The sequence below is a fragment of the Streptomyces sp. NPDC059564 genome (assembly GCF_042735575.1).
GTDB lineage: Bacteria > Actinomycetota > Actinomycetes > Streptomycetales > Streptomycetaceae > Streptomyces.
This window is the reverse complement of sequence record NZ_JBHWBP010000020.1, coordinates 1-44953: the sequence shown is the minus strand read 5'-3', so window position 1 is coordinate 44953 and position 44953 is coordinate 1. Positions and strand designations below refer to the sequence as shown.

At 72.6% G+C, this 44953-nt stretch carries 42 protein-coding genes and 2 pseudogenes; 28 read left to right on the top strand and 16 right to left on the bottom strand.

The genetic code is table 11. The features are described from left to right. Nucleotides 1–43 precede the first annotated feature (43 nt). A complete protein-coding gene (locus tag ACFV0Q_RS06770; protein WP_385001509.1) occupies nucleotides 44–481 on the bottom strand; it encodes a CS1 type fimbrial major subunit in 438 nt (145 codons plus the stop codon). A 96-nt stretch (nucleotides 482–577) separates the two neighbouring features. Between ACFV0Q_RS06770 and ACFV0Q_RS06765 the strand changes: the two are divergent. Next, nucleotides 578–1192: pseudogene (locus ACFV0Q_RS06765) on the top strand (methyltransferase domain-containing protein); the annotation flags it as partial. 77 nt (nucleotides 1193–1269) lie between these two features. On the opposite strand, the gene ACFV0Q_RS06760 reads toward ACFV0Q_RS06765, so the two are convergent. Continuing rightward, nucleotides 1270–1506, bottom strand: coding sequence for a chaplin (locus ACFV0Q_RS06760; protein WP_385001506.1), 237 nt, complete (start codon nucleotides 1504–1506; stop codon nucleotides 1270–1272). A 208-nt stretch (nucleotides 1507–1714) separates the two neighbouring features. Here ACFV0Q_RS06760 and ACFV0Q_RS06755 point away from each other — a divergent pair, with 208 nt between their 5' ends. After that, nucleotides 1715–2599, top strand: coding sequence for a TIGR03619 family F420-dependent LLM class oxidoreductase (locus ACFV0Q_RS06755; protein ID WP_385001503.1), 885 nt, complete (start codon nucleotides 1715–1717; stop codon nucleotides 2597–2599). Between the two features lie 17 nt (nucleotides 2600–2616). On the opposite strand, the gene ACFV0Q_RS06750 is transcribed toward ACFV0Q_RS06755, so the two are convergent. Further along, nucleotides 2617–3849 carry a TerD family protein gene (locus ACFV0Q_RS06750; protein WP_385001500.1) on the bottom strand — a complete coding sequence of 411 codons (1233 nt, stop codon included), beginning with the start codon at nucleotides 3847–3849 and terminating at the stop codon, nucleotides 2617–2619. Between the two features lie 276 nt (nucleotides 3850–4125). Between ACFV0Q_RS06750 and ACFV0Q_RS06745 the strand changes: the two genes are divergently transcribed. Next, complete coding sequence (locus tag ACFV0Q_RS06745) at nucleotides 4126–4593, top strand: IPT/TIG domain-containing protein (protein ID WP_385001497.1); 468 nt, start codon at nucleotides 4126–4128, stop codon at nucleotides 4591–4593. A gap of 147 nt (nucleotides 4594–4740) precedes the next feature. After that, nucleotides 4741–5319 (top strand): DUF4352 domain-containing protein, encoded by a 579-nt coding sequence (locus tag ACFV0Q_RS06740; RefSeq protein ID WP_385001494.1) that lies wholly within the window; start codon nucleotides 4741–4743, stop codon nucleotides 5317–5319. 110 nt (nucleotides 5320–5429) lie between these two features. On the opposite strand, the pseudogene ACFV0Q_RS06735 reads toward ACFV0Q_RS06740, so the two are convergent. Next, nucleotides 5430–5872: pseudogene (locus ACFV0Q_RS06735) on the bottom strand (IS5 family transposase); the annotation flags it as partial. Nucleotides 5873–6262: 390 nt separating this feature from the next. Between ACFV0Q_RS06735 and ACFV0Q_RS06730 the strand changes: the two are divergent. From ACFV0Q_RS06730 to ACFV0Q_RS06715, 4 genes are all read left to right on the top strand, one after another. Continuing rightward, entirely contained in the window at nucleotides 6263–6640 is a 378-nt protein-coding gene (locus tag ACFV0Q_RS06730; RefSeq protein ID WP_385001491.1) for a hypothetical protein, read from the top strand. A gap of 99 nt (nucleotides 6641–6739) precedes the next feature. Next, entirely contained in the window at nucleotides 6740–9088 is a 2349-nt protein-coding gene (gene secD, locus ACFV0Q_RS06725) for a protein translocase subunit SecD (RefSeq protein ID WP_385001488.1), read from the top strand. 485 nt (nucleotides 9089–9573) lie between these two features. After that, a complete protein-coding gene (locus tag ACFV0Q_RS06720) occupies nucleotides 9574–10335 on the top strand; it encodes a maleylpyruvate isomerase family mycothiol-dependent enzyme (RefSeq protein ID WP_385001485.1) in 762 nt (253 codons plus the stop codon). Nucleotides 10336–10685: 350 nt separating this feature from the next. Further along, nucleotides 10686–11015: a hypothetical protein gene (locus ACFV0Q_RS06715; RefSeq protein ID WP_385001482.1), complete on the top strand. Its 330-nt coding sequence runs from the start codon at nucleotides 10686–10688 to the stop codon at nucleotides 11013–11015. 80 nt (nucleotides 11016–11095) lie between these two features. Here ACFV0Q_RS06715 and ACFV0Q_RS06710 read toward each other — a convergent pair whose 3' ends face one another. From ACFV0Q_RS06710 to ACFV0Q_RS06700, 3 genes are all read right to left on the bottom strand, one after another. After that, nucleotides 11096–11935: a class II glutamine amidotransferase gene (locus ACFV0Q_RS06710; RefSeq protein WP_385001479.1), complete on the bottom strand. Its 840-nt coding sequence runs from the start codon at nucleotides 11933–11935 to the stop codon at nucleotides 11096–11098. Nucleotides 11936–12254: 319 nt separating this feature from the next. Continuing rightward, nucleotides 12255–12968 (bottom strand): RICIN domain-containing protein, encoded by a 714-nt coding sequence (locus ACFV0Q_RS06705; RefSeq protein WP_385001476.1) that lies wholly within the window; start codon nucleotides 12966–12968, stop codon nucleotides 12255–12257. After that, complete coding sequence (locus ACFV0Q_RS06700; protein ID WP_385001473.1) at nucleotides 12965–13423, bottom strand: hypothetical protein; 459 nt, start codon at nucleotides 13421–13423, stop codon at nucleotides 12965–12967. Before ACFV0Q_RS06700 ends, ACFV0Q_RS06705 begins: the two co-directional genes overlap by 4 nt. Before the next feature lie 303 nt (nucleotides 13424–13726). Here ACFV0Q_RS06700 and ACFV0Q_RS06695 point away from each other — a divergent pair, with 303 nt between their 5' ends. From ACFV0Q_RS06695 to ACFV0Q_RS06680, 4 genes are all read left to right on the top strand, one after another. Further along, nucleotides 13727–14623, top strand: coding sequence for an SDR family oxidoreductase (locus ACFV0Q_RS06695; protein WP_385001470.1), 897 nt, complete (start codon nucleotides 13727–13729; stop codon nucleotides 14621–14623). 116 nt (nucleotides 14624–14739) lie between these two features. Next, nucleotides 14740–15612, top strand: a complete 873-nt coding sequence (locus tag ACFV0Q_RS06690; RefSeq protein WP_385001467.1) for a 3-oxoacyl-ACP synthase III family protein — start codon at nucleotides 14740–14742, stop codon at nucleotides 15610–15612. 128 nt (nucleotides 15613–15740) lie between these two features. Beyond that, on the top strand, nucleotides 15741–15890 hold the full coding sequence (locus ACFV0Q_RS06685) for a hypothetical protein (RefSeq protein WP_385001465.1): 150 nt from the start codon (nucleotides 15741–15743) through the stop codon (nucleotides 15888–15890). Between the two features lie 36 nt (nucleotides 15891–15926). Continuing rightward, complete coding sequence (locus ACFV0Q_RS06680; RefSeq protein WP_385001462.1) at nucleotides 15927–16295, top strand: VOC family protein; 369 nt, start codon at nucleotides 15927–15929, stop codon at nucleotides 16293–16295. 136 nt (nucleotides 16296–16431) lie between these two features. Here the strand turns inward: ACFV0Q_RS06680 and ACFV0Q_RS06675 are convergent, their stop codons facing one another. Both ACFV0Q_RS06675 and ACFV0Q_RS06670 read right to left on the bottom strand, forming a co-directional pair. Next, nucleotides 16432–16854 (bottom strand): VOC family protein, encoded by a 423-nt coding sequence (locus tag ACFV0Q_RS06675; protein WP_385001459.1) that lies wholly within the window; start codon nucleotides 16852–16854, stop codon nucleotides 16432–16434. Nucleotides 16855–16955: 101 nt separating this feature from the next. Beyond that, nucleotides 16956–17579, bottom strand: a complete 624-nt coding sequence (locus tag ACFV0Q_RS06670) for a histidine phosphatase family protein (protein WP_385001456.1) — start codon at nucleotides 17577–17579, stop codon at nucleotides 16956–16958. Nucleotides 17580–17869: 290 nt separating this feature from the next. Here ACFV0Q_RS06670 and ACFV0Q_RS06665 point away from each other — a divergent pair, with 290 nt between their 5' ends. From ACFV0Q_RS06665 to ACFV0Q_RS06620, 10 genes are all read left to right on the top strand, one after another. Beyond that, entirely contained in the window at nucleotides 17870–18475 is a 606-nt protein-coding gene (locus ACFV0Q_RS06665; RefSeq protein WP_385001453.1) for a hypothetical protein, read from the top strand. Between the two features lie 462 nt (nucleotides 18476–18937). Then, on the top strand, nucleotides 18938–20422 hold the full coding sequence (locus tag ACFV0Q_RS06660) for an aldehyde dehydrogenase family protein (protein ID WP_385001450.1): 1485 nt from the start codon (nucleotides 18938–18940) through the stop codon (nucleotides 20420–20422). A 14-nt stretch (nucleotides 20423–20436) separates the two neighbouring features. Further along, nucleotides 20437–22002, top strand: a complete 1566-nt coding sequence (locus tag ACFV0Q_RS06655; RefSeq protein WP_385001448.1) for a GMC family oxidoreductase — start codon at nucleotides 20437–20439, stop codon at nucleotides 22000–22002. After that, nucleotides 21999–23087, top strand: coding sequence for a glycine betaine/L-proline ABC transporter ATP-binding protein (locus ACFV0Q_RS06650; RefSeq protein ID WP_385001445.1), 1089 nt, complete (start codon nucleotides 21999–22001; stop codon nucleotides 23085–23087). Before ACFV0Q_RS06655 ends, ACFV0Q_RS06650 begins: the two co-directional genes overlap by 4 nt. Nucleotides 23088–23316: 229 nt before the next feature. Continuing rightward, nucleotides 23317–25200: an ABC transporter permease subunit gene (locus tag ACFV0Q_RS06645; protein ID WP_385001512.1), complete on the top strand. Its 1884-nt coding sequence runs from the start codon at nucleotides 23317–23319 to the stop codon at nucleotides 25198–25200. 1 nt (nucleotide 25201) lies between these two features. Continuing rightward, a complete protein-coding gene (locus ACFV0Q_RS06640; RefSeq protein ID WP_385001443.1) occupies nucleotides 25202–26188 on the top strand; it encodes an ABC transporter substrate-binding protein in 987 nt (328 codons plus the stop codon). 209 nt (nucleotides 26189–26397) lie between these two features. Continuing rightward, a complete protein-coding gene (locus ACFV0Q_RS06635; protein WP_385001440.1) occupies nucleotides 26398–27129 on the top strand; it encodes a hypothetical protein in 732 nt (243 codons plus the stop codon). Between the two features lie 70 nt (nucleotides 27130–27199). Then, the gene (locus ACFV0Q_RS06630) at nucleotides 27200–28018 is read left to right on the top strand and encodes an alpha/beta fold hydrolase (protein ID WP_385001437.1); all 819 of its coding nucleotides are present in this window, start codon (nucleotides 27200–27202) and stop codon (nucleotides 28016–28018) included. A 105-nt stretch (nucleotides 28019–28123) separates the two neighbouring features. Then, nucleotides 28124–29095 (top strand): ATP-binding cassette domain-containing protein, encoded by a 972-nt coding sequence (locus tag ACFV0Q_RS06625; protein WP_385001434.1) that lies wholly within the window; start codon nucleotides 28124–28126, stop codon nucleotides 29093–29095. Further along, nucleotides 29092–29883, top strand: a complete 792-nt coding sequence (locus ACFV0Q_RS06620) for an ABC transporter permease (RefSeq protein WP_385001431.1) — start codon at nucleotides 29092–29094, stop codon at nucleotides 29881–29883. Before ACFV0Q_RS06625 ends, ACFV0Q_RS06620 begins: the two co-directional genes overlap by 4 nt. Here ACFV0Q_RS06620 and ACFV0Q_RS06615 read toward each other — a convergent pair. Next, nucleotides 29864–32995 carry an ATP-binding protein gene (locus ACFV0Q_RS06615; RefSeq protein ID WP_385001428.1) on the bottom strand — a complete coding sequence of 1044 codons (3132 nt, stop codon included), beginning with the start codon at nucleotides 32993–32995 and terminating at the stop codon, nucleotides 29864–29866. The two genes, ACFV0Q_RS06620 and ACFV0Q_RS06615, sit on opposite strands and share 20 nt — an antisense overlap. A gap of 198 nt (nucleotides 32996–33193) precedes the next feature. Here ACFV0Q_RS06615 and ACFV0Q_RS06610 point away from each other — a divergent pair, with 198 nt between their 5' ends. Then, the gene (locus ACFV0Q_RS06610) at nucleotides 33194–34015 is read left to right on the top strand and encodes a TIGR04222 domain-containing membrane protein (protein ID WP_385001425.1); all 822 of its coding nucleotides are present in this window, start codon (nucleotides 33194–33196) and stop codon (nucleotides 34013–34015) included. A gap of 8 nt (nucleotides 34016–34023) precedes the next feature. Here the strand turns inward: ACFV0Q_RS06610 and ACFV0Q_RS06605 are convergent, their stop codons facing one another. Continuing rightward, on the bottom strand, nucleotides 34024–34887 hold the full coding sequence (locus ACFV0Q_RS06605) for an alpha/beta fold hydrolase (RefSeq protein ID WP_385001422.1): 864 nt from the start codon (nucleotides 34885–34887) through the stop codon (nucleotides 34024–34026). Then, nucleotides 34884–35507, bottom strand: a complete 624-nt coding sequence (locus ACFV0Q_RS06600) for a TetR/AcrR family transcriptional regulator (RefSeq protein WP_385001419.1) — start codon at nucleotides 35505–35507, stop codon at nucleotides 34884–34886. The genes ACFV0Q_RS06605 and ACFV0Q_RS06600 overlap by 4 nt, the downstream gene beginning before the upstream one ends. A 180-nt stretch (nucleotides 35508–35687) precedes the next feature. Here ACFV0Q_RS06600 and ACFV0Q_RS06595 point away from each other — a divergent pair, with 180 nt between their 5' ends. After that, the gene (locus tag ACFV0Q_RS06595; protein ID WP_385001417.1) at nucleotides 35688–37151 is read left to right on the top strand and encodes an MFS transporter; all 1464 of its coding nucleotides are present in this window, start codon (nucleotides 35688–35690) and stop codon (nucleotides 37149–37151) included. A 26-nt stretch (nucleotides 37152–37177) separates the two neighbouring features. Here ACFV0Q_RS06595 and ACFV0Q_RS06590 read toward each other — a convergent pair whose 3' ends face one another. The 3 genes from ACFV0Q_RS06590 to ACFV0Q_RS06580 all read right to left on the bottom strand — a co-directional run bounded on the left by ACFV0Q_RS06590 (nucleotide 37178) and on the right by ACFV0Q_RS06580 (nucleotide 40266). Beyond that, complete coding sequence (locus ACFV0Q_RS06590; RefSeq protein ID WP_385001414.1) at nucleotides 37178–38323, bottom strand: RNA polymerase sigma factor; 1146 nt, start codon at nucleotides 38321–38323, stop codon at nucleotides 37178–37180. Nucleotide 38324: 1 nt separating this feature from the next. Beyond that, nucleotides 38325–38738, bottom strand: a complete 414-nt coding sequence (locus ACFV0Q_RS06585; protein ID WP_385001411.1) for a YciI family protein — start codon at nucleotides 38736–38738, stop codon at nucleotides 38325–38327. Between the two features lie 109 nt (nucleotides 38739–38847). Continuing rightward, nucleotides 38848–40266, bottom strand: coding sequence for a (2,3-dihydroxybenzoyl)adenylate synthase (locus tag ACFV0Q_RS06580; protein WP_385001408.1), 1419 nt, complete (start codon nucleotides 40264–40266; stop codon nucleotides 38848–38850). 273 nt (nucleotides 40267–40539) lie between these two features. Here ACFV0Q_RS06580 and ACFV0Q_RS06575 point away from each other — a divergent pair, with 273 nt between their 5' ends. Continuing rightward, a complete protein-coding gene (locus tag ACFV0Q_RS06575) occupies nucleotides 40540–41163 on the top strand; it encodes a hypothetical protein (protein ID WP_385001405.1) in 624 nt (207 codons plus the stop codon). 145 nt (nucleotides 41164–41308) lie between these two features. Here the strand turns inward: ACFV0Q_RS06575 and ACFV0Q_RS06570 are convergent, their stop codons facing one another. Next, nucleotides 41309–42664, bottom strand: a complete 1356-nt coding sequence (locus tag ACFV0Q_RS06570) for a YhgE/Pip domain-containing protein (protein ID WP_385001402.1) — start codon at nucleotides 42662–42664, stop codon at nucleotides 41309–41311. Between the two features lie 131 nt (nucleotides 42665–42795). On the opposite strand from ACFV0Q_RS06570, the gene ACFV0Q_RS06565 reads away from it, so the two are divergent. The 3 genes from ACFV0Q_RS06565 (at nucleotide 42796) to ACFV0Q_RS06555 (ending at nucleotide 44852) form a co-directional block, all read left to right on the top strand. Next, nucleotides 42796–43467: a MerR family transcriptional regulator gene (locus ACFV0Q_RS06565; RefSeq protein WP_385001399.1), complete on the top strand. Its 672-nt coding sequence runs from the start codon at nucleotides 42796–42798 to the stop codon at nucleotides 43465–43467. Nucleotides 43468–43578: 111 nt separating this feature from the next. Then, a complete protein-coding gene (locus ACFV0Q_RS06560; RefSeq protein WP_385001396.1) occupies nucleotides 43579–44187 on the top strand; it encodes a DJ-1/PfpI family protein in 609 nt (202 codons plus the stop codon). 260 nt (nucleotides 44188–44447) lie between these two features. Next, nucleotides 44448–44852, top strand: a complete 405-nt coding sequence (locus tag ACFV0Q_RS06555) for a peptidase inhibitor family I36 protein (RefSeq protein WP_385001393.1) — start codon at nucleotides 44448–44450, stop codon at nucleotides 44850–44852. Nucleotides 44853–44953 lie beyond the last annotated feature (101 nt).

Below are 44953 nucleotides of genomic sequence, written 5' to 3'. Positions count from 1 at the left end.
GTGCGCGGCCACGACGGCCGCGCACCGCGCGCGGCCGTACGGATCAGGCGGTGTGCTGCTTGATCACGATGGAGACGATGGCTTCGTAGAGGCCTTCGCCGGGATCGCCGGGCCGCGCCTGGCTGATCTCCAGCGGCAGGACGGCCGACGCGCCGGGGGCGGAGGAGTCCGCGAAGAGTTCGGCGGCGGTGAAGACGACCGTACTGAGGGACAGTGCCCGGCCGTTCAGCGTCACACCGAGCGGCAGCGCCTTGACGTCACCCCCGAGGGTCCGCAGCAAGGACGGCTCGTGGGCCAGCTTCACGGTGACCTCCCCGGCGGCGTCGTCGGAGAGGATGCGTACGTCCTCCACGTGCGGACGCAGGCCCGAGCCGGATTCGAGCCGTCCCTCGATCACCTCCGGCAGCGGTTCTCCGCCGGGCCGGACCAGGGACAAGCCTCCGCCGGTCTCGGCGTGGATCTTGATGTGGGCTTCGCTCATCGCCGTCCTCCTGTACGTACCGGACACACGGACCCCGGGGTCTCCCGAGAGCTGTCGTTGTCCAGGGAGGCAACGACCGCGTACTCAGCGTAGTCGGCCGAGCGGGTGGGCCCCGAGGGAAAGGTGATCGCCACCGACATCGACGTGTCCTGGACCCGGGACATCGCCGGGGACGTGATCGAGGTGCTGCGCCACGACGTGGCGGCCGATCCGCCGCCTCCCGGCGGCTTCGACCTCGTCCACGCCCGACTGGTGCTGGTGCACGTCACCGACCGTGCCGAGGCACTGCGCCGGATGGTCCGGGCGCCGCGCCCCGGCGGCCGGCTGCTCCTGGAGGACGCCGACCCGGGGTTGCAGCCGTTGTCGCGTCCGGACGAGTCGGGCCCCGAACAGCGGCTCGCCAGCCGCTTGCGATCCGGCTTCCGCGCCCTGATGGCGGCACGGGGCGCGGACCTCGCGTACGGGAGAACCCTGCCCGGGCTGCTACGAGAGGCGGGCCTGGACGACGTACAGGCCGACGGGTACTTCCCGGTCGCCTCGCCGGCGTGTGCCGTCCCGGAGGCCGCGACGGTGCGGCAGATCCGCGGCCGTCTGGTGGCGGAAGGACTGGCCGCGGACGAGGGGATCGACCGGCATCTGGCGAACGTCGCCACCGGCCGCCTCGACCTGGCCACCGCCCCGATGATCTCGGCGTGGGGCCGCCGCCCGTAACCGTTCCCGCCCGGGGCGCGGACGCGAGGCGTGCGCGCCCCGGGCGGGACCCGTGGTCACATCCGGCCGCGCCGGGGTCAGGTGTTGATGCAGGTGTTGGCGGCGGCCGGGTTGAGCAGGCCGATGATGTTGACGGTGTTGCCGCACACGTTGATCGGAATGTGGATGGGCACCTGGACGACGTTGCCGGAGAGGATGCCGGGGGAGCCGACGGCGAGGCCCTCGGCGTTGGCGTCGGCGACGGCGGCACCGCCGGCGCCGAGGATGCCGGCCGCGGCCAGAACGGTGGCGGCGATCGCAGTTCGAATACGCATGTCACTCCAAGGTCGATGACGGAACGTCGAACCAGGATCACACCGCTTGTGAGGCCCTTCCGACCGGCATTCACCTGACCAACGGCGTGTTACGGCGAACCGTCGGAACTCTTCACCCGCACGGCCCAGCCCGCCCCCCACCGCCTGTGTCAGGTGTCACCCGTGGCGCCCTTGGACCCCGCGGCCACCCCGCGGCCACGATGGGGCCATGGACATTGGCATCGCACTGCCCCAGTACGGCACCCACGCGCAGCCCGCCCGCATCGCCGGCTTCGCGCGCGACGCGGAGAGCGCCGGGTTCGACTCGCTCTGGGTGGGGGACCGCTCGCTGACCCCCGTCGAGCCCAGCGACATCTACCCGGGCTACACGCGGGAGAACCCGTACCCGCCGGAGTACCGGACCTTCCTCGACCCGCTCACGGTCCTCACGGTCGCCGCCACCGCGACCACCCGGGCCCGGCTCGGTATGAGCACCCTCAACGCGCCTTGGTACCCGCCCCTGTTGCTGGCACGCAGCCTCACCTCGCTGGACCTGGTGAGCGGCGGCCGGCTGGACGTCGGGTTCGGCATCGGCTGGATGCGCGACGAATACACCGCGGTCAACGCCGACTTCAGCCGACGCGGGGAGCGGCTCGACGAGATCCTCGACATCGTCCAGGGCATGTGGACACAGGAGGAGTTCGAGCACCAGGGTCCGCACTGGCGCATCCCGCGCTCCCACGTGGGCCTCCGACCGGCCCAACAGCCGCATCCTCCCGTCTACTTGGGCGGCTTCTCGCCCGCCGCGATGCGCCGCGTGGGCCGCCGGGCGGACGGCTGGGTCGGAGCCGTACTGCCCCGCGAGACCCTCACCGGGCTCTGGGGCGTCGCCCGGCAGGCCGCCGAGGAGGCCGGCCGCGACCCCGATGTCCTGCGGCGGAACATCCGCTTCAACGCCGAGCCGGGCGCATCGTACGAGGAGATCGGGACGGTCCTCGCCGGGATCCGGGACACCGGCGCCGACGGCTGCTTCATCGACCTCCAGCGCTGCGTGCGCGAACCGGACGAGGCCGTGGAACTCGGCATCAGGGTCCTGGAGTTCGTACGCGCATGACCGCGCGGCGGGGTCGGTCAGTCCTTGCTGGCGGCGTGCCAGCTCATCCCCCACCCGTATTCGATGTCCGCGGCCTGCTGCTTGAAGATGCCCGGCGCCAGGACGAGGTACTTCGCCTCACGCCGGACGATCAGTTCCCCGTTCACGTTCTCGATCAGCGCGATGGCGGCGACCGGCGACTGAACGGTGCACTCGTCCAGACGCATCTCGATCGGCGGACCGGTGGGCGGATACAGCGTGGCGACCCCGTGCAGCCCCGCGAAGCTGGTCGCCCCGTCGTAGATGACCACGAACACCAGGAGCCGCTTGATCTCGGCCGCGTGATCGAGATTGATGAAGAGGTTCTCACCCGACTCGCTCGCGCCGGTCCGGTCGTCCTGGTCCAGCCGGACGTACGGCGGCTGGTCGAACGAGCCGAAGTCGTTGTCGATGGGGTGGACGATCCCCGTCGATCCGTCCCGCAGCTCCCACAGGCAGGAGAGGTCCAGATCGACGTCCTCCAGCCGGACGGCGTCCTTCCCCTTCTTCATCCAGCCGCGCGGCGGGGCGGCGGCGCTCCACGAGAGATTGACCCGCATGGCCCCCGAGGTGGCCCCCTGCTTGGTCAGCGACACCGCGGGCGCCGCCTTGGTCAACGTGATCTTCGACAGCCGCACCGTCGGGGCGGGCGCGGGGGGCTTCGGCGGAGTCGCCACCTGCTGCACCGCGGGGGGAGGCGTGGCGGCGGGCTCGTCGACCGTGATGCCGAAATCGGTGGCGAGCCCCGCCAGGCCGGAGGCGTACCCCTGGCCCACCGCCCGGAACTTCCAGGCGCCGTTCCGCCGGTACAGCTCCCCGAGCACGAACGCCGTCTCCGACGTGGCACCCGTGGCGTCGAACCGCGCCACCTCGGCGCCGCTCCCCGCGTCCAGCACGCGTACGAACAGGCCGGACACCTGCCCGAACGTGCCGTCGGTGGACGCCGCGACCACCACGGTCCCGACCTCCTGCTCCACGCCGGACAGCGTCACGGTGATCGTTTCGAGCACGCCCCCGCCGTCCTGACGCCTGCCCTCGTGACGCACCGCACCACTGCCATGCACAGGCTGGTTGTAGAACACGAAGTCGTCATCCGACCGCACCTTGCCGGCCGCCGTCAGCAACAGAGCCGACACGTCCACGTCAGGGGCCCCGGGACCCCCTTGCCATCCCAGCTCGACCCGGACCTTGGTACTGCTGACCGGTACATTGGCACCCTTTTGCAAGGACATGTGGGTCCCCCTTCCACGACTTTCCCAACGCCCGCAGCGTACGAGGTTTTCCCACGCTCCCCTCCCCGAAGGCAGGGATTGAAGCGGGCAGTTCCGCACCGCTGTGCCCGGCACGTCACCTCGGCGGACCGGACGACGGATTGGGCCGAGTGGCCGCACACCACCTGCGCGTGATTCCGCACCCGCCCATGATGGGCTGGCACGCGTGGCCCGTGCCGGCAAGCCGGGTGTCATGGGTGCGAGCGAACGCTCCTGCTCTGCCGGAAGGTATTCGTCATGAGGTGCATGCTCCTCCGCGCCGCCACGGTGCTCTTCGCCGTGGCGACGCTGGCCGTCGCCCCGGCACTGCTCCCGTCCGGGGCTTCGGCATCGGCCGCTCCCATCGCCGACCCGGCCGCCGACCACACGACCTGCCCGGGGCCGGCCACCTGTCCGCCCGCGCCCGGGTTCGCCGATCCGGCGGGTGAGGTCGTCTTCCTCACCCCTGACACCGGCCCGCGCAGCGGAGGATTCACGGTGACCCTGACGGGTACCGGCCTCACCCCCTACAACCGAGTCCTGTTCGGCGTCCTGGACGACAGGGGCTGCTTCATCGGCCTGCCCGCGACCGACACGGTCGTCATCAGCGACACCACCGTCGTCGCCACGGCCCCGGCATGGCCCTCGGCAGCCCAGGTGACCGTCGTGGCCGCGACCCCCTCCGGCCGCCTCACGAACCCCCTGACCTTCACCTACGTCGACTGAACCGCTACTCGACGCCCCTGTCCCCACGGAACATCGCCGGAGGCTGCGGCGAAACTTGACCGAAGGCTGCGGCTCGTCGCCGGGGATCCGTCATGCTGGCCCCTTGAGCACGCACACTCCGGGGGGACAATGCGCCACAGCACCACCATGACGGCATCCATGAGCGCGATGTTCGTCCTTGCCCTGCTCACCGCGTGCAGCGCGTCAGGCGCCTCGGTCGTTTCCAAGGGCAGGGCCACACCGGACGCCGCCGAGTCCACGGCGGTCCGCAGCTCGCCCGCGCCCTCGCCAACGCAGGCCAGGACGCGGTTCCCCGTCGGTGAGGTCGCGGAGATCACCGACGCCGGCGGCACGCTCACCGCGGTGGCCCTCGCCTACACCCAGCCCGTCGAAGGCCCCCAGCCGCCCGACAGGAAGACACTCGGCGGGGATGTCTGGGCCACCGCCGAGGTCAAGGTCTGCAACACGGCGGCCAAGACCTTCACGGTCAGTCAGTTCCCCTGGTCACTCGCCTACGAGGACGGAACCCGCATCAAAGTCACCGGTCTCGACGGTGGCGACCTGCCCAAGCCGGAGTTCCCGACCGACGGTGTGGCGGTCAAGCAGGGCGACTGCGTCCGCGGAAAGATCCCCTACCCCGTGCCGGGTGACAAGCGGCCGGCGCGCATCGTGTACGCCCCCGAGGCGCTCAAGGAGCCGATCGACTGGGTTCTTCCCGCCGGATAGGAGAGGTGCCCTCTGATTCGGCTGTCGCCGATGCGCCCTCCGCCTGGAGCCGACGGGCGAACCAGGTCCAGATCCGGGCCATTGCCTTCGGTCAGGTAGCGGCCACGAGGCCGACGGTACTTGTCGAAGTCGTAGCCCCGGTCGGCGAACAACTGCCGCGACCGGTGACGGGGGCGACCGATCACTCCGCGGATCCGGGGGATCGCGTCGAGCAGGGGCAGCAGCTGAGTGATGTCGTGGCGGTTGCCACCGGTCAGGGTGATGGCGAGCGGGGTGCCGCCTGCGTCGGTGATGACGTGGTGCTTCGAGCCGGGCCGGGCACGGTCGACCGGGCTCGGCCCGGTTTTGGGCCGCCCCGACGGGCCTGGGGGCGGGAGCCGTCGATCACCGCCCAGGACTAGTCCAGCTTCCCGGCACGGTGCAGCTCGGTCGGCAGCACCTGGTGCAGCCGGTCCCACACCCCGGCCTCGTGCCAGTCCCGCAGCCGGTGCCGGCACGTCATCCCGGACCCGGACCCGAAGCCGCGCTCCTGCGGCAGCCGCTCCCACTGGACGGCCCTGTCCTCCCGAAGCTGCCACGAAGTGACAAGTAGCTCTCCGTAGCAAATCCGTGGTGGGCTCGTCCGGGTTTTCGATCTTTCCGGATTCTTGAGGAGCCGCTCGGCGGCGTTGGTCCGGTCACGAAGACCGGAGGGAGCGCGGAGTGCGGCAGGAGTGGGAGCCGGAGGACTTGATCGAGGTCTGGACGCTGTTGGAGGAGGACCAGGAGCGGCTTCGGAGCAAGTCGGGGGCGGCGAACCGGCTGGGTTTCGCGCTGTTGCCGCAGTTCTTCGGCTTCCGAAGAACTGCCGAGGAACACGGAACGGACCGGGGCGCCCCATACGTTGAGCAGGGCGGGGCCACGCCGTGCGCACCCGACGAGCACCGAAGCGATGGGGGGACGTGTGCCGCAACAGAGCCGCTCCGCGCGCCTGGCCGCGTCCGCGCTGACCCTCGTCGTCACCGTCCTCGCGCTGTTCGTCCCGGTGGCCGGGGCGCAGGGCATGCCCATGCCCGCCGACAGGCCGCTCGCCCACCACACGGTGGCGGGGCACGCCGGACAAGGGGCAGGACCGGACGACGTCCCGGCGCTGCCTGTCGCGGTCACGCACCGACCTGACGCCCACGTCCCGGGCCCGCAGCCTGCGGGCCCCGCGCGTACGGCCGTCGACACGGCCCCGCGCCGCCCCCTGGGCGGGCCCGACACGGGCCCCGCCACCGCACTCGCGCCGCCGCGCAGGCCGGCCGAGTCCGCCGCCCCGCGCGGCCCGCCCCACCGATGAGCACGCAGACCGTCATCGACGCCTGACCCTTCTGACCCGGCGCACACCGCGCGGGGCCGGTCACGCGTCCCTCCGTCCTGCCCTCATCGTGGAGTACGCATGTCTCGCGCACCCTTGTCCCGCCCATCCTTGTGGAGAGCGATCGTCGCGCTGGCGGCCGTCGCGCTGTCCCTCTACATCGCCTTCACCCAATCCGCCCGCCTCGGCCTCGATCTGCGCGGCGGCACCCAGATCGTCCTGGAGACCCGGGACTCACCCACCGTCAAGGCCGACGCCGCATCCACCGACCGCGCTCTGGAGGTCCTCAGACAGCGCGTCGACGCCCTCGGCGTCTCCGAACCCGGCATCGCCCGTTCCGGCGAGAAACGGATCATCGTCGAACTGCCCGGAGTGCAGGACCCACGCAAGGCCGCCGAGGTCATCGGCCGCACCGCACAGCTCACGGTCCACCCGGTGACGGGGACGACGGCCGACAAGGGCTCCGCGAAGCCCGAGGCCGACGGATCGCGCACCCTGCCCGACCCGGACCAGCCGGGCAACCACCTGAAGCTGGGCCCCACCGCCCTCACCGGCGAGGGGATCAAGGACGCCGAGGCGGTCCTGGACCAGCAGTCGCTCAACGGCTGGATGGTCTCCCTCGACTTCCGCAAGGGCGCGGGCGGCACCTGGGCGAAGATCACCTCGGACGCGGCCTGCGCGCCTCAGGGCGCTCCGGAACGCCGCGTCGTCATCACCCTCGACAACAAGATCATCTCGGCGCCCGGCGTCAACGCGGACGTGGTGTGCGGGACCGGTATCACCGGCGGCTCCACGCAGATCAGCGGCAACTTCGGCCGGGCCGAGGCGCGCGACCTGGCGGCGCTCGTGAAGGGCGGCGCGCTGCCGGTGCCCCTCGACGTCCTGGAGCAGCGCACGGTCGGCCCGACGCTCGGCGCCGACGCGATCGAGGCGAGCGCCAAGGCCGCGCTCATCGGCATCGCCCTGACCGCACTGTTCATCACCGTCGTCTACCGGCTCCTTGGCGCGCTCGCCGCCTTGGCCCTCGCGCTGTACGGCCTCATCTCGTACGCCGCTCTGGTGGCGCTCGGCGCGACGCTCACGCTGCCGGGGCTCGCCGGGTTCGTCCTGGCGATCGGCATGGCGGTGGACGCGAACGTCCTGGTCTTCGAACGGGCCAGGGAGGAGTATCTGGGCGTCCGTTCCAAGGACTTGGCGAAGCCGGTGAAGACCGGTTTCGCGAAGGCATGGAGCGCGGTGATCGACTCGAACGTGACGACGCTGCTCGCCGCCGGATTGCTGTTCTTCTTCGCCACGGGCCCGGTCAAGGGCTTCGGGGTCACCCTGTGCATCGGTGTCCTGGCATCGATGCTCACGGCGCTCGTGATCACCCGCGCGCTCGCGGACTTCGCCGTCGCCCGCAGCTTCGTACGCAAGCGCCCCGGTCTGACGGGCATCGCCTCGACGGGCCGAGTCCGCACATGGCTGTCCCGCCGCAACCCGAACCTGGTCCGCCACCGTCGCCGCTGGCTCGGCGCGAGCGCACTCCTGGTGGCGGTGGCCGTCGCGGGAATCTTCATCCGCGGCCTGGACTTCGGCGTGGAGTTCACCGGCGGCCGCCTCGTCGAGTACAGCACCAGCAGGTCCGTCGACGCGGACACGGCCCGCAGCGCCGTGTCCGACGCGGGGTTCCCGCGCGCGGTGGTGCAGGAGTCCGGCGAAGGCGACATCACCGTACGCACGGAGAAGCTCACCGACGACGAACAGCAGCGCGTCAAGGCGGCCTTGGAGAAGCCCGGCGGAACCGTCACGGTGGAGCGTGACGAACAGATCGGCCCGAGCCTCGGCAGCGAACTGCGCCAGAAGGCGCTCCTGGCCCTGGGCATCGCGGTGGCCGCCCAACTGATCTACCTCAGCGTGCGGTTCCGCTGGACCCTGGCGGCAGCGGCAGTCTCTGCGATGGTCCACGACGTCCTCCTCGTGGTGGGCCTGTTCGCCTGGCTGGGCAGGCCGGTGGACAGCGTCTTCCTGGCGGCGCTGCTCACGGTGATCGGCTACTCCGTGAACGACACGGTGGTCGTCTTCGACCGCGTCCGCGAAGCGCGCCGCCGAGACCCACGAGGCAACCTGGAGGAAACGGCCAACCACGCGGTGGTCCAGACACTCCCGCGCACGGTGAACACGGGCATGGGAGCCCTGTTCATCCTGACCGCACTGGCGGTACTGGGCGGCGACTCGCTGGCGGACTTCTCCGTGGCGCTGATCGCGGGCGTCCTGGTCGGCACCGCCTCGACCATCTTCACCGCGGTCCCGATCGCGATCGCCCTGGAACACCGCAACCCGCCACCACCACCGGCACGGGGCCGCCGCGCCGCGAAGGAAGTCCCTGACGAGTACAGCCCGTTGGAGGCGCGGAGGAAGAAGGAGAGGGGGACGGGGGCGGTCGTCTGAGCCCGCGAGGACGCTCCTGAGGCCGAGGGCAGCCTCCATCAACGCCGACCGGGCCTCCACGGAGCTCCGCCAACCGCGGCCACGCTCCGTGGAGGCCCGGTCGGGAGAGGGCCTGCTGAGCGCGCACTCACCCCGTCTGAGCGCGCCGTTCCTGCACCCGCGGCATCCTCCGGGAACCGGGCCTCCACCTCGAAGGACTTCAGCAACAAAGCGAACCCCAGCCGGTTCGCCCCGACTTGTTCCGCAACCGCTCCTGGTCCTCCTCCAGTAGCGTCCAGACCTCGATCAGGTCCTCCGGCTCCCAGTCCTGCCGCACCCCGCGCTCCCTCCGGTCGTCGTGACCGGACCAACCTCGCGGAACCGCCCTCTCACTTCACGGGAGCTTCGGGAGGACAGGGCCTGGACCAATAGGTGCTCGAACTTCCGCAGCTGACGGCTTGGAAAATGGGGTGCGGTCGGCTGAGCTGGGTTGATAGGTAAGTGATGTGACAGAGAGTCTTGAGTTTTCCGCCCTGCTGCAACTGATCGACGAGCGGTCGGCCGCGTTCCGGAGTGCGGTTGCCGCCGCGCCCAGCCTTGAGGCGCCGGTGCCGTCCTGCCCCGAGTGGACGTTGTTCGATCTGGTGCAGCACCTGGGTACGGGCCAGCGCTGGTGGGCCGCGATCGTCGCCGCGGGCCCGGCCGAGGCTCCGCCGGCCAAGAACGCCGCGGAGGTGCCGCGCGAGCTCGAGGCGCTGCTGGCCTGGTACGCCGAGTCGAACGAGCTGCTGCTGAGTACGCTGCGCGAGGCTGGCCCGGAGCGCGAGTGCTGGGCGTGGTGGGGCGCCGGCGTGTCGCCGACGAACGCCTGGGGCGTTGCCCGGCGCCGGGTGCACGAGGTGCTGGTGCACACCTACGACGCCCAGCTCGCCGCAGGCGCCGTGCAGCCGATGCCGGCGGACATCGCGATCGACGGCGTGGCCGAGTTTCTCGACACCTGCAACTCCACCCCGGCGGCCTGGCCGCACGAGGCCGCCACCATCCACTACCACGCCACCGAGGGCCGCTCCTGGCTCCTCGCGTTGGACGGCACCGGCGCCTGGCCCGCACCACTCACGGACGACGCCGCGCCCGCCTCCGCTTCGGCCACGGGCACGGCCGAGCAGCTGCTCCTCTTCGTCTGGGGCCGCCTCACGCTCAGCGACCTGAAGATCGAGGGCGACCAGCAGGTGTTCGAGCAGCTGATCGCCTGGGAGCCCGAGGAGTAGCCGGCCCATACCGCCAGCGGACGGCCTTGATGACGTCCGCCCCGGTGAACATCGCGAACAGCTCCGCGATCGCGCGGCGGACGCTCTGGCGGCAGCCGGGATCGGGCACCCGTCCGGCTTCACCCACGAGGTGGTGTTCCGGCGCTGCCTTGCCTGTAGCCAGCTCAACATCGTGCGGGAGGAGGACTTCGTCTGCGTGTTCTGTGATGGGGCACTGCCGCAAGAACGGAACGCGGATGGGCGGGGACGCCAACCGCGGGCGAGCGAGGACGGTGCGGCACGCCCTACGCGCGGCGATACCATTTCTCCCGTCATGACGGGGCCCGGCGAACCCGAGCAGAGGACGTTGAGTGACCATCAAATCAACCCCCGAGGCCTTCACCTTCGGCGGCGACACCCACCACGTCAGCCGTGAGGAGATCGAGGCAGCGGCCGAGCGTCTCGTCCCCGCCCACAGCGCCACGCCACTGCCCTACTCGTGGTACGCGCTCGTCGGTGGCGGCCTCTTCTACGTCGGCGCACTCATCAAGCAGGTCACCGGTGTGGAACCTTCGGTGAAGACCGCCCGGGTGGTCCTGCATTCCCTGGGCTTCCCGGTCATGGCGTACGCGTGGAACGAGGAGTTCATCCAGGCCGGCCACCCGGCGAACGTCAACGGGTACCCGTCCCACGGCAGCTGATTCCGGGTCCGCCGGCCCGGACTGCCGATGCGGCCGACGCACGACCACCCGGCGACGGTGGCCCCGGCGGTCCGAAACCGTCACGGGAATTCGGGGAAGAACGGGAGGTAGTCCGCGTCCGGGCCGGACGGGATCACCGCGTAGCTGGATTCGGGCAGTTCGTTCCACACGCCGTGCAGGTCTCCCAGGGGCTCGGAGACCACGATGCGGGTCTCGTCGGAGATCTCGCTGAGGTAGGACACCTCCGGGTGGAGATGGCGTACGGTCTCGGCCCGGCTGCTGTAGAAGAGGGACCGGGACTTCCCCTGGCTGGAGTAGCGGAAGGCCCATACGCGCTCGCCGTTGCTCACCGCCACCGTCATCTGCAGCGGCTCCGGCACACCGTGCTCCTTGCCGAGGTGCTCCACGAGGCCCGCCATACGGGCCACCGCGCCGGGGACGTCCTGGTCGAGGCCGTAGGTGACCGCCAGGTAGAACATCACCTCTGAGTCCGTGGACCCCTCGATGCACGGGAAGAGCGCCGGGTCGACCGCCATGCAGAGGTCGCGCTGCAGCCGGGGGAAGTCGGCGATGGCCCCGTTGTGCATCCAGAGCCAGCGACCGTGGCGGAACGGGTGGCAGTTGGTCTGCTGGATCGCCGAACCGGTGGAGGCGCGTACGTGGGCGAAGAACAGGGGGGAACGGACGTGCGCGGCGAGTTCGCGCAGGTTGCGGTCGCTCCAGGCCGGCCCGATGTCGCGGAAGACCGCGGGCGTCCCGTCGCCGTCCGTGCTGTACCAGCCGATGCCGAAGCCGTCCCCGTTGGTCGACTCGACGCCCATCCGGGCGTGGAGGCTCTGGTTGATCAGTGAGTGCTCAGCGCGGTAGAGCACGGCGTCGAGGACCATGGGCGTGCCCGAGTAGGCGAGCCAGCGGCACATGCGCACCACCCCTTTCGCGGCCTGCTCCGAGCGTAGCGCCGACGGTGGCGCACTTCCCGTCGCCGGGCTGTTCGGCGGACCGGGCCGCGCCGCCGTTCAGGCCGTCGGCCGAGCGGGGATGCCGGGAGGCGGCCGCCCGTGGCCGGGATCGGGGCGCCCGTCTGCAGGCCGGCCCCCTTCTCTCGACCGCTCACGGTGCGTACTCGGTCGCCTCGTCACCGTATTCGATCACGGAGCGTAGTCGCTTGGGCGCGGCAAGCGGGCGCATGTCCGCTCGGGCGGTCCACCGGGTCCGGAACGCCAGCCATCCGCGAGGCCGTTACGGGGCGAGGTGCCACCACTGGTCGTCGTACTCCTCGCCGCAGGACGTCTGCGCCGCGGGCCGGGCCACCTCTCGGCCCTGCGCCACCAGGCACTTGGCATTGCGGGCGTTGCGCAGCGCGAAATGCCCGGCTCGGTCGCCGGTGCCCCACTGCGGTTCCCAGCGCTGCCCGTCGTCCTGGGCGGTGCAGGCGAGCTGCCGGGCGGGGGCGAGGTTCTCCAGGCCCGTCACGGCCAGGCATCGGCCGCTGTGCGCGTTGCGCAGCGTGCGGGCGGCGCCGCCGTCCTGGGTCAGGGTCCAGGTCCGGTCGGCGGCGCCGGTGCAGGTGTCCTGCACCGGCACGAGGCCGTCCCCCGTGCCGGGCGCCCGCAGACACAGCCCGCTGCCATCGTTGACCAGCCGCCCGGTGAGCACCGACGGATCCGCGCCGGCCGTGCCCGGTGCCGGTGCCGTGGCCCTGTTCGTGATCTGGGGCCCGGCGGGCGGGCCATCGCCCCTCGTGCCCCGGTCGCCGCCCACCCGTACGGCGATCACGGTGGCCACGCACACCAGGACGACCGCGCAGGCCGAGAGGATGCCCGTGCGGTGTTCGTGGAAGTTGACCTGGAGGTTCCCGCTGCCGCGCTGTACTCCGGCCGGGCCGTGGAAGGCGTCCCCGCGGCGGTCGTCATCGCGCTGACCGTCGTCCCCGGTGGGCCCGGCCCCGGTCACGGGCGGGAGTCGAACCGGTTCAGCTGGACGTTGCCGTCCCCGGTCTGGACCGCCGCCGGGCCGTGGAACACGTTCCGTGTGACACCCCCGGCGCTCGGGCGCACTGCCGGCGCGACCTCGTCGAGCAGCGCGCGGAGCTCCGCCGCGACCGCCGCCCGCTCGTCCGGTTCCAGCTGCTCCAGCAGGTCCTCCGTACGGGTCCGCCAGGCCGCACCGTGCCGCGTACGCTGCTCGCCCCTGTCGCCTTCCGGCCCGTCGCCGTCCTGCCCGGCCGCCGCCAGTTCGGCCGCGCTCCGGTCCAGGCGTTCCAGCTGGGCGGTCTCCTGCTGCCGGTTCCCGCGGCCGAGCAGCCGGGCCAGCCGGTTCCGGAACACCAGCCAGGCGTCCGTCCCGGCGGCCTGCACGACGCTCGACCCCACCGACGCCGCCAGCGCGGCCATCGCCTCGTCCAGCATGACGTTCCCCCTTCGCCGCCCCCGCGCCGTGCCGCAACGGTAGCCCCGCCCGCCGCGCCCGCGACAGCCGTACGTGCGCCGGATCCGGCCGAGTTCAGTACCGGTTCCGGCCACCGCGAGCGGTACATCCGCGGGCCGGGTGGTGTGCCGAGTGGGCCCGGCGCCGGGGTCGCAACCTTGATGGGTACCTGTCGTTGTCCTCGCAAGGGGCGCGGCCGGTCGGCCGCGGCACAGCTGTCCGGCTGGGAAGGGTGTGGGGGCGTGGTGGTCGTGCCATCGGGCGGGTGCGGGCGGAGCGTGGTGGTGACCGGAGCGACCGGCGGGATCGGCCGGGTGATCGTGTTCCGCCTCGCGGGCGCGGGCTGGGACGTGATCGCCGGAGCGCGCGACCGGGAGAAGGCGCGGGCACTGGAAGCGGACGCCGCCGGGCTCGGCCTGGCCCTGCGGACCGTACAGCTGGACGTCGCGTGCGAGCAGTCCTGCCGCGAAGCGCTGGAGGAGGCCGCCGAGATGACCGGTGGCGGCCCGTGGGCGCTGGTGAACAACGCGGGCATCCCGCAGGCGGGCGCCCTCGCCGACGTCGACGACGCACGGGCCCGCCACCTGCTGGAGGTGAACCTGCTGGGCCCGGCCCGGCTGTGCCGACTGGTCCTGCCGGGCATGGCCGCCCGCGGCGGCGGCCGGATCGTGAACATCTCCTCGGGCCTGGGCCGTGTCCCCTGGCCGATGGGCGCCTGGTACAGCGCGGGCAAGCACGCCCTGTCGGCCCTCACCCACTGCCTGCGCGTGGAGGCCGCTCACCTCGGTGTCCGCGTCTGCCTCGTGGAACCCGGCGCGTTCGCCACACCCATGCTCGGCCGCGCCCTGACCGACCTCGACACCGTCGGCGACCCCGGAAACCCCGGATACGGCGCCACGACACGCCTGTTCGCCTCCGTGGACCGCCGCGTGCCGGGACCCGAACCGGTGGCGCGCACGGTGGAGGCGTGCCTGACGGCCCGCCGGCCGCGCCCCCGCTACGTCGTCGGGCGCGACGCCCGCCTCCTCGTCCCGCTCCACACCCTGCTGCCGCTGGCATGGACCGACCGTCTCAAGCACGCCGCCACCGGCCTGCCCCGCACCAGCACCCCCGCGCCGACTGGCACGCCACCGGGGCCCCGGCTCGGCGAGCCCTCCGGGCGTGCGAAGGAGCGCGCGTGAACCCGTACAGCCGTATCACCCACGCCTCGGTCCACTTACCCACCCGGCGCCAGAGCGCCACCGAGATCGAACAACGCTTACGCCGCCACAGCCCGTCCCTCAAAGTCCCGCCCGGCTTGCTGCGACGCACCTTCGGTCTCCACGAACGCACCGTCGCCGACCCCGGCGACCTGCCGTCCGATCTCGCCGCCCGTGCCGCCGCGCGACTCCTGCACACCGCACGTCTGGACGCGTCCGACATCGACCTGCTGCTCTTCGCGGCCGTCAGCGCCGACGTCCGTGAGCCCGCCAACGCCCACATCGTCGCGGCGAAGACGGGCCTGTCCTGCCCCGCCTTCGACATCGGCAACGCGTGCAACGGAGTCGTCAACGCCCTTCAGGTCGCCGACGCCCTGATCCGTACGGGCCGGCACCGCCGCGTCCTGATCACCTGCGGGGAAACCCTCACCCGCCTCTCCCGCTGGGAGCTGACCCGCGAGCACCTCCGCACGGGACTGACCTCCCTGACCGGCGCCGACGTGGGCGCAGCCCTCCTGGTGGAGGCCTCACCCGTCCCGGGCATCACCGACTCGGTGTTCCTGGCCAACTCCGCGGGCTGGCCCGCCGCCACCCTCTACGACGCCCACCACGCGCCCGACCACCCGCAGGGCCTCCACGTGGATTCCGAGGCGCTCCTGGGCTCCTTCATCGATCTGGACGCCCAGGCGGCGCAGTGGCTCAAGGAACAGGAGGTCGACGTCCGCGCACTCGGCCTCGTCTGCGTCCACCAGCCGTCGGTGCCCTTCGTCGACACCTTCTGTGCCCGCATGCGCATCGACCCCGCGCAGGTCATCCCCACGTTCCCGCACATCGGGAACGCCGCCGCCGCGACGTTGCCCCTCCAGCTCGCCCACGCCGTCCGCCTCCGCCGCCTGGCCCCCGGCGACACCGTGGCGCTCTTCGGCCTGGCCAGCGGAGCGAGTGCCGCGGTGATGCTGATGCGCTGGTGACGAACCCGCCGGACGGCGGCGGCGTTCGAACCGGCAGGAGCTCCTGCGCGGAGCGGCCACAGAACCACACCCCGGCGCACGAGCCGTCAGACACCTGCCCGGCTGTGGGCAGGTGCCGCAGAGCGGCCGTGCTGCTCGTAGAGGCGGTCGGCCACCCGCCGAGCCGCGTCGCCACCGCCAGGCCGCCGGCCGTCACCGACCCGCTCGTCGATGCCCTCGCAGAAGCCCTCGACGCCGCGGGACACGCCTGGGCCGGGGGCGCCGCGTTCCGCCTCTAGGGTGTACGAAGAGCCCTCGATCGACCCGGAGATGCCATGCCCCTGCGGATGAAGCTGCGCGCGATCACACTCGACTGCCCTGATCCGCCGGCTCTGGCGGCGTTCTACCAGCAGGCCACCGGCCACGAACCTCACCCGAAATCCGACGCCGACTTCGCCGGTCTCAACTGTGAGGACGGACTCTTCATCGGCTTCCAACGGGTCGACGACTACCGGGCTCCCCGCTGGCCCGACCAAACCGTTCCTCAGCAGTTCCACCTCGACTTCGCCGTCGACGACCTGGACGAAGCCGAGAACCGCCTGCTGGAACTGGGTGCGAGCAAGCCGGATCACCAGCCGAACGAGGACATCTGGCGGGTTCTCATCGATCCGGCCGGGCACCCTTTCTGCCTGGTCAGAGACTGATAGGCAGTCGTACGCGAGCTGTTGGCAGCGGGGTTCCGTCAGCTGCTTTCCCGGTAGTCCATGAACCAGTGGGTGTCGAAATAGCGGGCCATCGTGAACCGGTGGAGCCGTCGAGGACATCGAGGACGTCCTCCGGCTACGCGGTGATGGCGGCGACGAGTTCGATTTCGAAGCCGTCGCGGGATTCGAGGTAGGCGGCGTGCTGGTGGGTTCCGCCGGCGTGGGGGTGGCGGTCGGGGAACAGGAGCGTCCAGCCGTTCGCGAGGGCCTTCGCGGTCAGCACGTCGACCCGGGCGGGGCTGTCGATGTGGAAGGCGAGGTGGTTCAGGCCCGGCGCGCAGCGGTCGTGCCGGTGGGCGGTGAGGGCGGGGGACTGCTCGAAGACGAGGTAGGTGGGGCCCAGTTTCCAGCTGCGGCCGTGCTCCCAGCTCTGGTGGAGGGTGTAGCCGAGATCTTCGAGGAACCACTGCCAGTCGGCGACGGCGCGGTCCAGGTCGGGGACCCAGATCTCGACGTGGTGGAGCGTTCCGGGGAGGGGAGGGGCCAGGTCCTCAGGCACGGAGGGTGCACTCCTTGGGGGTGGTCGGGGCCGCAGCCTATACCGGCCCACCTGGGTCGCGGCCAGATGCGGCGCCCGGTTGCCCATCGGCCAGGCGGGCCTCAGACGTGGAGGTCGGTGGGGAAGCCGGTCCAGCGGAGCTCTGCGGGGAGGTGCCCCGTGTCGTTGTAGAAGAGCACGGACGCGGGCCGGCCGGGCGCGTAGCGGATGACGGTCAGCGCGGCGTTGGCATGGTTGAGGCCCATCCAACGCCACTTCGGCGCGTCGAGGGCGGCCCGGACGAGCCAGCCGATGAGGAAGTTGTGGGTGACGACCAACTCGTGCCGTGGCTCGTCACCATCGACTGGTCCGGCGAACCGTGCGAGAGCCTGTTTCGCCAACTCCGGGCCGCATTCACGCTCCTCGGCCGGGAACTGGGCCAGGTGGCCGAGCATGGCACCGGCCGATTCCGAAGGCAGCTCTTCCCTCTGCGGCAGGTAGGGGATGTAGTCCCCGGCAAGTTCCGACGTCCGCAAGGGAACGCCGTCGAGCTGGTCGCCGATCAGGTGGGCGGTCTGCGCCGCTCGCGGGAGCGGGCCGTGGTGGATGGCCGAGAGCGGGCTGCGCCGAAGTCGCGCACCGAGCAGTACGGCCTGCCGGCGGCCGTTGTCCGTCAGCTCGCTCTCGTCCGCTGAGGCCTCGCCGTGCCGGGCGAGGTAGAGGTAGCGGGCAGCGGTTCCAGCCATGGGCGAAGCCTCCGTCAGCGTTCGTGATCTTGTGGATGCTCGAATGGACGCCGAGATCCGCCGTGCGGTTCCGTCGCCGACGGACGCCCCGGGCCCGTTCCGGGTCGGGTCGGGTCCTGGACTGTCCGGACGACAGTGGGCGCATGCGGGCGGTCGGCCGGACCGGAAACGGTCAGATCCGCTCATTCGTGAATTCGGGCACGGCTGTTGTTCCGGCTGCGGCATCGTCGTACTGCGGCGGCCCCGGCCGGGGCCGGCCCGTACGGGTGGCGGGGAGTTGGAGGGGTGTCGTGGGCGAGCGGGAGACGTGGACGACGGAGGAGTTCGGCTCCTCGCACGAGGGTGCGGTCGGCGTGTTGCTGGCCGACGGGAGCGTTCCCGGACCGGCGTATTTCGATACCGGCTCCGGCCCGGGCGGGCAGTCGGTGTCGCAATGGAGCGTCTACGACGGCCACTTCGCCCACGTACCCCGGGCGTCCGCGCTGCGCGCGGTGTGCTCCTGCGGCTGGGCCGGGCCCGAACACCGACTCGACTGGGAGGCGATCGGCGAGGAGGACCTGGAGGAGGGCGGTGAGGCCGAGGCGGACGCGTGCGAGCGGGACTGGGACGGGCACACCGCCCGGATCGAGGCGACGACGGTCCGCCTGCCGGAGTCGGTCACGCACCTGCTGGAGCGGCTGGAGCAGGAGATCGACCAGCTGACCCGGACGTCCCCGGTCGCGGCCGTACGGGCGGCCCGCCGGCTGGAGGTCACCGCGGGGCGGGTCGGCTACTGGGCGGCGCGGGGCACTCGCCATGACCTGAGCACGGGGCAGGCCGCGGCCGCGCTCGGACTGGACGAGGCCGCCGCACGCAAGCTGATGGCCCGATTCGGCCGCTGGAGCCCCTACCTCTGAATCCCCTCCGCCCCGCCGGGTGGCGCCGCGGTGTGACAGCGGCCCCATCCGGCCCGGCCACGCATCGAGAACTTCCGGCGGACGCACTCCGGCGTGCTGCGCGCGAGCGGCCGTCAGCGTGCCGGCCGACTGCTGACGAGCGGTGACTCACCGCGCTGATCGCCGACGGCGAGACCGCTCCGGTCCCGCGCACCCTCAACGCCGACGACATGGCCGCTCAAACGGCTCGACCTGCCGTTTGAGCGGGCTCCGGGCGTGGTGGAGCGCCGCCTGCGCCCTGTGACGGGCCGGCTGGGCATCCCGTATGTCCCAATCTGCCCCCCACTTCCCCGTCGCGACGGGGAGTGACTCCCGTCACTTCCCGTGACGGATGGGACATGGCTTCCTCGGGACCGGGCAAGCGGGCACGAGCAGCACCACCGCGGGGAGTCCGCGGTGCCGGAATCGGAGGTACAGCGCGTCGTGTCCGAGCAGACGACCATCCACATCGCCGGGACCTGGCGTTCCGCGGTATCAGGAGCCACCCGAGAGGTCCTCGACCCGGCGGACGCCACGGTCCTCGCCGTCGTCGCCGAGGGCGGCACCGCGGACACCGACGCGGCCGTCAGTGCCGCCCGCGCGGCCTTCGACGGCGGGGAGTGGCCCCAGACCCCCGTCCTGGAGCGGGCCGCCCTGCTGCGCCGCACCGCCGACCTGCTCCACCGCGACCGCGAACGGCTCGGGCTGCTGGAGAGCCGCGACGCGGGCAAGACCCTCGAAGAGGGCCGCGTCGACGTGGACTGCGTCGCCGACGCCTTCCGCTACTTCGCCGACCTCGTCGCCGGAGAGAGCGCGGGCCGCGTGATCGACGCCGGCACCCCCGACGTCCACAGCGTCGTCGTCCACGAGCCCGTCGGGGTCTGCGCCCTGATCACCCCGTGGAACTACCCCCTCCTCCAGGCCTCCTGGAAGATCGCCCCCGCCCTCGCCGCGGGCAACACCTTCGTGCTCAAGCCCAGCGAGATCACCCCGCTGTCCACGGTCGCCCTCATCGGCCTGCTGGCGGAAGCGGGACTGCCGGCCGGCGTCGCGAACCTGGTCACCGGCCCCGGCGACCCCGTCGGCGCGCGCCTCGCCGCCCACCCCGACGTCGACCTCGTCTCCTTCACCGGCGGTCTCACCAGCGGTACGAAGGTGATGCGCGCGGCCGCCGACTCCGTCAAGAAGGTCGCCCTCGAACTCGGCGGCAAGAACCCGAACGTCGTCTTCGCCGACGCCTGCGCCACCGAGGAGGGCTTCGACACCGCCGTCGACCAGGCCCTCAACGCCGCCTTCATGCACAGCGGCCAGGTCTGCTCCGCCGGCTCCCGGCTCATCGTCGAGGAGAGCGTCGCCGAGCGCTTCGTCGCCGAACTCGCCCGCCGGGCCGACCGGATCCGCCTCGGCCGCGGCACCGACCCGGGCGTGGAGTGCGGGCCCCTGGTGTCCGCCGCCCAGCGCGAACGCACCGAGGAGTACGTGGCCTCCGCCCTCGCCGAGGGAGCCGTACTCCGCTCCGGCGGCGAACGCCCCGACGGGCCAGGCTACTTCTACCGGCCGACCGTCCTGGACCGCTGCCACCGCGGGATGCGCGTCGTACGGGAGGAGGTCTTCGGGCCGGTCCTGACCGTCGAGACCTTCCGTACCGAGGCCGAGGCCGTCGCGCTCGCCAACGACACCGAGTACGGGCTCGCCGGTGCGGTGTGGACCTCCGACCCGGGCCGCGGCCGCCGCGTGGCCGGCCGGCTGCGCCACGGCACCGTCTGGATCAACGACTTCCACCCCTACCTCCCGCAGGCGGAGTGGGGCGGCTTCGGAAAGTCCGGCATCGGACGCGAACTGGGCCCGTCGGGACTGGCCGAGTACCGCGAGTCCAAGCACGTGTACCAGAACCTCGCCCCGCGCCCCGTGCGCTGGTTCGCGGGCTGAAGGAGGAACAGAGCATGACCACCCCCACGCACAGCCCCACCCCCACCCCCACGGAGCAGCAGTACGACTACGTCGTCGTCGGCGGCGGCACCGCCGGCTCGGTGATCGCCTCCCGCCTCACCGAGGACCCGGACGTCACCGTCGCCGTCATCGAGGGCGGCCCCAGCGACGTCGACCGCCCCGAAGTCCTCACCCTGCGCCGCTGGATGGGCCTGCTCGGCGGCGAGCTCGACTACGACTACCCCACCACCGAGCAGCCCCGCGGCAACTCGCACATCCGCCACAGCCGCGCCCGCGTCCTCGGCGGCTGCTCCTCGCACAACACCCTCATCGCCTTCAAGCCGCTCCCGTCCGACTGGGACGAGTGGGCGCGGGCGGGAGCCGAGGGCTGGCACGCGGCCGCCATGGACCCCTACTTCGACCGGCTCCTCAACAACATCGTCCCGGTGGACGAGAAGGACCGCAACGCCATCGCGCGCGACTTCGTCGACTCCGCGCAGAGCGCCCTGGGCGTCCCGCGCGTCGAGGGCTTCAACCGCAAGCCCTTCCACGAGGGCGCCGGCTTCTTCGACCTCGCCTACCACCCCGAGGACAACAAGCGCTCCTCGGCGTCCGTGGCTTACCTCCACCCCGTCATGGACGAGCGCCCCAACCTCACGATCCTCCTGGAGACCTGGGCCCACCGCCTGGAACTCGACGGCACCCGGGCGCGCGGGGTCCACGTACGCGCCTCGGACGGTACGGAGTCCCTGGTCACCGCCCGCCGCGAGGTACTGGTGTGCGCCGGCGCGGTGGACACCCCCCGGCTGCTGCTGCACTCGGGCATCGGCCCGCGCGCGGACCTGGAAGCCCTCGGCATCCCCCCGGTGCACGACCTGCCCGGCGTGGGGGAGAACCTGCTCGACCACCCCGAGTCGGTGATCGTCTGGGAGACCGACGGCCCGATACCGGAGAACTCCGCGATGGACAGCGACGCGGGGCTGTTCGTCCGGCGCGACCCCGAATCCGCGGGACCCGACCTGATGTTCCACTTCTACCAGGTCCCCTTCACCGACAACCCCGAGCGCATCGGCTACGAACGGCCCGCGCACGGCGTGTCGATGACCCCCAACATCCCCAAGCCCCGCAGCCGCGGCCGCCTCTACCTGACCAGCGCGGACCCCGAGGTGAAACCGGCCCTGGACTTCCGCTACTTCACGGACGAGGACGACTACGACGGCCGGACCCTGGTGGACGGCATCAAGCTCGCCCGCGAGATCGCCGCGACCCAGCCGCTCGCCGGCTGGCTCAAGCGGGAAGTGTGCCCCGGCCCGGAGATCACCGGCGACGAAGAGCTGAGCGCCTACGCCCGCTCCGTCGCGCACACCGTCTACCACCCGGCCGGCACCTGCCGGATGGGCGCCGCCGACGACCCCGGCGCCGTCGTGGACCCGGACCTGAAGATCCGCGGGCTCGAAGGCATCCGCATCGCGGACGCCTCCGTCTTCCCCACGATGCCCGCGGTCAACCCGATGATCGGAGTGCTCATGGTCGGCGAAAAGGCAGCCGAACTGCTGGCCCGCGAAGGCGGTACCCGGTGAACACGACCCCCGCCGTGAAGAGCACCCCCGCCGCGCCCCCCGTCTTCGCCGTGGACGGCCTGTGGAAGGTCTTCGGCCCCGAGAAGGCGGCCGCCAAGGTCCCCGGCTCCGCCGACGCCGACCTGTCCGCCGCCGAACTGCGCGAGCGCACCGGCTGCACGGCCGCCGTCCGGGACGTCACCTTCGACGTCCGCAAGGGCGAGGTCTTCGTCGTGATGGGCCTGTCCGGCTCCGGCAAGTCCACCCTCGTACGCTGCCTCACCAGGCTCATCGAACCCACCGCCGGAAGCCTCGCCATCGACGGCGAGGACGTCCTCGCCATGGACGCCACCCGGCTGCGCGCCCTGCGCCGCCACCGCGCCGCCATGGTCTTCCAGCACTTCGGCCTGCTCCCGCACCGCACCGTCCTCGACAACGTGGCGTACGGACTGGAGATCCAGGGCGTCGGCCGCGGCGACCGCCGGGACAAGGCCGCCGAACTCGTCGCCAAGGTCGGCCTCGAAGGACTCGAGGAGCGCCGCCCCGGCCAGCTCTCCGGCGGCCAGCAGCAGCGCGTCGGCCTGGCCCGGGCCCTCGCCGCCGACCCCGAAGTGCTCCTGTTCGACGAGCCGTTCAGCGCGCTCGACCCCCTCATCCGCCGCGAGATGCAGGAGGAGGTCGCCCGGCTCCACCACGAAGAGGGCCGCACCATGGTCTTCATCACCCACGACCTCGCCGAGGCCCTGCGCCTGGGCGACCGGATCGCGCTGATGCGCGACGGCCGCATCGTGCAGCTCGGCACGCCCGAGGAGATCGTCGGCTCGCCCGCCGACGACTACGTACGGGACTTCGTCCGCGACGTCCCCCGCGAACAGGTGCTCACCGTCCGCACCGCGATGCGCCCCGCCACCGCCGGCGAGGCCGACCAGGGACCCGCACTGGGCCCCGCCACCACCGTGGTCGAGGCCATCCAGGCCGTCGCCCGCAGCGGCGGCCCGGCCCGCGTGGTCGACCACGGCCGCTGCCTGGGCGTCGTGGACGACGCGGGGCTGCTCGCCGTCGTCGCCGGGCTCCCGGCCGCCACCGGACCGGGGGTGGCGGCATGACCCGCCCCGCCCGTTGCGCGGTCCCCGTCCCCGATGCCCGGAGGTGGTGCGCATGACCGCGACCCCGACCCCCACCGCGACCGACGCCCGCGCCGCCGCCCCTTCGGAAGCCCCGCAGTCCGCCGAACGGCCCGCCGGCCCGCGTCACTCGCGTACCGCGTCCGCGCAGCAGGACCGCCCCCGCAGAACCCTGCCCGGCCGCGCCGGGCGTCGCGGAGTCCTCCTCCCGATGGGCGTCGCCGTCGCCCTGCTGATCCCGCTCGCCGTGGCCTTCCCGGGCGCCGGCAGCTGGCCCGCGGCCCTGGCCGTCGACCTGTCCGGCCCGCTCGGCCGCGCCGGCGACTGGATCATCGACCACCGCGACAGCCACCCGCTGTTCCTCTACTTCTTCGGTCACATCAGCAACGCCGTCGTGGTGTCCGTCCGCGCCGTGTACGTGCTGCTGCTCGCCGCCGGCTGGACCGGGGTCACCGCCCTGGCCGCCCTGGTCGCCTGGCGCCTCGCCGGCATCCGGCTCGCCCTGACCTGCGCCGCCGCCTTCGCCGCCTGCGGACTGCTCGGCATGTGGGTGCCGACCATGCAGACCCTCGCGCTGATGGCCGTCGCCGTCGCCGCCTCCGTCGTACTCGGCGCCCTGCTGGGCCTCGCCGCGGGGCTCTCCCCGCGCGCCGACCGCGCCCTGCGCCCCGTACTCGACACCATGCAGATCCTGCCGGCCTTCGCGTACCTGCTGCCGATGGTGCTGGTCTTCGGCATCGGCGTGCCCGCCGCCGTCCTCGCGACCGTGGTCTACGCCGCCCCGCCCATGGCCCGCCTCACCGCCCTCGGCCTGCGCGAGGCCGACGCGGGAGTCATGGAAGCCGCCGCCTCGCTCGGCGCCACCGGGCGCCAGCGACTGCTGACCGCCCGCCTTCCGCTCGCGCGCCGACAGCTCCTGCTCGGCGTCAACCAGGCCATCATGACGGGCCTGTCCATGGCCGTCATCGCCTCCGTGATCGGCGCGGGCGGCCTCGGCGACCGCGTCTACCAGGCCCTCGCCTCCGTGGACGTCGGCGCCGCCCTGGCCGCGGGCATCCCGATCGTGCTGCTCGCCGTGGTGCTGGACCGCACCGCCGACGCCGCGGGCCGCCGGATCGGCGCCACCGTGCCCGTCGGCGAACAGGACCTGCTGCGCCGGGTGTTCTCGGGCTGGTACGGCCGCTTCCTCACCCTCCTCGCGGCGGTCGCCGCCGCCGTCGCCGGGCGCATCGCCGGCAGCACCCTGTGGCCCGAGTCCTGGACCGTCTCCCTCGCCGCCCCGGTGAACTCGGCCGTCGCCTGGATGACCGACCACCTCTACTCCGGCGTCCCCGTCGTCGGCGGCACCGCCGACTGGGCCGCCCGCTTCACCGGCTGGATCCTCGACCCGCTGCGCGGCGGACTGCAGGCCGCCCCCTGGTGGCTGCTCCTGCTCGTGGCCGCCGCTCTCGCCCTGCTCGCGGGCACCTGGCGCACCGCCCTCACCGCGGTCCTCGCCCTGGGCGCCGTCGGAGTCCTCGGCGTGTGGGAAGCCTCCCTGGACACGCTCTCCCAGGTCCTGGCCGCCGTGGCGGTCACCCTCGTACTGGGCTTCGCGATCGCCGTGGGAGCGGCTCGCAGCGCCCGCGCGGAGCGGCTGCTGCGGCCCGTCCTCGACGTGTGCCAGACCCTGCCGCAGTTCGTCTACCTCATCCCCGTGGTCGCGCTGTTCGGCGTCGGCCGCGCACCGGCCGCCGCGGCCGCCGTCGTGTACGCGCTGCCGGCCGTCGTCCGGATCACCGTCCAGGGCCTGCGCGAGGTGGACCCGACCGTCGTCGAATCCGCCCGCTCGCTCGGCGCGACCCGCTCGCAGCTGCTCCGGCAGGTCCAACTGCCCCTGGCCCGGCCGGCGCTGCTGCTGGCCGTCAACCAGGCCGTGGTCCTGGTCCTCGCCGTCGTCATCATCGGCGGCCTGGTCGGCGGCGGCGCCCTCGGCTACGACGTCGTCCTCGGCCTCGCCCAGGGCGACCTGGCCACCGGCCTGGTGGCCGGCGCCGCGATCGTCTGCCTCGGCCTGCTCCTCGACCGCGTCACCCAGCCCGTGAAGGAGGCCTGACATGCGCGACGCAACCCCCCGGCGCACCCTGCGCGGCCGACGCGGCGCGGCCGTCCTCGCCGCCGCGACCGGACTCGCCGTCCTCACCGGCTGCGGTGCCGCCGACATGACCCGCCAGTCCTCCCCGTACGCCGCCGCACAGGGCGCGAAGACCGTCACCCTCTCCGTCCAGTCGTGGGTCGGCGCCCAGGCCAATACCGCCGTCGCCTCCTACCTCCTCGAACACGAGCTGGGCTACCGGGTGGACACCGTCCAGGTCGACGAGGTCCCGGCCTGGGACGCCCTCAGCCAGGGCCGCGTCGACGCGATCCTGGAGGACTGGGGCCACCCCGAGCAGGAGAAGCGCTACGTAGAGGGCAAGAAGACCATCACCCCCGGCGGGGACCTGGGCGTGACGGGCCACATCGGCTGGTTCGTCCCCACCTACTTCGCCGAGGCCCATCCCGACGTCACCGACTGGAAGAACCTCGACAAGTACGCCGACCAGCTGCGCACCCCCGAGAGCCGCGGCAAGGGCCAGCTGATGGACGGCTCCCCGTCCTACGTCACGAACGACAAGGCACTGGTGAAGAACCTGGGCCTGGACTTCGAGGTGGTCTTCGCCGGCTCCGAGGCGGCCCAGATCACCCAGATCAAGCAGTTCGCCAAGGAACACAAGCCGTTCCTGACGTACTGGTACGAGCCGCAGTGGCTCTTCGAGCGCGTCCCGATGACCGAGGTGAAACTCCCCGAGTACACCGAGGGCTGCGCGGACGACCCGCAGAAGGTGGCCTGCGCCTACCCGCACACACCGCTGCAGAAGTACCTGAACACGCGGTTCGCGGAGTCCGGCGGAAAGGCGGCCGGCTTCCTGAAGAAGTTCCACTGGACCAAGGCCCAGCAGAACGAGGTGTCGCTGATGATCGCCGAGGAGAAGCTGTCCCCGCAGGAGGCGGCGAAGAAGTGGGTGGAGCGCAACGAGACCACCTGGAAGCCCTGGGTGCAATAGCCGCCCCCGCGCCCCGGTCCCGGGCCCCGAACCGCGAACGCGGTTCGGGGCCTTCCCCTGTGCGCGAGAGGTGCCTTCGCCCATTGGTGCGCGGTGGACGGCGGCCGCGCCGGGGTTCCCGCCTGCTGCCTGGCCCGCGCCGGTCGCGGGGGAGGATACCGTGACGTGGGTCGCAGACACCGCACTACCTGAGCGATGAGGAGGGTCCGTTGAGCACGGCCGACGAGGGACGGCAGTGGCCGGACGAGGTCAGTGTCGACAACGCGAGGACGACGCTGCTGCAACTCCTCGCCCGGGCGGGGGTCCCTTCCGATGACGCGCTGGAACTGATCGGGCTCGTGGAGGCGGGTGCGCTGGCTCTCGCGCACGAGGAGCTGAGCGGCGGCGGACGCAGCGCGCCGGGGGACAAGGGCGAGGAGTACGAGTCGGGCTGGCTCGACGGTGCCGGGGACCTGCTGGAGGAGCTCGGCACCGTCGCCGAGCGGACCCTCCTGCGGGTCGTGGGCCCGGACGGGCAGCCGGGCCCCGCCGGAGAGCATCCGCGGGCCGGGCGCATGGAGGTGGAGCGGGCGCGGGTGGCGCTCACGCCGCTGTACCTGTCGTTCACCGTGGTCTCGGAGCTGGATCCGGAGGTGACCGAGGAGGTCCTCGCCGCCGTCCTCGGAACGATGAGCCCTCGCCAGCGGGCCGGGTACGCCGGTCGGCTGACCGGGTTCGCCACGGCCCACCGGGCCCGGCTGGAGCGGCTGTTCGCGGAGTTCGGACCGGGCAGCGCCATCACGGTGCACGGCCGCTATTCGCTCGTCCACTCCGCCACGAGCATCGCCGTACTGGAGCGGCTCGTCGCCGCGCCGCAGGAGCTGCGTGCGGAGTGGAACGCCGCGGAGCTGCCGCCCGCGTGGCTGGACGGGCTGACGACGGCCTGGACCGCCTCGGCCTGACCGCCGCCCGCCGGCCGTAGCGGCCGCGCGGACGCCTCCATGGTGAGCCACAATGGCCATGGAGGACATCATGGACACCGCCACGATCAACGGAATCGAACTGGAATACGAGATCCGCGGTGCCGGGGAGCCGGTCCTGCTGATCAGCCCCGTCCTCGCCGACAGCTTCGTCCCGCTCGTCGCCGAGCCGGCACTCAACCGGGACCACCGGCTCATCCGCTACCACAAGCGGGGCTGGAGCGGCAGCACCCACACCCCCGGGCCGGTCCCCGTCACCACGCACGCCGCCGATGCCCTCGCGCTGCTCGACCACCTAGGGATCGACCGCGTTCACGTGGCCGGGCACTCGAGCGGCGCGGCAGTCGCCGCCCAGCTCGCCCAGGACCACCCCGACCGCATCGCCACGGTCGCCCTGCTGGAGCTCGCCCTGCTGTCCGTGCCCGCGGGCGAGGCCTTCTTCGCCCAGGCGGCGCCGGCGTTCGAGGCGTACGCCGGCGGGGAGCCCGAACACGCCCTCGCGCTGTTCCTGTCCCTCGTCGGCGGAATGGACTGGGAGCGCTGCCGGACCCTGCTCGAGGAGCGCATGCCGGGCAGCGTCGAGCAGGCGGTCAAGGACGCGGACACGTTCTTCGGGGTCGAACTCCCCGGCCTGGCCGAGTGGCCGTTCGGCCCCGACGACGCCGCGGCGATCCGCCAACCGGTGCTGTCCGTGCTCGGAAGCCGCACCCTGCCGCTGTGGGTCGAGGTGGCCGCCTTCCTCCGCGCGACCGTGCCGGACGTCGAGGAGTGCGTCATCGACGGCGTGGGCCACCTGCTCCACATCGAGCAGCCCCGACCGGTCGCCGAAGCCCTGGCCCGGTTCCTGGCCGCTCACCCGGTCACCCCCTGACCAGGGACGCCTCAACGGCAGAGCGACCCCGGGGCAACCCCGGTTCCAGGGCGCTGAAACCATCGTGAAACCGCGCTGAACGCGCCCTGCCGCACGCTCTGCGGCATGACGACAACGACTTCGCACTCTCCCGCCATCGCGGCCAAGGGGCTCCGCAAGGCCTACGGGGACAAAACGGTCCTCGACGGCATCGACCTGGCGGTGCCGTCCGGCACCGTCTTCTCCCTCCTCGGCCCCAACGGCGCCGGCAAGACCACCGCCGTCAAGATCCTCTCCACCCTCATCACCGCCGACGCCGGCCACCTGCGCGTCGGCGGCCACGACCTGGCCACCGACCCGCAGTCCGTACGCGCCGTGATCGGCGTCACCGGCCAGTTCTCCGCCGTCGACGGCCTGATCACCGGCGAGGAGAACATGCTCCTCATGGCCGACCTGCACCAGCTCTCCCGCGGCGAGGGCCGCCGTACCGCCGCCGGACTCCTCGAGCGCTTCGACCTGGTGGAGGCCGCGAAGAAGCCCGTCTCCACCTACTCCGGCGGCATGAAGCGGCGCCTCGACATCGCCATGACGCTGGTCGGCAACCCGCGGATCATCTTCCTCGACGAACCGACCACCGGCCTCGACCCGCGCAGCCGCCACACCATGTGGAACATCATCCGCGGCCTCGTCTCCGGCGGCGTCACCGTCTTCCTCACCACCCAGTACCTGGAGGAAGCCGACCAGCTCGCCGACCGCATCGCGGTGCTGAACGACGGCAGGATCGCCGCCGAGGGGACCGCCGACGAGCTGAAGCGGCTCATCCCGGGCGGGCACGTGCGGCTGCGGTTCACCGACCCGACCGCGTACCAGTTCGCCGCCGTCACCCTGCGCGAGGTCACCCGGGACGACGAGGCGCTGTCGCTGCAGATCCCCAGCGGCGGCAGCCAGCGCGAGCTGCGCTCCATCCTCGACTGGCTGGACTCGGCCGGCATCGAGGCGGACGAGCTGACCGTGCACACCCCCGACCTCGACGACGTCTTCTTCGCCCTGACCAGCGGAACCGCCGTGCCCAACCAGCCGAAGGGGAACGTCCGATGAGCGCCCTGTCCCTCGCCGTACGCAACTCGAACACGATGCTGCGCCGCAACCTCCTGCACGCGCGGCGCTACCCGTCCCTCACCCTGAACCTGCTGCTCACGCCGATCATGCTGCTGCTGCTCTTCGTCTACATCTTCGGCGACGTGATGAGCGCGGGCATCGGTGGCGGCGGCGCCGACCGTTCCGAGTACATCGCCTACATCGTCCCGGGCATCCTGATGATGACCATCGGCAGCACCGTGATCGGGGCCGCCGTGTCCGTCTCCACCGACATGGCCGAGGGCCTCATCGCCCGCTTCCGTACGATGGCGATCCACCGCGGCTCCGTGATCATCGGGCACGTCGTCGGAAGTGTGCTGCAGGTGCTCGCCAGCCTCGTCCTCGTCGGCGCCGTCGCCGTGGCCATCGGCTTCCGGTCCACGGACGCCACGGCCCTGGAGTGGCTGGCGGCGTTCGGGATGCTCGCGCTGTTCTCCCTCGCGCTCACCTGGATCGCGGTCGGGATGGGCATGGCCAGCCCGAACGCCGAGGCGGCCAGCAACATGGCCATGCCACTGATCCTCCTGCCGCTCATCTCGAGCGCCTTCATCCCGGCGGACACGATGCCGGGCTGGTTCCAGCCGATCGCCGAGTACCAGCCCTTCACGCCGGCCATCGAGACCCTGCGCGGCCTGCTGCTCGGCACCGAGATCGGCAACAACTGGTGGATCGCGATCGTCTGGTGCGTCGGCCTGACCCTGCTCGGCTACCGCTGGTCGATGTCGTTGTTCAACCGAGACCCGAAGTGAGCGCGCGGGCTGCCTCCCGCAGCCCGTTCCGCTCCAGGGCGGCGTACTCCGACACCGCGTCGCGGTAGGCCGTCCTGTCGGCGTCCTCGGCCGCCTCGCGAGCCCGTTCCGCCGACATCGTCGGCTGGAACTCGCGCAGTACCGGCAGCCGTTCGGCCAGCGCGATCATCCGTACCCCGGAGGCGTCGCCGGACGCGAGCCCCGCCATACCGAGGGCGTGCAGCACCGTCCCCAGCACGGGGAGCTCCATGGGCGAGCGGTCCGGACCGGTGAGCAGGGTCCGCAGCCGCTGCCGCAGCCGGTCGACCGACTCCGCGACCAGTTCGAGACGGCCGGCGTGCGCGTGCGCCGTCACCGCCGCCGACTGGAGCTGCAGCGCCCACGGGTCGAGCCAGGGGTCGCCGCCGTGCGGCGCGTCGGCCCCGGGCAGCCGCGCCACGGTGCCGCGCCACAGGCGGAGCCCGACCTCCGTCAGTCCGCGGGCGAGCGCGATCTCGGCGCGCCCGCCGAAGTCGGGGCCGTAGAAGGACTCCTGCTGCCGGGTGTCGTCGCCCTCCGCCTGCCGCGCCCAGTACTCGGCCTCGTCGGGGTCGCCGCGCTGCAGGCTGGCGTGGAGCAGCGACGTGCGGATGCCGATGTAGTCGTGCCCGTCGGCGAGCCGCGGCACCACCTCGAGCGCCGCCCTGAGGTGCTCGTACGCCTCCTCGCCCCGCCCCATCCGCAAGCACAGTTCACCCAGCCGGGAATGCCCCATGAGCCGCATGGACGGATTGTCGACCGGAGCCAGCGCGGCGACCATCCGGCGGGCCGAGGCGAGCGCGCGGTCGACGTCGTGCTCGTACTCCCAGACGTACGTGGCGACGCACTCGGCGAGACCGGCGACCAGCGGCTGGTCGCCGTCCCTGTCGCAGAGCTCCCGCAGTACGGCGTAGTCGGGAGGCAGCATCTCGGGGAGCGCGCTCAGCACCACCGCGGTGGCCCGCAGCAGCGTGTCCGGCGGAGCCGGGGGCAGCCGCCGCAGGGTGACGAGCTGGCGCAGGGCACGCAGGCCGGAGCCCATGAGCAGGTTCGCCGTGACCAACAGCGCTGCGGCGCGGGCGACTTCGACGCATTCGGGTCCGGGGTGGTAGTGCGACAGCGTCGGGCCGGTGTCCGCGGCGAGGGCCGCGAGGCGGGGGTAGTTGGAGTCGGTGGACCACAGAGCGGCGAGTACGGCCGTGAGGGCGGCGACGGTGGGCCCGTCCGTACGGTCCAGGGCGTGCCGCAGGGCCAGTACGAGGTTGTCCTGCTCGGCCTTGATCCGCTCCCAGGTGGTCCGCGGCTGCGAGCCGAAGAGCACGTCGTGGTGCGCGACCCCGAAGTGCCGTGCCCAGGCGAGGAACCGGGCGACGGCCTCCTCGTCCTCGCCCGCCTCCGCCCGCCGGGCCGCGCTGAACTCCCGTACGGTCTCCAGCATCCCGAACCGCACACCGGCCGGGGTGTCGGCGACGGTGAGCAGCGACTGGCCGGCCAGCTGTTCCAGCAGGAACAGCCCGTCCTCGCCGAGGACCCGCTCCGCCGCTTCGCCGCAGAAGCCGCCGGGGAAGACGGACAGCATGCGCAGCGCCGCCCTGGCGTCCGGCGGGAGCAGGTTCCAGCTCCACTCCACGACCGCGTGCAGCGTGCGGTGCCGCTCCGGTACGTCGCGCACCCCTCCGCGCAGCAGCGCGAACCGGTCGCCGAGGCGGCGGGCGATCTCCGGCACCGACAGGACCCGCACCCGCGCCGCGGCCAACTCCACGGCGAGCGGCAGCCCGTCGAGGTGGCGGCACAGTTCGGCCACCGCGTCCGGGGGCAGCTCGACGCCGGGCCGGGCGGCCCGGGCCCGCTGCGTGAACAGCTCGACCGAGGTGTCGAGGGCGAGCTCCGGCAGCGCGTACACCGCCTCCGAGGTCAGGCCGAGCGGGGCCCGGCTGGTGGCGAGCACCCGCAGGTCCTTCGAGGACGAGACCAGGGCCCGTACGAGGTCGGCCGCGCCCCCGACGACCTGCTCGCAGTTGTCGAGGACCAGCAGAGCGGGCCCGGAGCCGAGCACGCCGAGGATGCCGGACACCGGGTCGGCCGAGGTGACGCCGCTGATGGCGGCGGGCCGCCCCTCGCCGGCTCCGAGCGCGGAGGCCACTTCCGCGGCCACGTCCTCGTCCGTGCCCGCGGTGACCCCGGCGAGCGGCACGAAGTACACCACGCGCTGCTCGGCCCGGCGGCTGACGGCGTGCGCGAGCCGGGTCTTGCCGAGGCCGCCGGGGCCGACGACGGTGACGGCGCGGGAGGCGCGCAGCAGCCCCCGCACCGCCGCGATGTCCTCGTCCCGGCCGAGGAGCGGGTTCGGCTCGTGCGGCACGCCGTGCCTGACCACGGGCGCCTCGCCGCGCAGCAGCTCCTGCTGTACGGCCTTGAGCCCGGCGCCCGGGTCCGTGCCGAGCGACTCCCGCAGCTCACGGCGGTACGCCTCGTACCGCGTCAGCGCGGCGGACGGGCCCGCCGTCGCCGCCTCGCCGCGCAACAGCTCGGCGAGCACCTCCTCGTCGCGCGGATGCTCCGCGGCGGCCGCGGCCAGCGGCCCGGCCGCCTCCGCGCGCCGCCCCAGCCGGGCGAGCGCGAGCCCCTGGGCGCGTACGAGCGTGCCGCGGACCGGGGCGCGCTCGGCGCGCAACGCGGCCACGGGGTCGTCGGCCCCGTCAGGGGTGCCCTCCCACAGCGCGAGTCCCGCCTCGGCCGAAGCCAGCGAACCGGCGTGGTCCCCGGCCCTGGCCCGGTCCGCGCTCGCGGCGGCGTGCAGCAGCAGGGCGGAACTGTCGACCTGATCCTCGGCGAGGGCGAGCCGGTACCCGGCCGGCGTGCTGGCGATGACGTCGGCGCCCAGCTGCGCCCGCGCCCTGGACACGAGGACCTGCAGCGCCTTTCCCGGCCGCTCCGGCAACTCGTCCGGCCACAGCCCCGCCACCAGCCGCTCGGTGCTGCAGCCCGTGCGCACGTCACCCGCGAGCAGCGCGAGGAGTCCGCGCAGCCGGGGCGCGGTGACCTCCTGGCCGCGATGGGCGACACGCGGCAGCAGGCTCAGTTCGATGGTCACCCGTGCAGACTAGCCAAGGGCGCCGCCCGCCCGAACCCCCGCCGCCGCCCCTTCCCGCTCGGCCGCCGACCGGTCCCACCACGGTTCCGGTGACGCGTATGTTCGGACGCCCCTACGATGCCCCTGTCGGATCTGTGCCCCTCCGGCTGACGGCCGCAGGGGCGTTGGGGGTGTACCGGTGACGTACGAGGGTATGGAGTGCCCGCACCTCGGCCCGCAGTGCCCGGCGCCGTGAACGCGCTTGCGGCGGCGGCCTGGCCGCTGTTGCTCGTGGCCTCCGCGATGCGTTTGTGGCCCGGGCGGCGGCCATCGGCGCGCGGGCAGGCGCCGCGCCCGCTGTCACCCGTGGAGATGGGCATGCTGCGCGGGGGCGAACGGGGCGCAGGACAGACCGCGCTGGTGGAGCTCTACCTGGCCGGCTCGGTGGAGGCGACCTGGCAGCGTACGGTCCGACGCCAGGAAGGCGCGCCGTCGCGGGGACGTTCCGAGCTGGCCAGGGCGCAGTACGGCGTGCTCCACGTGAAGCGGCACCCGGGCCGGCTGCGGCGCTTCGAGCGCGTACAGCAGGCCACGGAGGCGGTGTCCCACCAGCTGGAGCGGGAGGGCCTGCTGCTGTCCCGTAGACGGCTGTTCGCGGTCAGGGCGGTGTTGCTGACGGTGTTGGCCGCGCCTCCCCTCGCGGCCCTCGCCGGTCTGGCGACCGGGCCGGGGCCGTACCCCACGTACCTCGTATTCCTCGCGGACGGCTTCGCCCTGCTGCTGTGGATGCGGCCCCGGCGTACCCGGCACGGAGACGTACTCCTGCACCGGCTCCGCCGCGAGCACGCCCGGGTCCGGCAGGCGAGCGAGCGGGCACCGGCCGAACTGTTGCTGAGCGTCGCGCTGTTCGGAGCGACGGCGCTACGTGAGCAGCTCCCTCGGTTCACCGCGGAGAGCGGGCTGCTGACCCGGCCGCCGAGGGAGCCCATGGACCGGGGCGGCGGCGGCTCCGGAGAGGCTTTCGCCAGCTGCGGCGGGTAGCCACAGGGTCACTTGAGCCCGTTCAGGAACGGGACGACCGCATCGATGAAGTGCTCGTTCCGGTCGCCGGCCACCATGTGCCCCGCGCCGGCCACCTCGATGCGCCGCGCCTTGGGCACCTGGTCGCAGAACTGCTCGGCGGTGTCCTCGCGCACCACGTCGCTGATCCCGCCGCGGACGAGCAGGATCGGCACGTCGGCGTGGCGCGCGGCGTCGAGGAGACGCTCCGCCATGCCGGGCGGGTCCATCCGGCCCTCGAAGCCGTCCAGCATCCGGGGGTCCCAGTGCCAGACCCAGCGATCGCCGTGGCGCCGCAGGTTGTTCCGTATCCCCTCGGGGTCGTACGGACGCGGACGGTGCGACGGGCGGCCGGAGGCGGACACCGCCGCGGCGGCCTCCTCCACGCCGGCGAATCCGTCCGGATGGCGGCGCATGAACGCGACGATCCGGCGAAACCCGCGGGGATCCGGTCGATGGGCGACGTCGACGAGCACCAGAGCGCGAATCGCCGCCTCGGGCGCCTCTCCGGCGGCGAGCAGCGAACTCAGGCCTCCGAGCGAGGCACCGATGAGCGCCGGCGAGTCGCCGAGTTCGCAGACGAGCGCCCGGACGTCCTCGGCGAACAGGTCGAGGGCGTAGTCACCATCCGCCGACCATGCGCTGGTGCCGTGCCCACGCAGGTCGGGAGCGATGACCCGCCACCCCAGCGTGGCCAGCCGAGGGCCGGTCCGAGCCCAGGCGTGGCGCGTCTGGCCGCCGCCGTGCAGCAGGACCAGAGGCGGCGAGGACGCCTCGCCCCACTCGTCCGCCGCGAGCCGGATCCCGCCGTGGCCCAGGAAGCTTCGCGGTCGCGGCAGCGCGTCGGCCGTCATACCGCGCCCCGGCCGCGCAGCGGCGCCACCAGCTGCTCGCGGTAGGGATCCGCGGCCGCCGCGGCGAGCACGACGTCCAGCGCGAACAGCGCACGCGCGAGGAACCGGTCGTCATCGATCAGGCCGGCGACCCACTGGTGCAGCGCACCCACACACGAGGCGCCGACGACGGCGGCCAACGCGTCGGTGTCGATGTCGGGGCGCAGGAGGCCTTGTTCCCGTACGTCCGCCATCGCCCGGCGGAGCTGGGTGAGCGGACTGCGGCCGAGTACGAGGCCGCTCTCCTCCCACCCGCGCACCATGCGACGCGACACGACCGGATCGCCCACGAACAGCCGGACGGTCGATCGGACGACCTCGCGCGGGTCACCGGCTCCCAGCGCCGCCAGCCGGTGCTCGAGTTCGTCCATGAACCCGGCGGCGAGCGCCTCCCAGATCTTGTCGCGCGGTCCGATCAGGTTGTACACGGTGGCCGGGGCGACTTCCGCCCGCTCGGCGATCCGCTCGGTACTGATCACCGATTCCGGGCCGTCCCGCAGGAGTTCGCGCGTCGCCTCGAGGATCCGCGACCGTCGCTGGGCCTTGTGCCGCTCACGCAGTCCTCCTTCGGCCGTCTGCATACGCGCACACCCCTTCGCCGTAACTTGGAGAGTTCTCTAAATTTAGAGCTGCCTCTGCGCGTGGTCAAGCAAGCCCCCGCCGCGCGAGGGCGAGGCGGGCGCGCGGTTCGTTGCCGGGTTCGGTGAGGGCGCGCTGTATAGGGTCTGGGGAAACGTGACCGACGATCAGGAGCGCTGCCGGTGGGACCCGTAGAGGCTTCGTCCGAATCCGGCGGCCTCGGCCGGAACCGGGAGACGGCGGTTCTGGCACTCCTGTCCTTCGCCATGCTGATCGTTTCGCTCGATCAGTACATCGTCGTCGTGGCGCTCCCCGACATCGCACGCGACCTCGGCTATTCGGCGCAGACGCTTCAGTCGGTCATCAGCGTCTACGCGGTGGCCTCGGCCGGCTTCCTGCTGTTCGGCGGGCGGGCGGCGGACCTGCTGGGACGACGCCGTGTCCTGGCCACCGGCCTCGCGCTCTACGCCGGGGCAGCGTTCGCGGGAGGACTCGCGACCGGCCCCGGAACGCTCCTCGCCGCCCGCGCGGTCCAGGGCCTCGGCGGGGCCCTGGTCTTCCCCACCACCCTGGCCCTCATCAACACCACCTTCGCCGAAGGCCGCGCCCGCAACCGCGCATTGGGAGTCTGGGGAGGGTCGGGCGCGGCCGGGCTCGTCATCGGTGTGCTGCTCGGCGGCCTTCTGACACAGGCGTTCGGCTGGGAGGCCGTCTTCTTCGTCAACGTCGCCCTGGCCGGCCCCGCGCTGCTGCTCGCCTTCGTGGTGGTCCCCCGGGACGGTGAACGCGAGAAGGGCCGCACGTTCGACCTGCCCGGCGCGCTCAGCATCTCCCTCGGTGTCACGCTCGTCGTCTTCGCCCTCGTGCAGGGCCCCGGCCTGGGCTGGCTGTCGCCGGGCATCCTGGTGAGCGCCGCGGCGGGCCTCCTGCTGATCGGAGCCTTCGCCGTCATCGAGCGGCGCAGCTCCGACCCGCTCATGCCGCCCCGGCTGCTCTCCAACCCCAACCTGATCACCGGAGTGGTCATCGCCTTCATGTTCATGGCGACCTTCGGCTCGGTGCTGTACTTCCTGTCCCTCTACTTCCAGGAGGTTCTGGGCTACGACGCCTTGCAGACCGGCGCCGGCTTCCTCCTGCCCACGGCAGTGGTGGTGGCCGGTTCGACCACCGCAGGTCAGCTCGTGACGCGGTTCGGTCTCCGGCGTACGTTGGCCACAGCGCTCGCCGTCGGCGCGGCCGGTGCGGTCGCGCTCGGTCTGGCGATCTCGCCGGACGGCGGGTACACGGAACTCATCCCCGGCCTCGTGGCGCTCAGCGTCGGCGACGGGGTGGTCTTCACCACCATGTTCATCGCCGCCGCCACCGGAGTCCCGGACCGGCAACAGGGCATCGCCTCGGGCATTGCCTCGACCGGCTCAGGCGCGGGCGCGGCCGTCGGCCTCGCCGTCCTCGTCCTCGTGGCGACCGCCGGCCTCGACGGCCTCTCCGGTGAACGACTCCGCGTCGCGACCGCCGACGGGATCAGCACCGCGCTCTTCGTCGCGGCAGGCGGAATCGCGCTGACCTTGCTCGTCACCTTGAGCCGGTGCCCCACACCACCCGACCCGGCCCCCGCCCCCGTGCCGTACCAGACCCGCCGCTGCTGACCCGACCTGCTGTTCCAGCGGACCCGTCAGCGACGGCCACGGGCGTTGAGCCGGGCGGCCTGGCGCGTCAGGTGGTCGCGTTCGGCGAGGTTGGGTGCCTTTCGGGCCGCCTCGGCGTACAGCCGTGCCGCCGTCGCCAGGTCGCCGTCGCGCTCGTGGAGGTACGCCGCCACCGCGGTGTGGCGGGGCAGTGACTCGTCCAGCGCCGCGAGCGCCGCCAGCCCGGCGCGCGGTCCGTCGGCCTCGCCGACGGCCACCGCGCGGTTGAGCCGCACGACCGGGCTGTCGGTCAGCCGCACGAGCTCGTCGTACCACTCGACGATCTGCACCCAGTCGGTCTCCTCGGCGGTGCGCGCGTCGCCGTGGAGCGCCGCGATGGCGGCCTGGGCCTGGAACTCGCCCAGCCGGTCGCGGGCCAGGGCGGCCTGGAGAACGACGACGCCCTCGGCGATCGACCCGGTGTCCCACCGGCTGCGGTCCTGTTCGGCGAGGGGCACCAGGCTGCCGTCGGGCGCGGTCCGGGCGGCGCGCCGGGCGTGGTGGAGCAGCATGAGCGCGAGCAGCCCCGCCACCTCGGGGTGGTCGATCGCGGCCGCGAGCTGCCGGGTCAGCCGGATGGCTTCGGCGGCGAGGTCGACGTCGCCGGAGTAGCCCTCGTTGAAGACCAGGTAGAGGACGCGCAGGACGGTGACGACGTCGCCCGGCTGGTCGAACCGCACGCCGGAGACGGTGCGCTTGGCCCGGCTGATGCGCTGCGCCATGGTCGCCTCGGGCACCAGGTAGGCCTGGGCGATCTGCCGGGTGGTCAGCCCGCCGACGGCGCGCAGCGTGAGCGCGACCGCGGACGACGGCGTCAGCGACGGGTGGGCGCACAGGAAGTACAGCTGGAGCGTGTCGTCCAGCGCCGGCGCGGGCCCGGGCGCCGGCTCCTCGTCGACGCGGTCCTCCCGCCGGCGGCGGGAGGCGTCCGCGCGGGTCGCGTCGAGGAACCGGCGCCAGGCCACGGTGACCAGCCAGCCCTTCGGGTCCCGGGGAGGGTCGGCCGGCCAGACGCGGACGGCCTCGACCAGCGCGTCCTGCACGGCGTCCTCGGCCGCCGCGAAGTCGGCTCCGCGGCGGACGAGGATCCCGAGCACGCTCGGCGTGAGGCTTCGGAGCAGGGCCTCGTCCACCTCAGTGGCAGTCGGAGATGGTGGGCGGCGCGGCCAGGAAGGGGCGCACCTCCAGCCACTCGTGGATCGGCTTCCCGCCCGCCCCGGGCGCGGCCGACAGCTCTCCGGCCAGCTCGACGGCGCGCTCGTAGCCGTCGACGTCGATGATCATCCAGCCGGCGATGAGGTCCTTGGTCTCGGCGAACGGTCCGTCGGTGACCGGCGGGCGCCCCTCGCCGTCGTACCGGACCCACGCGCCCTCGGGGGCGAGCGCCTGCCCGTCGACGAACTCACCGGTTCCCTCGAGCCGGGCCGCGAAGTCCCGCATGTACCGCACGTGGGCCGAGATCTCCTCCGGCGTCCACTGGTCCATGGGCACGTCGTTGGCCGCGGCCGGGGCCCCGCGGTAGTGCTTGAGCAGCAGGTACTTGGCCATGATGTGTCTCCTCGGTACTGGTGCGCCCATTGTGGCCGCGTTCACCACAGAGACGGAGCCGGCCACGGATTCTCGACATCCCCGTCCGAAGTTCTTTCCGACCTCGATGTCACCCGCGATCCGGGCGCGGTCGTCGCAGGTCCGAGGCGGACGGATCTTCGCGGTCGGCCCACTGCGGGACGTCGTCGAGGCGGCCGGTCACCACCAGGTTGCCGTCCGGGGTGCGCCGCGCGAGGTCGCCGGTGCGGAAGTAGCCGTCGGCGGTGAAGGAGCGTGCGTCGTGATCGGGCGCCCGGTAGTAGCCGCGCGGGGTGTACGGACCCCGGGCGAGGAGTTCGCCGGGCTCCCCGTCGGGCACGTCCTTGCCGTCGGCGTCGACCAGGCGGATCTCGTCGTCGGGCGAGAGCGGTCGGCCCTGCGTGGCGAGCACGGTCTCGTCCGGATCGGCGGGCCGGGTGAGAGCGAGCAGCCCCTCGGCCCTTCCGTGGACCTGCTGCAGGCGACAGCCCAGTTCGGGGCCGATCCGCTCGGCAGTCGCCCGGGGCAAGGGCGCGCCGCCGATCTGCACGAGACGCAGACTGCTCACGTCGGCCTGGACCGTGGCAAGCGCGTCGAGCCAGCGCTCGGCGACGGCGGGCCCCACCGACGTGATGGTGACCCGCTCCCGCCCGATGACCGGAAGGCACTCGGCGGGTCCCGGGTCCTCGACCAGTACGACGGTGCCGCCGACGGAAAGGGTGCCGACGATGCCGGGGCAGCCGAAGGCGAAGTCGGACTCGGCGGGCAGCGCGGCGAGGTACACGTCGTTCTCGGTGAGCGACACCAGCTCGGCGGCGGCCCGCGCCTGGTAGGCGTAGTCGTTGTGGGTGCGCGGGATGAGCGGGGGCGCCGTGGCGGTACCGGCGGAGAGCAGGAAGAACGCCACCTGGTCGGCGCGCTGCGCCAGCGGCCGCTCGGGCGGGGAGTCGACGGAGCCCAGCGGGAAGTAGTGGCAGCCCGCCGGATCGGTCGTGAAACCGCCGTACGGGGACGAGTCGCCCGGCGCCTCTAGGGGGAAGACCCGCCGCAGGAAGGGCCCCCGGGCCGCGATGTCCGCGGCCATCGCCGTGTGGTCGAAGCCCCGGTACGTGGAGGGACCGACGTAGCCCACGGCCTGGGCGACCTGCACGAGGTGCGACACCTCGGGCGCGCGGTGCGACACCGGGCAGAACACGGGGAGGGTGCCGGCGCGCATCAGCGCGAACACGGTGACGACGAACTCGGGAACGTTCGGCAGCTGGACGACGACCCGTTGCCCGGGCCGCAGGCCCCGCAGCCGGAATCCGGCGGCCATGCGGTCCGCCCGCCGGTTCAGGGCCGCGTACGTGATGCGGGTGGCGCCGTGCACGAGCGCGGTCCGCGGTCCGTACTGCAGGGCCCAGCCGCGCAGCAGGTTGTCCAGCGTATTGCCACGCCAGTGCCCGGCCGCCCAGTAGCGGTCGACAAACTCCTCGGGCCAGGGTGTGCAGCCGTCGAGCATGGATGCCATTCGCTTCCTTCCGTGCCGGTGGAGGACGCCGTGCGTGCCACATCGTCTTGATCTTGGCAATCCAATCCGTCAACACCGCTGTACACAATGTGCTTTCCGAACCATGGATGCCGAATTCCATCAGCGGAAAGCCCCATACGTGTTCTGCCGACGGCGCCCGCACCGGGTGGCTGCGCCATTGGGGTGTCGCGCCGTCCCCGTCCCGTACGGCACCGGGCCCCGCGGCGCCGCGCGGAGGATGCTGGTGCCTCCGACCGTGCGGGGGAGAGGCCTGTGAACGAACCCAGCTCTCAGGGAATCCGAAGGCCGGCGGCCGGCGGAGCGGGCCAGGTCGCCGCGGGTCAGGCCGGGGTCGTCGGCATCGGACTCGCCGCCGTGCTGACGTTCGCACTCGCGCAGGGCTCCTGGCAGTGGTTCGCCACGTACATCGGGGTGACGCTCCTCGCGGTGATCGTCGCCTTTCAGGGACGGCCGGCATGGACGCCCGGCATCCGGACCGCGTACATGCGCAGCCTGGTCGCGTATGCGCTGGTCGTCGGTCTGTGCGTGGCGATCGCACTGGCCCCCATGCTCCAGCGCTGGGATTGGCTGTTTCCCATGTCGGGCACGCGCAGCGGGTGCCGTGAGCTGGGCAGGTACGAGGCCATCCAGACGAGGGCCGCGCTGGGAAACCTGGCTGATCGCGACATCGCCGCCCTGGCGTACGCGCAGAACACCCAGAGCGAGAAGGCCGTCGCCGACTGCCTGGCAGCCACCACGACCCTGTGGCTGCCCCTGTACGGAGCCGGGGCGGCCCTGCTGGTCGGCGCCGGCGCATGGTCCCGCGACCGGGCTCGGGCGAGGAAGGATCCTCAGCCCGCATCCTCCTCGACGGGACCGGCGAACGCGGGAACGTGACAGGACGGCACGAAGAAGCTGCCGCGCAGAGCGCGAAAGGCCCGCCGACCCCTGCTTCGGATGCCGGTGTCGGCATCGTCGGTCAGGCGGGGTGGCGGGCCTCAGGGCTGTGGCGGGACCCGGCCGGTGGCCGGCCGGGGCCGTCTCAGGCCGTGGCGGGTGCCGCGGCTTCGGGGGACTCCGGGGACTCCGGGTTCTCGCCGGGGACCGCTGCCCCGGTTTCGGCATCGGGGTGGGGGATGCGGTGCAGCCCCCTGCGGTCGTAGAGGCGGGTGACGGCGAAGCCGAAGGCCAGCGCGGCGACCAGGGCGACACCCATCGAGGCCCACGCCCGGGTCAGGCCCGCGTCGGCCTGGGCTCCGTAGTAGAGCAGGGAGCGCAGCCCCTCGGTGATCTGGCGCAGCGGCTCGAACTCGGCGAGGGCGCGGAAGAACCCGGGCAGCGCCTGGACGGGCACGGTGGCACCGGAGGAGGGGACGGCCATGGCGACGAACACGATGGTGGCCAGCAGCATGCCCGGGGTGCCGAAGGCGGCGAACAGGGCCAGGCTGCCGATGCCGACGACCGCGATGGTGGCGACCGAGTAGAGCCACAGCAGGCCGAGGTGGGAGGCGTCCATGTCGAGGATGCCGACCGTGGCGACCTCGACCAGGGTGCCCATGATCAGGGACAGGCCGAGCATGAGCGCCATGCCGATGGCCAGCGTGCGGACCCGGCTGGTGTGCTGGACGGGTTCGCGCTTGCGGAAGGGGCCGAAATCGGTGTGCAGGTAGCCGAGCGCGGTGTCGACCTGGGAATTGACCACGTTGGCGCCGAGCATGCCGCAGACGACCAGGACCAGCGCGTAGTAGAAGGCGCTCAGGCCCATGGCGCTGCGGGAGCCGAGGGGGTGCCCGTCGGCGACGTTCACGGTCACCGGGTCGGCCAGCTTGAGCTGGGCGGCCGTCGGGAGCGGGGTCTTCTGGGCGCCGGCCTGCTTGAGGAGTTCCTGGCCGAGCTGGGCGGAGGCGGCGTGGGCGGCCTTCTGGGCGGCCTGGGAGGACATCGAGGAGCCGATGCTGCCGGCGGCCTGGTTGGTCAGCACGGTCAGGGTCGGCGGGGCGGCCTTGCCCTGGGGCGCGGGCTGCGGGGCGGTGAGCCCGGTCACCGTGGCGGAGAAGTCCTTGGGTATGACGAGGGCGCCGAAGACCTTGCCCCGGCCCAGCCGCTTGTCGGCCTCCTCGCGGCTGACGACCTGCCAGTCGATGCTCTTGTCGCCCTTGGCGGCCTTCTGGATCCCCGAGACGATCTGCTCGCCCAGGTTGACGCGGTGGCCGTTGGCCTCGGCGCCGCTGTCGGTGTTGACCAGGGCCACGGGCAGGTCGCGCAGGTTGCCCCTGGGGTTGACGTTGCCCCCCACGTAGAGCAGGGCGAACAGCATCGAGACCACTGCGGCGATGAGGCCCGTTCCGATCCACAGCTGGGGTCGGCGGAGCACGGAGGGGGGCGTGGGTTGAGGCATCGATTCTCCGGTGCGGCGGCGTTCCTAAGCTGGATACTTAAGGTATCCAGGTACTGGATAGTGGCAGTATCTTGTTGTGGTGTCCAATCGCCGATGACGGATCCGGACCGCACGACCAGCAGGGAAGCCGTATGAAGATCTCGGAGCTCAGCCGGCGGACCGGCGTGCCGGTCGCCAGCATCAAGTACTTCCTGCGGGAGGGGCTGCTGCCCGCAGGGCGGGCGACCGCCGCGACCCTGGCCGAGTACGGGGAGGAGCACGCGCAGCGGCTGCGGCTGATCAAGGCGCTGACCACGCTCGGCGGCCTGTCCATCGCAGCCACCCGTGACGTGCTCGGCGCCGTCGACCAGGCCCACAGCTCCGAGGGCGCCCTCGGAGCGATCAGCTACGCCCTGCCGGTGCCGGTGGCGGCCCAGCGCGCCGCGGGCCACGAGGAGGAAGCCGAGGCCGACGCGACCGCCGGGGCCGAGGTGGCGGACCTGCTCGCGGCCCTGGACTGGCAGGCGCCCGGCACGTCACCGCACGTGGAGGGCCTGACGGCGGCACTGAAGGAACTGCAGAGACTGGACGCGCAGTACGCCCCGGGCGAGCTCGCCGCCTACGCCAGGCTGGCCGAGTCGGTGGCCCGGCTGGACCTGGAGCGCGCCGCCGGCCTCGACGACCCGGTGGCTCTGGCCGAGCGGGCGGTCATCGTCTTCGCGATCTGCGCCCCGGTGTTCGAGCTGCTGCGGCGCCTCGCCCAGGAGGACCAGGTCCGGCGCCGAGTCGCGCGCGACGGCGCCGAATCCGCGGCGCCCCGGTAACGCCCGTACGCGGAGCGGCAGTAGGCATGCCACCTGCCGCTGATTGGCTCTCGACCCGCGGCCCCGCGCCAGGCAGGCTCGAGATCCACATCCGCGCATGAAGGAGTTGTGATGCGGGTAGCCGTGGTCACCTTCGACGGGTTCAACGAGCTCGACAGCTTCATCGCCTCAGCGATGATCAACCGGTGCCGCAAGGACGGCTTGGAAGCCTTCATCACGACGCCGACACCGGTGGTCACGTCGATGAGCGGCGTCGAGGTGACCGGGCAGCGCCCGATGGAGTTCGTGACCGAAGCCGACGTCGTGCTGATCGGCAGCGGGGTGAAGACGCGCGACGTGGTCGCCGACGACCGGCTGATCTCCCGGCTGCCGCTCGACCCTGCGCGACAGCTGATCGGCGCGCAGTGCTCCGGCGCACTGGTGCTCGCCCGGCTCGGGTTGCTGGGCGGCATGCCGGCCTGCACGGACAGGATGAGCCGGCCCTTCGTCGAAGCCTGCGACGTCACCGTGCTGGACACGCCGTTCCACGCCGAGGGCAACATTGCCACCGCGGGCGGTTGCCTGGCGTCCCAGTACCTCGCCACGTGGGTGATCACCCGAACGCTCGGGGAGGACGCGGCGCGCGACGTCGTCGACTACGTGGCTCCGGTCGGCGAAAACCAGGAGACCGTCGCCCGCGCCATGCGTGCCGTCCACGGGGGCGCGGCCGCCCTGCGCTGAGGCCCCGGGGGCCGTCTTCCCCCTCGACCAGCAGGGCACCCAGCTCCTGACCAATCCGCTGCGCGGGCAGTGGCTCGCCCATGCCGGCGGTGCGCCGCCGCTCCGGGGTGCGATCTACACGGATGGGAGGTGCGATGGAAGCCTGCGGAGTCCCTCACCAGGCCGGCGCAGGGACGGAGAACGGCGGTGATCCTGTGAGCGCGCACGCCGAAGCCGTGACCCGACGGGCCTGCCGCCGGAGCGCGTGGAGACGTACGGGTATGGCCGGCCTGCTGGGCGCCGCATGCCTCGTTCTCGCCCTGACCCCTGCGGCCCAGGCGGGGTCCGGCGGCTCCGCCGTCCCTTCCGAGCGCTGCGAACCCGGCTGGGTGTGCGGATGGACCGGTCCCGCGTACACGGGCGTGGTGAGCCTGGCGGCGCAGGACATGCCGCGGTATCCGGAGACGACCGCCTACGTCGGGTTCAACGACGGTGCGTCGGTGTGGAACGGCGCCGGCACCTGGCGGGTCAAGGGCGTACTCTGGGGCCGGTGCGTCACCGTGTACAACAAGGCCGGCTACACGGGACGCAGCCTGACCGTCCCTCCCGGCAAGGGCGTCGCGCAGCTGCCCGCATCCTTCGGCCACATCCATTCCGGCCGCTTCCACAGCTGCCGACTGCCATGACGCGGCGCCCAGGCCGTGCGCGTACAGCACCGGCGCTGGGCTTCGGTTCCGGGCAGGTTTCCACCCCTGACGCCCTCCCCGAAAGAAGTACGGCCGGTCAC

Excerpts from the sequence above, each read along its gene's own strand:
- ACFV0Q_RS06770 (WP_385001509.1), bottom strand. The coding sequence starts at position 481 with ATGAGCGAAGCCCACATCAAGATCCACGCCGAGACCGGCGGAGGCTTG.
- ACFV0Q_RS06760 (WP_385001506.1), bottom strand. The coding sequence starts at position 1,506 with ATGCGTATTCGAACTGCGATCGCCGCCACCGTTCTGGCCGCGGCCGGC.
- ACFV0Q_RS06755 (WP_385001503.1), top strand. The coding sequence starts at position 1,715 with ATGGACATTGGCATCGCACTGCCCCAGTACGGCACCCACGCGCAGCCC.
- ACFV0Q_RS06750 (WP_385001500.1), bottom strand. The coding sequence starts at position 3,849 with ATGTCCTTGCAAAAGGGTGCCAATGTACCGGTCAGCAGTACCAAGGTC.
- ACFV0Q_RS06745 (WP_385001497.1), top strand. The coding sequence starts at position 4,126 with ATGAGGTGCATGCTCCTCCGCGCCGCCACGGTGCTCTTCGCCGTGGCG.
- ACFV0Q_RS06740 (WP_385001494.1), top strand. The coding sequence starts at position 4,741 with ATGACGGCATCCATGAGCGCGATGTTCGTCCTTGCCCTGCTCACCGCG.
- secD (WP_385001488.1), top strand. The coding sequence starts at position 6,740 with ATGTCTCGCGCACCCTTGTCCCGCCCATCCTTGTGGAGAGCGATCGTC.
- ACFV0Q_RS06710 (WP_385001479.1), bottom strand. The coding sequence starts at position 11,935 with ATGTGCCGCTGGCTCGCCTACTCGGGCACGCCCATGGTCCTCGACGCC.
- ACFV0Q_RS06700 (WP_385001473.1), bottom strand. The coding sequence starts at position 13,423 with ATGCTGGACGAGGCGATGGCCGCGCTGGCGGCGTCGGTGGGGTCGAGC.
- ACFV0Q_RS06680 (WP_385001462.1), top strand. The coding sequence starts at position 15,927 with ATGCCCCTGCGGATGAAGCTGCGCGCGATCACACTCGACTGCCCTGAT.
- ACFV0Q_RS06670 (WP_385001456.1), bottom strand. The coding sequence starts at position 17,579 with ATGGCTGGAACCGCTGCCCGCTACCTCTACCTCGCCCGGCACGGCGAG.
- ACFV0Q_RS06655 (WP_385001448.1), top strand. The coding sequence starts at position 20,437 with ATGACCACCCCCACGCACAGCCCCACCCCCACCCCCACGGAGCAGCAG.
- ACFV0Q_RS06645 (WP_385001512.1), top strand. The coding sequence starts at position 23,317 with ATGGGCGTCGCCGTCGCCCTGCTGATCCCGCTCGCCGTGGCCTTCCCG.
- ACFV0Q_RS06640 (WP_385001443.1), top strand. The coding sequence starts at position 25,202 with ATGCGCGACGCAACCCCCCGGCGCACCCTGCGCGGCCGACGCGGCGCG.
- ACFV0Q_RS06630 (WP_385001437.1), top strand. The coding sequence starts at position 27,200 with ATGGACACCGCCACGATCAACGGAATCGAACTGGAATACGAGATCCGC.
- ACFV0Q_RS06625 (WP_385001434.1), top strand. The coding sequence starts at position 28,124 with ATGACGACAACGACTTCGCACTCTCCCGCCATCGCGGCCAAGGGGCTC.
- ACFV0Q_RS06620 (WP_385001431.1), top strand. The coding sequence starts at position 29,092 with ATGAGCGCCCTGTCCCTCGCCGTACGCAACTCGAACACGATGCTGCGC.
- ACFV0Q_RS06605 (WP_385001422.1), bottom strand. The coding sequence starts at position 34,887 with ATGACGGCCGACGCGCTGCCGCGACCGCGAAGCTTCCTGGGCCACGGC.
- ACFV0Q_RS06600 (WP_385001419.1), bottom strand. The coding sequence starts at position 35,507 with ATGCAGACGGCCGAAGGAGGACTGCGTGAGCGGCACAAGGCCCAGCGA.
- ACFV0Q_RS06585 (WP_385001411.1), bottom strand. The coding sequence starts at position 38,738 with ATGGCCAAGTACCTGCTGCTCAAGCACTACCGCGGGGCCCCGGCCGCG.
- ACFV0Q_RS06580 (WP_385001408.1), bottom strand. The coding sequence starts at position 40,266 with ATGGCATCCATGCTCGACGGCTGCACACCCTGGCCCGAGGAGTTTGTC.
- ACFV0Q_RS06570 (WP_385001402.1), bottom strand. The coding sequence starts at position 42,664 with ATGCCTCAACCCACGCCCCCCTCCGTGCTCCGCCGACCCCAGCTGTGG.
- ACFV0Q_RS06565 (WP_385001399.1), top strand. The coding sequence starts at position 42,796 with ATGAAGATCTCGGAGCTCAGCCGGCGGACCGGCGTGCCGGTCGCCAGC.
- ACFV0Q_RS06560 (WP_385001396.1), top strand. The coding sequence starts at position 43,579 with ATGCGGGTAGCCGTGGTCACCTTCGACGGGTTCAACGAGCTCGACAGC.
- ACFV0Q_RS06555 (WP_385001393.1), top strand. The coding sequence starts at position 44,448 with ATGGCCGGCCTGCTGGGCGCCGCATGCCTCGTTCTCGCCCTGACCCCT.